General features: G+C 36.8%; 57 protein-coding genes, 3 pseudogenes and 1 CRISPR repeat array (2 of these 61 running past the window's edge). Of the genes and pseudogenes, 7 read left to right on the top strand and 53 right to left on the bottom strand.

What is annotated here, in order from left to right; all coding sequences use genetic code 11:
- The 7 genes from dtd to QUE18_RS06245 form a co-directional block, all read right to left on the bottom strand.
- Positions 1–112: the beginning of a D-aminoacyl-tRNA deacylase gene (gene dtd / locus QUE18_RS06275; RefSeq protein WP_008392798.1), read on the bottom strand. The gene continues 329 nt to the left of window position 1, outside the view; only the first 112 of its 441 coding nucleotides appear in the window; its start codon is at positions 110–112; its stop codon lies off the left edge, out of view.
- A gap of 111 nt (positions 113–223) precedes the next feature.
- Positions 224–1,240, bottom strand: a complete 1,017-nt coding sequence (gene ilvC / locus QUE18_RS06270) for a ketol-acid reductoisomerase (protein WP_008392799.1) — start codon at positions 1,238–1,240, stop codon at positions 224–226.
- A 55-nt stretch (positions 1,241–1,295) separates the two neighbouring features.
- Entirely contained in the window at positions 1,296–1,793 is a 498-nt protein-coding gene (ilvN, locus tag QUE18_RS06265) for an acetolactate synthase small subunit (RefSeq protein ID WP_008392800.1), read from the bottom strand.
- Positions 1,794–1,955: 162 nt separating this feature from the next.
- A complete protein-coding gene (locus tag QUE18_RS06260) occupies positions 1,956–3,248 on the bottom strand; it encodes an LCP family protein (protein WP_008392801.1) in 1,293 nt (430 codons plus the stop codon).
- 87 nt (positions 3,249–3,335) lie between these two features.
- Positions 3,336–4,250 (bottom strand): glycosyltransferase family 2 protein, encoded by a 915-nt coding sequence (locus QUE18_RS06255; protein ID WP_008392802.1) that lies wholly within the window; start codon positions 4,248–4,250, stop codon positions 3,336–3,338.
- A 23-nt stretch (positions 4,251–4,273) separates the two neighbouring features.
- On the bottom strand, positions 4,274–6,526 hold the full coding sequence (locus QUE18_RS06250; protein WP_008392803.1) for a DNA gyrase/topoisomerase IV subunit A: 2,253 nt from the start codon (positions 6,524–6,526) through the stop codon (positions 4,274–4,276).
- Positions 6,527–6,547: 21 nt separating this feature from the next.
- Complete coding sequence (locus QUE18_RS06245; RefSeq protein ID WP_009203803.1) at positions 6,548–8,461, bottom strand: DNA gyrase/topoisomerase IV subunit B; 1,914 nt, start codon at positions 8,459–8,461, stop codon at positions 6,548–6,550.
- 163 nt (positions 8,462–8,624) lie between these two features.
- Between QUE18_RS06245 and QUE18_RS06240 the strand changes: the two genes are divergently transcribed.
- Positions 8,625–9,290, top strand: coding sequence for a hypothetical protein (locus tag QUE18_RS06240; protein WP_009203802.1), 666 nt, complete (start codon positions 8,625–8,627; stop codon positions 9,288–9,290).
- 54 nt (positions 9,291–9,344) lie between these two features.
- Here the strand turns inward: QUE18_RS06240 and QUE18_RS06235 are convergent, their stop codons facing one another.
- From QUE18_RS06235 to QUE18_RS06145, 19 genes are all read right to left on the bottom strand, one after another.
- The gene (locus QUE18_RS06235; RefSeq protein ID WP_009203801.1) at positions 9,345–9,890 is read right to left on the bottom strand and encodes an RNA polymerase sigma factor; all 546 of its coding nucleotides are present in this window, start codon (positions 9,888–9,890) and stop codon (positions 9,345–9,347) included.
- Positions 9,891–9,977: 87 nt separating this feature from the next.
- Complete coding sequence (gene fliB, locus QUE18_RS06230; protein ID WP_008392807.1) at positions 9,978–10,985, bottom strand: flagellin lysine-N-methylase; 1,008 nt, start codon at positions 10,983–10,985, stop codon at positions 9,978–9,980.
- Between the two features lie 25 nt (positions 10,986–11,010).
- Positions 11,011–11,826 carry a sporulation transcription factor Spo0A gene (spo0A, locus tag QUE18_RS06225; RefSeq protein WP_009203800.1) on the bottom strand — a complete coding sequence of 272 codons (816 nt, stop codon included), beginning with the start codon at positions 11,824–11,826 and terminating at the stop codon, positions 11,011–11,013.
- Positions 11,827–11,894: 68 nt separating this feature from the next.
- The gene (spo0A, locus tag QUE18_RS06220) at positions 11,895–12,734 is read right to left on the bottom strand and encodes a sporulation transcription factor Spo0A (protein ID WP_009203799.1); all 840 of its coding nucleotides are present in this window, start codon (positions 12,732–12,734) and stop codon (positions 11,895–11,897) included.
- Between the two features lie 20 nt (positions 12,735–12,754).
- Positions 12,755–13,576, bottom strand: a complete 822-nt coding sequence (gene spo0A, locus QUE18_RS06215; RefSeq protein WP_008392810.1) for a sporulation transcription factor Spo0A — start codon at positions 13,574–13,576, stop codon at positions 12,755–12,757.
- A 157-nt stretch (positions 13,577–13,733) separates the two neighbouring features.
- Positions 13,734–13,919, bottom strand: a complete 186-nt coding sequence (locus QUE18_RS06210; RefSeq protein WP_009203798.1) for an HAD family hydrolase — start codon at positions 13,917–13,919, stop codon at positions 13,734–13,736.
- A gap of 19 nt (positions 13,920–13,938) precedes the next feature.
- The gene (locus QUE18_RS06205) at positions 13,939–16,722 is read right to left on the bottom strand and encodes an SbcC/MukB-like Walker B domain-containing protein (RefSeq protein ID WP_008392812.1); all 2,784 of its coding nucleotides are present in this window, start codon (positions 16,720–16,722) and stop codon (positions 13,939–13,941) included.
- Complete coding sequence (locus tag QUE18_RS06200) at positions 16,719–17,858, bottom strand: exonuclease SbcCD subunit D (protein WP_008392813.1); 1,140 nt, start codon at positions 17,856–17,858, stop codon at positions 16,719–16,721. The genes QUE18_RS06205 and QUE18_RS06200 overlap by 4 nt, the downstream gene beginning before the upstream one ends.
- Positions 17,859–17,928: 70 nt before the next feature.
- The gene (spoIVB, locus tag QUE18_RS06195; RefSeq protein WP_008392814.1) at positions 17,929–19,146 is read right to left on the bottom strand and encodes a SpoIVB peptidase; all 1,218 of its coding nucleotides are present in this window, start codon (positions 19,144–19,146) and stop codon (positions 17,929–17,931) included.
- A 74-nt stretch (positions 19,147–19,220) separates the two neighbouring features.
- On the bottom strand, positions 19,221–20,903 hold the full coding sequence (recN, locus tag QUE18_RS06190; protein WP_008392815.1) for a DNA repair protein RecN: 1,683 nt from the start codon (positions 20,901–20,903) through the stop codon (positions 19,221–19,223).
- A 19-nt stretch (positions 20,904–20,922) separates the two neighbouring features.
- Positions 20,923–21,381 (bottom strand): arginine repressor, encoded by a 459-nt coding sequence (argR, locus tag QUE18_RS06185; RefSeq protein WP_008392816.1) that lies wholly within the window; start codon positions 21,379–21,381, stop codon positions 20,923–20,925.
- Positions 21,368–22,228 (bottom strand): NAD(+)/NADH kinase, encoded by an 861-nt coding sequence (locus QUE18_RS06180; protein WP_008392817.1) that lies wholly within the window; start codon positions 22,226–22,228, stop codon positions 21,368–21,370. Before QUE18_RS06180 ends, argR begins: the two co-directional genes overlap by 14 nt.
- A 1-nt stretch (position 22,229) precedes the next feature.
- Positions 22,230–23,051, bottom strand: a complete 822-nt coding sequence (locus QUE18_RS06175; protein WP_008392818.1) for a TlyA family RNA methyltransferase — start codon at positions 23,049–23,051, stop codon at positions 22,230–22,232.
- 4 nt (positions 23,052–23,055) lie between these two features.
- On the bottom strand, positions 23,056–24,927 hold the full coding sequence (gene dxs, locus QUE18_RS06170) for a 1-deoxy-D-xylulose-5-phosphate synthase (RefSeq protein ID WP_009203797.1): 1,872 nt from the start codon (positions 24,925–24,927) through the stop codon (positions 23,056–23,058).
- A 23-nt stretch (positions 24,928–24,950) separates the two neighbouring features.
- A complete protein-coding gene (locus tag QUE18_RS06165) occupies positions 24,951–25,844 on the bottom strand; it encodes a polyprenyl synthetase family protein (protein ID WP_009203796.1) in 894 nt (297 codons plus the stop codon).
- On the bottom strand, positions 25,834–26,043 hold the full coding sequence (gene xseB, locus QUE18_RS06160; protein WP_009203795.1) for an exodeoxyribonuclease VII small subunit: 210 nt from the start codon (positions 26,041–26,043) through the stop codon (positions 25,834–25,836). The genes QUE18_RS06165 and xseB overlap by 11 nt, the downstream gene beginning before the upstream one ends.
- Before the next feature lie 17 nt (positions 26,044–26,060).
- A complete protein-coding gene (gene xseA, locus QUE18_RS06155; protein WP_009203794.1) occupies positions 26,061–27,281 on the bottom strand; it encodes an exodeoxyribonuclease VII large subunit in 1,221 nt (406 codons plus the stop codon).
- The gene (nusB, locus tag QUE18_RS06150; protein WP_015530222.1) at positions 27,271–27,684 is read right to left on the bottom strand and encodes a transcription antitermination factor NusB; all 414 of its coding nucleotides are present in this window, start codon (positions 27,682–27,684) and stop codon (positions 27,271–27,273) included. Before nusB ends, xseA begins: the two co-directional genes overlap by 11 nt.
- Positions 27,685–27,754: 70 nt before the next feature.
- Entirely contained in the window at positions 27,755–28,129 is a 375-nt protein-coding gene (locus QUE18_RS06145; RefSeq protein ID WP_009203792.1) for an Asp23/Gls24 family envelope stress response protein, read from the bottom strand.
- A 205-nt stretch (positions 28,130–28,334) separates the two neighbouring features.
- On the opposite strand from QUE18_RS06145, the gene QUE18_RS06140 reads away from it, so the two are divergent.
- Together QUE18_RS06140 and panF are read left to right on the top strand one after the other, a co-directional pair.
- Positions 28,335–28,601, top strand: coding sequence for a YhdT family protein (locus tag QUE18_RS06140; protein ID WP_008392825.1), 267 nt, complete (start codon positions 28,335–28,337; stop codon positions 28,599–28,601).
- Entirely contained in the window at positions 28,602–30,089 is a 1,488-nt protein-coding gene (gene panF, locus QUE18_RS06135; RefSeq protein ID WP_009203791.1) for a sodium/pantothenate symporter, read from the top strand. It begins immediately after the preceding gene.
- A gap of 112 nt (positions 30,090–30,201) precedes the next feature.
- Here the strand turns inward: panF and QUE18_RS06130 are convergent, their stop codons facing one another.
- Genes QUE18_RS06130 through QUE18_RS06115 form a run of 4 tightly spaced genes read right to left on the bottom strand, consistent with a single transcriptional unit; the run spans position 30,202 to position 38,224 of the window.
- A complete protein-coding gene (locus QUE18_RS06130; RefSeq protein ID WP_167541475.1) occupies positions 30,202–31,500 on the bottom strand; it encodes a TIGR02679 domain-containing protein in 1,299 nt (432 codons plus the stop codon).
- Positions 31,487–35,608: a TIGR02680 family protein gene (locus QUE18_RS06125; protein WP_009203789.1), complete on the bottom strand. Its 4,122-nt coding sequence runs from the start codon at positions 35,606–35,608 to the stop codon at positions 31,487–31,489. The genes QUE18_RS06130 and QUE18_RS06125 overlap by 14 nt, the downstream gene beginning before the upstream one ends.
- Positions 35,601–36,737, bottom strand: coding sequence for a TIGR02678 family protein (locus QUE18_RS06120; protein ID WP_009203788.1), 1,137 nt, complete (start codon positions 36,735–36,737; stop codon positions 35,601–35,603). Before QUE18_RS06120 ends, QUE18_RS06125 begins: the two co-directional genes overlap by 8 nt.
- Before the next feature lie 5 nt (positions 36,738–36,742).
- Positions 36,743–38,224, bottom strand: coding sequence for a TIGR02677 family protein (locus QUE18_RS06115; RefSeq protein WP_009203787.1), 1,482 nt, complete (start codon positions 38,222–38,224; stop codon positions 36,743–36,745).
- 157 nt (positions 38,225–38,381) lie between these two features.
- Here QUE18_RS06115 and QUE18_RS06110 point away from each other — a divergent pair, with 157 nt between their 5' ends.
- Positions 38,382–38,597: a YitT family protein gene (locus QUE18_RS06110; RefSeq protein ID WP_040344327.1), complete on the top strand. Its 216-nt coding sequence runs from the start codon at positions 38,382–38,384 to the stop codon at positions 38,595–38,597.
- Positions 38,598–38,819: 222 nt separating this feature from the next.
- Here QUE18_RS06110 and QUE18_RS06105 read toward each other — a convergent pair whose 3' ends face one another.
- From QUE18_RS06105 to QUE18_RS06070, 8 genes and pseudogenes are all read right to left on the bottom strand, one after another.
- Positions 38,820–39,506, bottom strand: coding sequence for a triose-phosphate isomerase (locus QUE18_RS06105; protein WP_040344325.1), 687 nt, complete (start codon positions 39,504–39,506; stop codon positions 38,820–38,822).
- A gap of 13 nt (positions 39,507–39,519) precedes the next feature.
- A complete protein-coding gene (locus QUE18_RS06100) occupies positions 39,520–40,041 on the bottom strand; it encodes a YjbQ family protein (RefSeq protein ID WP_009203784.1) in 522 nt (173 codons plus the stop codon).
- 14 nt (positions 40,042–40,055) lie between these two features.
- Positions 40,056–40,925, bottom strand: a pseudogene (locus QUE18_RS06095) (class II fructose-bisphosphate aldolase).
- 153 nt (positions 40,926–41,078) lie between these two features.
- Positions 41,079–41,666, bottom strand: a complete 588-nt coding sequence (locus QUE18_RS06090; protein WP_009203781.1) for a hypothetical protein — start codon at positions 41,664–41,666, stop codon at positions 41,079–41,081.
- A gap of 109 nt (positions 41,667–41,775) precedes the next feature.
- Positions 41,776–42,606: a 4Fe-4S binding protein gene (locus QUE18_RS06085; RefSeq protein WP_009203780.1), complete on the bottom strand. Its 831-nt coding sequence runs from the start codon at positions 42,604–42,606 to the stop codon at positions 41,776–41,778.
- 294 nt (positions 42,607–42,900) lie between these two features.
- A complete protein-coding gene (locus QUE18_RS06080; protein WP_009203778.1) occupies positions 42,901–43,056 on the bottom strand; it encodes a hypothetical protein in 156 nt (51 codons plus the stop codon).
- A gap of 188 nt (positions 43,057–43,244) precedes the next feature.
- Complete coding sequence (locus QUE18_RS06075) at positions 43,245–44,348, bottom strand: endonuclease/exonuclease/phosphatase family protein (RefSeq protein ID WP_009203777.1); 1,104 nt, start codon at positions 44,346–44,348, stop codon at positions 43,245–43,247.
- Between the two features lie 86 nt (positions 44,349–44,434).
- Positions 44,435–44,638, bottom strand: coding sequence for a hypothetical protein (locus tag QUE18_RS06070; RefSeq protein WP_009265445.1), 204 nt, complete (start codon positions 44,636–44,638; stop codon positions 44,435–44,437).
- Between the two features lie 3 nt (positions 44,639–44,641).
- Between QUE18_RS06070 and QUE18_RS06065 the strand changes: the two are divergent.
- Together QUE18_RS06065 and QUE18_RS06060 are read left to right on the top strand one after the other, a co-directional pair.
- Positions 44,642–44,881, top strand: a pseudogene (locus QUE18_RS06065) (plasmid mobilization protein); the annotation flags it as partial.
- Entirely contained in the window at positions 44,859–45,032 is a 174-nt protein-coding gene (locus QUE18_RS06060) for a hypothetical protein (RefSeq protein WP_009203774.1), read from the top strand. The pseudogene QUE18_RS06065 and the gene QUE18_RS06060, both read left to right, overlap by 23 nt.
- 105 nt (positions 45,033–45,137) lie before the next feature.
- On the opposite strand, the gene QUE18_RS06055 is transcribed toward QUE18_RS06060, so the two are convergent.
- The 4 genes from QUE18_RS06055 to QUE18_RS06040 form a co-directional block, all read right to left on the bottom strand.
- Positions 45,138–45,347, bottom strand: a complete 210-nt coding sequence (locus tag QUE18_RS06055; protein WP_008392833.1) for a DUF6219 family protein — start codon at positions 45,345–45,347, stop codon at positions 45,138–45,140.
- Between the two features lie 63 nt (positions 45,348–45,410).
- On the bottom strand, positions 45,411–45,788 hold the full coding sequence (locus QUE18_RS06050; protein WP_286259649.1) for an SdpI family protein: 378 nt from the start codon (positions 45,786–45,788) through the stop codon (positions 45,411–45,413).
- A 30-nt stretch (positions 45,789–45,818) separates the two neighbouring features.
- A complete protein-coding gene (locus QUE18_RS06045; protein WP_009203883.1) occupies positions 45,819–46,004 on the bottom strand; it encodes a DUF6440 family protein in 186 nt (61 codons plus the stop codon).
- A 62-nt stretch (positions 46,005–46,066) separates the two neighbouring features.
- A complete protein-coding gene (locus QUE18_RS06040; protein ID WP_009203882.1) occupies positions 46,067–46,684 on the bottom strand; it encodes a DNA alkylation repair protein in 618 nt (205 codons plus the stop codon).
- 315 nt (positions 46,685–46,999) lie between these two features.
- Between QUE18_RS06040 and QUE18_RS06035 the strand changes: the two genes are divergently transcribed.
- A complete protein-coding gene (locus tag QUE18_RS06035; RefSeq protein WP_039862611.1) occupies positions 47,000–47,239 on the top strand; it encodes a DUF6061 family protein in 240 nt (79 codons plus the stop codon).
- 183 nt (positions 47,240–47,422) lie between these two features.
- Here QUE18_RS06035 and QUE18_RS06030 read toward each other — a convergent pair whose 3' ends face one another.
- From QUE18_RS06030 to QUE18_RS05980, 11 genes and pseudogenes are all read right to left on the bottom strand, one after another.
- Positions 47,423–47,782 (bottom strand): hypothetical protein, encoded by a 360-nt coding sequence (locus QUE18_RS06030; RefSeq protein ID WP_009203880.1) that lies wholly within the window; start codon positions 47,780–47,782, stop codon positions 47,423–47,425.
- 99 nt (positions 47,783–47,881) lie between these two features.
- Complete coding sequence (locus QUE18_RS06025; RefSeq protein WP_009203879.1) at positions 47,882–48,031, bottom strand: hypothetical protein; 150 nt, start codon at positions 48,029–48,031, stop codon at positions 47,882–47,884.
- 135 nt (positions 48,032–48,166) lie between these two features.
- Positions 48,167–48,877 carry a succinate dehydrogenase/fumarate reductase iron-sulfur subunit gene (locus QUE18_RS06020; RefSeq protein ID WP_009203877.1) on the bottom strand — a complete coding sequence of 237 codons (711 nt, stop codon included), beginning with the start codon at positions 48,875–48,877 and terminating at the stop codon, positions 48,167–48,169.
- A complete protein-coding gene (locus QUE18_RS06015; protein ID WP_009203876.1) occupies positions 48,874–50,418 on the bottom strand; it encodes an FAD-binding protein in 1,545 nt (514 codons plus the stop codon). Before QUE18_RS06015 ends, QUE18_RS06020 begins: the two co-directional genes overlap by 4 nt.
- A complete protein-coding gene (locus QUE18_RS06010) occupies positions 50,415–50,954 on the bottom strand; it encodes a hypothetical protein (protein WP_009203875.1) in 540 nt (179 codons plus the stop codon). The genes QUE18_RS06015 and QUE18_RS06010 overlap by 4 nt, the downstream gene beginning before the upstream one ends.
- A gap of 10 nt (positions 50,955–50,964) precedes the next feature.
- Positions 50,965–51,483 carry a DUF6921 family protein gene (locus QUE18_RS06005; RefSeq protein WP_009203874.1) on the bottom strand — a complete coding sequence of 173 codons (519 nt, stop codon included), beginning with the start codon at positions 51,481–51,483 and terminating at the stop codon, positions 50,965–50,967.
- A 16-nt stretch (positions 51,484–51,499) separates the two neighbouring features.
- Positions 51,500–53,855: pseudogene (locus QUE18_RS13800) on the bottom strand (heavy metal translocating P-type ATPase).
- Between the two features lie 59 nt (positions 53,856–53,914).
- Positions 53,915–54,274: an ArsR/SmtB family transcription factor gene (locus QUE18_RS05995; protein ID WP_008392871.1), complete on the bottom strand. Its 360-nt coding sequence runs from the start codon at positions 54,272–54,274 to the stop codon at positions 53,915–53,917.
- A gap of 338 nt (positions 54,275–54,612) precedes the next feature.
- Positions 54,613–54,905: direct repeats of the CRISPR family, unit length 30 nt; unit sequence ATTTAAATTCCATTATGATTCTATTAATTC.
- Positions 54,906–55,461: 556 nt separating this feature from the next.
- The gene (tnpA, locus tag QUE18_RS05990) at positions 55,462–55,932 is read right to left on the bottom strand and encodes an IS200/IS605 family transposase (protein ID WP_009203872.1); all 471 of its coding nucleotides are present in this window, start codon (positions 55,930–55,932) and stop codon (positions 55,462–55,464) included.
- A 289-nt stretch (positions 55,933–56,221) separates the two neighbouring features.
- Entirely contained in the window at positions 56,222–57,088 is an 867-nt protein-coding gene (locus tag QUE18_RS05985; protein ID WP_237968375.1) for an IS3 family transposase, read from the bottom strand.
- A 32-nt stretch (positions 57,089–57,120) separates the two neighbouring features.
- Positions 57,121–57,671, bottom strand: partial view of a helix-turn-helix domain-containing protein gene (locus tag QUE18_RS05980; RefSeq protein ID WP_009203870.1) — the 3' portion only. The gene runs 127 nt beyond the window's last position; 551 of the gene's 678 nt are visible here — the last part of the coding sequence; the start codon falls outside the window, past its right edge; it ends in the stop codon at positions 57,121–57,123.

Raw genomic sequence — 57,671 nt, 5'->3', positions numbered from 1 at the left:
TATCTTCCTGCCCTACACCGATCAAAACTAAATATCCTTTTTTTATCTTCCCTGTGTATTCATCATCTACTTTTACCGATGCTTCTTTTACTCTCTGAATTACAAATTTCATTGCTTTTCCTTCCTTTAAGGTATTATTTTCTTTAAATATTCCTACATAAAGAAAAAGATCAGAAATTAAAAATCTCTGATCTTTTATATCCTTATGTAAGATAAATAAATCCTAGTTGTTGATTAATTTATCTTCGTTGCTCCAGCTGTATAAGCTACGGATTTCTTTTCCGACAACTTCAGACTGATGTTCAGCAGCTAATTTTCTCATAGCTTTGAAGTGAACCTGAGATCCTGCATCAGACATATCTAATAAGAAGTCTTTAGCGAATGTTCCGTCCTGAATATCTGTAAGAACCTGTTTCATAGCTTTCTTAGTATCTTCTGTGATGATCTTAGGTCCTGTGATGTAATCACCATATTCAGCTGTGTTAGAGATAGAATATCTCATTCCTTCGAATCCTGACTGGTAGATTAAGTCTACGATCAGTTTCATTTCATGGATACACTCAAAGTAAGCGTTTCTTGGATCATATCCAGCTTCTACTAATGTTTCGAAACCAGCCTGCATTAATGCACAAACACCACCGCAAAGTACTGCCTGTTCTCCGAAAAGGTCTGTTTCTGTTTCTGTTCTGAATGTAGTTTCAAGAACACCAGCTCTTGCTCCACCAATTCCTAAAGAATAAGCAAGTGCTAAATCTAATGCTTTACCTGTAGCATCCTGTTCAACAGCTACTAAGCAAGGAGTTCCTTTTCCTGCCTGATATTCGCTTCTTACAGTATGTCCTGGAGCTTTAGGTGCGATCATAGTTACATCCACATCTTTTGGAGGTGTGATGCATCCGAAGTGGATATTGAAACCATGAGCGAACATTAACATATTTCCTGGCTCTAAGTTTGGTTCGATGCTTTCTTTGTATAATTTAGCCTGTTTTTCATCGTTGATCAGAATCATGATGATATCAGCTTTCTTAGCAGCTTCTGCAGATGTGTACACTTCAAATCCCTGTTCTTCTGCTCTCTTCCAAGATCTGCTTCCTTCATAAAGACCGATGATAACATTGCATCCAGACTCTTTTAAGTTAAGGGCATGCGCATGTCCCTGGCTTCCATAACCGATAATAGCGATGGTTTTTCCATCTAAAAGTGATAAGTTACAGTCTTCTTGATAATAAATCTTTGCCATTTTTCATTCCTCCATTTTTTGGCTTTATAGTAAGGGTCCTGACCCGTTACTCTCATCAAAATATATTAGAGTTATCTTCTCCTCTTGATAAACCAGTGATTCCTGTTCTCACAATTTCGATCACTCCAAAATCACTGATCAGATTGATAAATGCTTCTATCTTATTCACATTCCCAGTTAACTCGATCATCAGATTATCCTTAGATACATCCACAACTTTCGCTCTGAAAATATCTGCAATCGTGATAACCTCCTGTTTCTCTGTCTTGTTTGCACGGATCTTTGCAAGGATCAATTCTCTGCAAACAGACTTACTGTTTTCCAGTTCAAAAATCTTCACAACATCTTCCAGTTTTGAAAGTTGATTCTTGATCTGTTTCAAGATCATATCATCACCGCTGACTGCGATCGTAATTCTTGAAAACTTCTGATCTTGTGTCGTACATGCTGTGATGCTGTCTATGTTATACCCTCTTCTTGTAAATAAACCAGAAATTCGGCTTAATACCCCGGGAGTATTCTCTACTAAAATAGAAAGAACGATCTGTCGCATATCTTTTATTTCCTTTCTTTGTCTTATTCTATCACCGTAATGGTATATTACAGGGTATTGGTAACTTTTTTTATTCTACCAATTATACAAATATGTGTCAAGAAAGAATATGATATGACAGTGATTCTACCTTGACACATTTTCATTTTAATTTATTTTTGTTTATTCTTCTTCAACAGAATCACCAGAAGGTGTTGATTCTGTCGCCGCAGCTGTCGTTGTATGATGTGCTGTGGTTGGTCTTGGTGCAGATGTCTGTGGCTGTGACGTTGTACTTTCTGTCACACGTTCTTCTGTACTTCTCGTAGTTGTAGACCTTGTACTATAAGTCGTATGGCTGCTGCTTGTTGTGCTGTAACTTTCCTGCTGATAGCTGCTTCTTGTACTAGATGTTGAATATGATGAACTACTGCTTGTTGAGTCAGATGATGATGTTCCGGAATATCCAAATGTCTCAACAGAAGATATTCCTCCATATTCTTTTGCCCAGTCTTTTTCACTGCCTTTGTCAAATAAGAAATAATTCATGGCTGCTTTATTAGCACTGAAGTTTATAAAGAATACGAACATATTGCTCTGTGCTCTTCCCATCTTATAAGTACCTTCTAATGGCACCCTCATCTGGTCGATTTCTGTCGTCCCCATCTGAACAACTTTCAATACCAGACTCTTCAGGTATTTTGCACTCATATCTGTTGACACATCGGCTAATGAATCTAACGCAATATCTGCGATCTTTGTTGGGCTCTGCTGCAATACTTTATTAAGTGCTGCTTGAAGTACTGCTCTTTGACGACCTGTTCTTCCAAAGTCTCCATCTCCGTATTTCTTAGAAACAACGTAACGAACCCTGGCATATCCTAATGCCTGATTTCCATTCAATGTCTGTTTCCCAACCTTCACATTACGGTATTTCTTCTTTGAAATGTAATTTGTTGTATTCAAGTATTTTGCTTCTTTTTCTTCCAGCGAAATTTCTACACCGCCAACTTTATTGATAACTTTCTCAAATGTTGAGAAATCAACAACACAATACTTGTCGATCTTAATCCCAAAGTTCTTAGCGATCGTCTGGTATAATAATTCTACACCACCAAATGCATAGGCTGCATTTAACTTGTTATGTCCATGTCCTGGAATCTCAACATACATATCTCTCATCAAAGAAGTGAGCTTTAATTCTTTTGTCTTAAAATTGACCGTTGCGATCATAATACTGTCAGATCTTCCGTGATCACCTTTGATTGCTCCATGATCAGATCCAACTAATAAGATATTAATAACATTCTTATTAAATGTCAGATTATCATCTACCTTTACGTCTGTCAGTGTACTTCCATTCTTATTATTCACTGCTGCTTCTAATCTTGCATCATAATATCCAAGCACTCCCCCTGCAGCAATTCCTATGATCAAAAACAGACTTAGGATAATTTTAAACTTCTTAATCTTCATTCGTGTCCTCCTCACAATTATCTGCTTATCATTGTAGATTATATCATATCATACAAAAAAACAGTAGGTGATTTTATTAAGTTTTTGTTAAGCTTTCCAATAAGTCTGATTCATCGTAAGCTTTAAAACCATCCATTTTGGCAGTTTTTTATAATTTCTTCCAAGTTTATATCCGATCAATTTAAATCCTGTATCGATCACATACTTTGGAATAAGATATATTTTCCCCTTTTTAAAAAGATGCTTGATCGTCGCGATAACCATTTTTACACCTTCCGATTCTGATCTCACTTTAAGAAACAATCCTCCATGATCTACTTGTGACACTGCAAGATCGAAATTCCTATGTAACTGTTGTATCGCCTTGTAATCATGCCAATGCCATACCCTTGCATCTGCCTGATAGGCAACTGCCTTTCCATCTTCGATCATCTTTGAAGCCATGATCATGTCCTCGTTAAAAATTGTTTTATGCTCGAAGCCTCCCATTGCATCATACTCTGATCTTCGATAAGCACTGCATACATTTGAACAGAAAAATGTTTTGATCCCCAGAGTATCCAGATCCTCTTTTGTTTTAACTCTGCTTTCTAGAGGATAATTAAAGATTCTTGTATAATACTCAATATAATTTTTTTCAGGATCAGCCATCTGCCTTCCATAAGCAGCTGTTACTATTGGATCATCAAATGCTTTAATCAGATTTTCCACCATATATTTATCTTTTGGAATCGCATCATCTGTCATAAACATTAAAATGTCAGCTTCTTTGGCAAGCGATGCTCCATAATCTCTTGTTTTCCCATGATCAAATTCTTCTTTTTTAATATGATGAACTTCTACATTATCATATGGAGTGATCATTTCCTCGTCAAAAAATTCTGCCTCTGTGTTAACTAAAATAATGCGGTCTGGTTTTCTTGTCTGCAATGCAAGTCGTTTTAATGATTCCTGAAACTTATCTCCTGGCTTATATGTTGGTATGATCAAGTCAATTACCATGATTTTTCCTTTCTATCTTAGATCTATCTGCGGACTTTAGTTCCTTTGCTATCTCTTTTTGATAGTTTTAACCGATGAAATTCCAGTTCTTTTTCTTTATATACGATAGAACTGATATTCTGTGCTGCCATCACATAAATATTCGTTAGTGAATCATCTTTTGATAACTTCATTCCACGAACACCTAATGCACTCTTCTTCTTTTTTGGAATCTCGGAAAGCAAGAATTTTAAGAAAACTCCTTCTTTCGTCTGAAGGACTACTTTGTCTTCGGATCCTTCCATCCAGTCTATCGGAATCACTTCGATCAACTCATCTTCCGATAATTTGGTTGCCTGCACAGTTCTCTTTGCTGCATTTAACAACTCTCCATCCATCACTTTTAACATACTTTTTGCTGTTGCAAATAAAAGTGATGAATGAATCATTGATTCTGCATCCAGCACTTGGATGATATATTCTTTTGTACTGTCATAATTACATAAATTATCAATTGGTACCCCTTTATCCCTGAATTTTCCGGCTGGAATATCCAGTACCTTGATCTGGTGCATCACACCGAGATTGGTAAAGATACAGATCTTATCTGTATTCATACAAGGCACAATAAACTTGTATTCTTTTAAGATATTTTCCTTATTTCTCTGATAAGTTGCCTTATCCATTGTCTTGGAATATCCAAAACGATCCATCACAAAATAAACCGTCTCTTCTTTGACTGGTGCAGCAACATAAACTGCCTCTTTTCCATCTTCGACCACAGTTCTTCTTTCGCGTCCAAATTCTTTTTTAATCTTATCTAATTCTTTACGAATCACGTTCTTTAAAGATTTCTCGTTATTTAAGATATCTTCATATTCTTCGATCTTTGCAAGAATCTCTTCATATTCTTCTTTTAACATCAAAATCTCTAATCCGATCAATCGGTATAATTTAAGATCAAGGATCGCACTTGCCTGTTTGTCTGTAAAAGAAAGCTTGGTTGCTTCGATCATAGAATCTGAAGACTTGAAATTAATATTTCCAACATCTCCTTTGGTAAGGCATGCCTTCACTTCCTTCTGACTCTTACTTCCACGAATGATTTCAATGATCAGATCAATCATATCACATGCTTTGATCAACCCTTCTTTAATTTCTCTTTGTTCATATAATTTTGATAGTAATGTTTTATATTTTCTTCTTGTTACTTCATAATAAAACTGCGTATGATTTTCAATGATTCCCTTAAGATCCAGTGTCTCCGGACGTCCATCAACAATCGCCAGCATATTCACACCAAATGTATCCTCAAGTTTTGTTTTCTTATATAAGAGATTTTTTAAGCGTTCAACATCTGCACCCTTTCGAAGTTCTAATACAATTCGGATTCCATCTTTAGAGGATTCATTGGAAATATCCAAAATATCTGTTGTCACTTTGTTCTCTATGAGTGCTACGGTATCTGATAAAAACTTGGAAATATTATTTCCGATCATTGTGTATGGAATTTCTGAAATTACCAGTTTATCTTTTTCCCCACGTTTCTTTGCTGGTTCAAAAGTTACTTTTCCTCTTAATTTTAATTTACCTGTTCCTGAAGAATAAATATTTAACAAATCTTTCTTATTGATCACAAGGCCGCCTGTTGGAAAATCCGGACCTTTTATATATTCCATGAGTTCTTCGTTTGTGATGCTTTCTTTTCGCATATATGCTTTCACTGCATCAACAACTTCCCCTAAATTATGTGGTGGAATACTCGTTGTCATACCAACAGCGATTCCATCTGCTCCATTTACCAATAAGTTTGGCACCTTAACTGGAAGTACTTCAGGTTCTTTTTCTGTTTCATCAAAGTTCGATACAAAATCAACTACATTTTTGTCAAGGTCTGCAAGATATGCTTCCTGTGTGATCTTCTGAAGTCGTGCTTCTGTATATCGCATAGCCGCAGCGCCGTCTCCCTCTATGGAACCAAAGTTTCCATGTCCATCAACAAGAGGGACTCCTTTTTTGAAATCCTGAGACATAACAACTAAGGATTCGTAGATGGAACTGTCACCATGTGGATGATATTTACCCATGGTATCCCCGACAATTCTTGCAGATTTTCGATGTGGCCTGTCATAACGAAGTCCTAATTCATCCATGGAATATAAAACTCTTCTCTGTACTGGCTTTAATCCATCTCTGGCATCTGGAAGTGCTCTTGCACAAATAACACTCATCGCATAATCGATATATGATTTTTGCATAACCTCAGAAAATTCTGCTTTAATAATATGTTCTGACATTATCTATTGTTTCCTTTCTATTTATATATCTAACATCGCTTCATTTGCATTTTCATAAATGAACTGTCTGCGAGGTGGTACGTCGCTTCCCATCAGCATAGAAGTAATATCGGAGGCCATTCTAGCATCTTCGATCTCAATCTGTTTTAATGTACGACTTTCTGGATTCAGCGTTGTCTCCCATAACTGTTGTGCATCCATCTCTCCTAAACCTTTATAACGTTGTAAAGTAAAGTTTCCCTTATGTTCTGCACGATATCTTGTCAGTGCTGCATCATCAAACAGATAAGTTTCTTCGCCCTTTTGGGGCATTGCTTTGTAAAGCGGCGGTGTTGCAAGAAATACATGTCCATGCGTGATCAATTCTGGCATAAAACGATAAAAGAACGTCAAAAGCAATGTTGCGATATGTGCACCATCCACATCAGCATCTGTCATAATAATGATCTTGTGATAACGAAGCTTACTGATATCAAAATCATTTCCATATCCTTCAGAAAAACCACATCCAAATGCATTGATCATCGTTTTAATTTCTGCATTCGCAAGAACTTTATCCATCGTAGCTTTCTCTACATTTAAGATTTTTCCTCGAATTGGAAGGATTGCCTGTGTCTTTCGATTTCTTGCTGTTTTTGCAGAACCACCAGCAGAATCTCCCTCGACAATAAAAATCTCACAGTCTTGTGCTTTACGACTTTCACAGTTCGCCAGTTTTCCGTTGCTGTCAATTGACAACTTCTGTTTTACCAGCATATTCGTCTTCGCTTTTTCTTCCGCTTTACGGATCTTCGCTGATTTTTCCGCACATGCCAGCACTTTTTTTAAAGTATCTAGATTCTTATCAAAATAAAGAACCAATTCTTCTCCCGCGATCTCTCCAACTGCTTTGGCTGCATCTGGATTATCCAGTTTCGTCTTCGTCTGTCCTTCAAATCTTGGTTCTGGATGTTTGACGGAAACGATTGCTGTCATACCATTTCTCACATCTGTTCCAGTAAAATTCGAATCTTTTTCTTTTAATACCCCGATCTCTCTGGCATATTGATTCATGATCGTAGTGAATTTCGTCTTAAACCCTGTGATATGTGTTCCACCTTCGATCGTATAAATGTTATTACAAAATCCCAGAATATTCTCCCCAAAATCCTCTGTATACTGAAATGCCACTTCTGCCTCAATTCCATCAATCATTCTTTTAAAATATACTGGTTCATGAAGCATTTGTTTTCCTTCATTTAATTTCTTTACATAAGCGCAGATTCCTTCTGGCTCATGATAATCAACTGTTGTTTCTTCACCTTCTCGTTCATTCACATAATGAATCGTAAGTTTTGGATTCAAATACGCAGTCTCATGCAAACGGTTTCTAACCATTGCTGCTTTAAAATATGTCTTATCAAAAATCTCTGGGTCTGGTAAAAACTGGACGTTTGTTCCCGTATCTGATTTTCTACAGGTACCGATCACCTCAAGAGGTGTTATGATCTTTCCACGCTCATATCTCTGCTGGTAAATCTTTCCTCCCTGTTTTACAGTTACCGTAAGCCATGTTGAAAGGGCATTAACAACGGATGCACCAACTCCATGCAGTCCTCCAGAAATCTTATATCCTCCATCTCCAAACTTACCTCCTGCATGTAACATGGTAAATACCATCTCTACCGCTGTTTTTCCTGTTCTTTCATTAATTCCGACCGGAATTCCTCGTCCATTGTCCGTAATAGTTGCTGTTCCATCTTTATTTAAAGATACTGTGATCTCATCACAATATCCTGCCAGAAATTCATCGACCGAATTGTCTACTATCTCATATATTAAATGATTCAATCCCTTGGTAGATACACTTCCAATGTACATTCCAGGGCGTTTTCTAACAGCTTCTAGTCCTTCTAAAACCGAAATACTATTAGCATCATATGTCTTATTTGCCATAAATACGCAACTCTCCTTTTTCTCTTTCGGTTATCTAGTGTATCACACAATGATCTTCTTCGTCAATTGAGCTGTTTCTTATAGCCGTCATTCGACAGTAATTGACTTTACCTCCCAAAATCTCTATAATGAAATATGAATAAACTAGAAAGGAACAATAAGTATGAAACGTAGGATTTTCAAACAGTTCCTATCCGGTATATTAGGGATCATATTACTGCTATCCCTTGCTGGATGTGGACAGAGTACAAGTAACTCAAAACCTGATGACACCATGGAGGCATTCTATGATCTGATCATAAAACAAGATACAACATCGATGACAGATCTTGGAATTGATAATTCTGAAGCATCTGATACTTTAAAAACATATCAGACATCCATGATATCAACTCTTCAGAAGAGTTTTAAGAATGCAGGCGTTACGATCACTAAGAAACAAGCAAATGAAATCTATAAAGCGATCAGCAGCAAACTTTCTTCCTTAGACCACAAGATCACGGTAACAGGTCAAGATAAGAAAAATGCAACAGTTAAGGTGTCTAGCCAATACATCAATTATCTGGACATTTTTAAACAAGCAAAACAGACTACTTTGGATGAATTAAAACCTCTTCACATTGAGAACTTATCCGATGCAAAGAAACAATTAGTATCTAATGTGATCGAAGCTTTCAATTCTATTGATGTATCCTCTGATATGCATACACAAACATTTAAATTAAAACTACAGAAGATCAAAAGCGGTAAAAATACCCTTCATATCTTCTTCCCGGATAATTATGAAGAAGTCGGATCTAAACTCATGAAAAATGCAACAAATCAATAAATATAAAAGGTTAGCAGTATGATCACACTGCTAACCTTTTTATATTGATCCTAATTACAATTCGTCTGCTTCCATCATCTGCCTAAGCAGTTCCCTTGCTTCTCTGCAGCGATTTTTAACACTTCGCTCTGTAATTCTAAATAAATCTGCAATTTCTTTACATTTCAATCCATAAACATATCGAAATAAAATCGTATCTCGATGTCTTCGTGGTAATGCCGCCAGATTCTGTTTTAAAGATTCCAGATCGATCATCTGCAGATAATTATCTCTAGGATCTTCAACAAAATCCCCTTCTGACCCGTCTTCATATGTAAGACTCTCGTGTTCATTATTCTTTTCATTTTTCAACAATGTAAAGGATTCATTCTTTGTTATTGCCGTAAGAAAATAAAATACTTCTTCCTCTGGCACCTTCAAAATACTTTCCGGATATACCAATGCTTTTTCAAATACACTTTGCACCACGTCTTGTGCTAGATCATTGTCTTTCACATGATTCTTTGCAATACAAAATAACTTCCTTGAATATGCCTCATACAATTTCTCTATGTATTTGATCGTCTTTTTCCCTATTGGTTTTCTCTTTCGAATTCTCATAATATTTCACTTTCAATTTTCTTAAATTGTTTTTTTCTGAACTATTATAAAGATATATTGTTCTATTACAAATGTTTGTATAATGATCTATCCAAATAATAGCTCTTCAAAAATGATTTCCATGTTTTCTTGCGAATATTCAATCTCTTTTGAGTAAATTCGAGCAATCTCCTGCGGTGTCTTCAAAATATGATTTCTCTTACAATATTCATTCATCTGTTCAATTATCAAACAGCTTAAAATTGCGAACTTAACTTTATCGATCAGATTATTATCTTCACAGGATTTCATAAAGTAACGATAAATAAAATAACTCATCAAATGTTCCATATATGACTCATCGATTCCTTGTTCTTTGATCATGCATGGCATTGGTTCCATCTTGCAAAACATCTTCTGAATCTTTGGCTCCATAAAATCTAATTCCTGATATATAGATATCCAGTTTTTGATATATGTTTCTTCTCGCATTTGACTTAATATATGATTCTTCTTTATAGGATCATTTTTCCATGTATTCAGAATCTCACCCGTTTGGTTCAAATGATCCTGGATTCCCTGCACCACATCAAATATCTGTTCTATTCTTTGTTCCACTGGGTTTTCTTTCTTTTTCAGCAAATCCAATATCCATAATTGAATTTCTAAAACTGATTCATCAAAGTCATCCGTTGACTCTGTATTCGTTCCCTGAATCTGGCATAATCCAAATTCCTTTGTCTCAAACATCAGCCGTGTAGCTTCTTCGCATGCCATTCCAAGACCTGTCTGGCGAATATTTCCATATTCATTATGAAATCTCGGATGCTGTGTACATATCTCACACAAAGCGTCTTCTCCTAATTCAATATAAATATCACATAAATTTTTCTGATTCAAAAACACACAGCGGTCACGATCATCAAGATGAAATGCTGGAGTGCCTTCGTGATCAATGCCTTTCATCAGCCTGTCACGAAATTCTCCTTTAACATTCTGATATTTTTTATAGGACTTAGAATCGATCATGATCTCCCATCCAATGCAGCAACTATCTTTGCATTTATCTGCAATGCACTGAAAATCCTTATAATAATCAGGAATATATTCTTTCATCTTATCCTCCAAAATATTTTCATTCTTATGAAACTTTTATCTGATGTTCCAGCCGCATCCAATCTGCAACTGCTGCAATAAATTGTGAATTTGTCGGACGTTCCTGTCCTTCCATCACAAATGTTCCAAAAATCTCTTTTAAAAGTTCTTGATTTCCTTTGGTCCATACAATATCGATCGCATGGCGGATCGCCCGTTCAACACTACTGGTCGTTGTTTTACATTTCTTTGCAATCTCAGGGTATAATAATTTTGTAATATAATTTATACGATTACAGTCTTCTATCGCCATTAGAATCGCATATTTCATATAACGGCACCCTTTAATATGTGCAGGCACCCCTAAATTCCTAACCAAAAAGCTAATCTGCCTTCGAACATCATTCGTTCCACACATGCTACACATTCTTTTTGATCGTCCATGCAATGCTTTCTCATTTTTTTGAATATCATTATTTACTGAACGTATCCGTATCATCTGTGAAATTCTCTCTGCAAGAATTCCTGCCTGAAACGGTTTCATCATACAATAATCAACTTTTAACCGTCTGATACACTCCATCAGCTCTCTATTTTCGAGCATTGTTAATGCAATAAATGCTGGAATTTTATCTGGTTCTATCAATTCCCTGCATTTTTCGATTACACCAATTCCGTCAATCTCTGAAAGCATCAGATCAATAACTACAAGATCAGGTTTTAATTTTATAATATCATCCAATGTATCCACCCCATTATCTCTTACTGATATTACATTATATTTTCCTGATAATTCTTTCTTTAATTGTTCTGCCTCGTCCGGATAACTGTCTGCAATTAAAACTCTATGTCTTTCATCCATATTTTCTCCTTCAGACAATCTCCCTGTATTCGTCCATATGCATCTTATATTATCTCATCATCATCATCTTAAGATGCATTCATATGATAATCGAGTCTTAGTTTATCCGCGATCAATGCAATAAACTCTGAATTTGTCGGCTTTCCCTTTCCAGAACTTATCGTATAACCAAACATTTCTTCCAGCAATTCAACTTTTCCACGACTCCATGCCACCTCAATCGCATGCCGAATCGCCCTCTCTACGCTGCTTGATGTCGTTTTGTATTTTTTCGCAATTGTTGGATATAATAACTTTGTAATATAATTCATCATATTAATATCCTCAATTGCCATGATAATTCCCTCTCTAATATACTGATACCCCTTTATATGAGCCGGAATTCCAAGATCTCTTATGATCTTTGTCACATCCTGTTTCATATGAAATTCATGATCGATCACTGTTCTTTGATCATTTTTCTTAAAATTATTTTCTGTTTCTTTCTGAATGATTTTCTGATCCAATCCTTTGATTTTTGCAACTTGTTTGATCCTGCGGCACAGTACCTCATTCTTAAATGGTCTCATCATACAATAATCAATGTCCATATGATTGACGCATTCGATCAATTTCTCAGTACCGATCGATGTTAAAACAATAAATACTGGTAATTGTTCATATTCCATACATTCTCTGCATTTTTCGATCACCCCGACTCCATCGATATATGGCAGCATGATATCAATTAAGACAACTTCTGGTTTCTTTCTAATGATCTCATCAACTGCTTTCATTCCATCGAATACTGTTCCAACAATATCAAACTCTCTATTCAGTTCATTTTCTAACTCCTCTGCTTCTGATACGTCCCCATCCACAATTAAAATATTTAACTTCTTTTCCAACTTTTTCAACCTCCTGATCATGATTATGATGTCTTATGCTGTTATTTTTCCTCGATCAGTACTTCATCTCCATATTCCAGGCGTATTTTATCCGCGATCAATGCAATAAACTCTGAATTCGTAGGTTTTCCTTTTCCTGCATGAATCGTATAGCCAAACAATGCATCGATCGTGTCCATATTTCCTCTTCCCCAGGCAACCTCGATCGCATGTCTGATCGCTCGTTCTACCCTGCTTGGTGTCGTATCAAACTTCTGTGCGATTGACGGATACAGCTGTTTTGTTATGGAATTTAAAATATCCATATCACAGACTGCCATCATGATCGAATCTCTTAAGTACTGATAACCTTTGATATGAGCCGGAACCCCGATCTCATGAATCATATTCGTTATGATGATCTCCAACTGGTTTTCTGTCAATCCATGAATCTTCTCTGGTACAGAAACGAATGGTCTTTCAGGAATCTGCTGTTTTATCTTTGCCTGCTTGATCTGCTTAATGATCGTTCTTAGATCAAACGGCTTTAAAATAAAATAAGATGCTCCTAATTCCATAGCCTCTTCGCAGACATTTTCCTGCCCCATTGCGGAGACCATAATAATGATCGGTCTTTTACTTAGATCTTCTGTTTGCAAACGTTCTAATACACCAATTCCATCGAGTTTCGGCATAATGATATCCAGTAATACAACATCCGGTTGTTTTTCCTTGATGATACGCAATGCTTCTTCTCCATCATCCGCACTTGCGATTACTTCAATATCACTTTCCTGCTCTAACAGTTCTGTCATCATCTCAACAGTTCTCTGGTTGTCATCTGCAATAGCCACATTAATCTTGTTCATCTTCAGTCCTCCCATTCTGTTTTTCTCTACAAATTAATTATATATTTGATTTAAGTTTACAAACAACCCATATTTCTTCGCAAGTTTTGGTTGATTTCCAAAGGATTCGACATAATTCGACAAAATTAATTCTATTTTTTAAAATCTATGTCATATTTCGCTGCGTAAATTGTTAAATATATAATTTCTCACTTCGATGATTCCATATGACATCCAGTAACTCTGTTGTTGTCACAACAATCTGATCTGCTTCGGCATGCATCAGCTCCTCTCTGTTCTCAAATCTGTACAATGTTCTAATGTTTGACAGATTATTTTCTTTCTTTCCTAGTATATCATGTCTTCGACTTCCTGTCATAAGAATTTGCAATTCCTTTTTATTTCACTTTACTTCCTGCATGATCTTTATAAACTTCAATCTTTTGATCGATCTGATCTTTCAATTCATCGACATGTGAAATTATGCCAACCAGCTTATTTCCTTCCAAAGACAGTGAATTTATGATCTGCATCGCCTTATTTAAAGAATCCGCATCTAAAGTACCAAATCCCTCATCAATAAAGATCGTATCAACCTGTATCCCGCCTTTTTTGTTCTGGATCACATCACTTAATCCTAACGCAAGAGATAATGCTGCTTTAAATGATTCTCCTCCAGATAATGATCTTACATTTCTTCTTTTTCCTGTCCATTCATCAAGAATCTCCAATTCCAGACCAGAAGATCCTTTGTTTATATCATTTTCTTCTTTTCGAAGCAGATAATATCTTTGTTCACTCATAACGGACAACCGTTCATTGGCTGCTGCCAAGATCAGATCAAAATATACTGACTGCACAAAACGTTCAAATGAAATCTTTGTCTTTCCTTTTTGTTCTCCATTTGCTGTATCTGACAGATCTTTTAACAGTGTATAGTTCATTTCTGTTTCTTTATACTCTTCCATCTTCTTGTCCATAAATCTTATCGATTGTTCGTTTACAGAGATATGTTGATTTAATTGTTCCAGATTCTGATTTTGTTTTTGTATTTCTTTTTTCATCTGATGAAGTTTTGTTTCAAATTTTCTAAAATCTGAAATTTCTTCATTCATCTCTTTGTGTTCTTCCAACTGTTTTGTAACACTCGAAAGTGTATTTTCTTTTTCTTCAATGGCCGCTTTGATATGAACTCCCTGTATTTCAACACTTTCTTTTTTCTTTTCTATTTCTTCTTTATTAAATTTCATCTGATCGATCTCATCAGATAATCGCTGCTGTTCTTCACTGGCATCTTTATATGTTTTATATTCAAGATTCTTACAGATTTCTTCTATTCTGGCCTCTGTCTGCTTATATAAACTATCTTTTTCATGTGATTTTCCGGCAATTTCCTGCAGTTTTTCCACATAGTTCAATTGTTTTTCTTTGGATTTTTCAACTTTTACTCTTTGTTCTGCTATCTTTTCTTTCTGTTTTTTGATTCTTTCAAATTCTTTTTTTACTTTTTTATATTGTCGTAAAGAGATTTCATAGATCTCGTCAAGCTTTTCAAACTCTTCTGATCTTTTCCCACTTTTTTTGCAAAGCTGTTCTTTACATATCTCAACAATACCTTTACTCTGTTTTACTTTCGCAAATGCAGTATTATATTGCCGATCGATCAATTCCGTTTCTTCACGAAGTGCACGAAGCATCTCCTGCGTAATATCACTTTCTTTAAAATCTGCTGTTTTTGGATGATGTAATGATCCACAAACCGGACATGGATGACCGTCTATCAGATTTCTTGCCAGAAGTCCTGCTTGATTACAGTCATATCGATCCTGCCAGTCTGACAATCGATCTCTGTATTCTTTTCTTTGCATTCTGATCTTATCATAGACTTCTCCAGCCTCTTCATAAATCCGAAGTTTCTCAAAATAAGCTTCTTTCTCCTTACACAATTCATGATTTTTTTCTGTCTGAACATGAAGTTTCAATTCTTCTTTTTGCAAATGATCGTATTGTGTTTCAATCTCATCTGCCTGTCTAAGAAATTCTAGTAGTTTTAATTCTCTTTGTCTTTCGTTCTCTTTTTTTTTCTCCGTTTCTTCCTGCTGTCTGATCATACGTTCTTTCGCATTCTTTAAAGATTCCTTTTTTTTCTCTAATGCTTCCAGCTCTTTATATTGTTTTATCTGTTTTTGGAGTTCTTGAAACCTTAATTCCTTTTTATGTAGTTTCGGCAGTTCCTTTTGGATCTGATCATATTCTTTTTTGATCGCTCGCTGTTCTGCTTTATTTTCTTTTTCTTGTACTATAAGTTCTTTAATTTCTTCTTTTATATCTTTGATCTTCTGTCTCTTCTCCGTTATCTGTGAAAAAACAATCCGTTGCTTCTGATATAGTTCTTCTTGTGTTTCTTTTTGTTTCTGGAAATTCTCATATTCTTGTTGTTTTCGATACTGATATCTTTTTACTACATCCATAAATTCTACAATTTGATGTTTTTGTTTTAAATACCGTGTATATTCTTCATATTCTTCTGCATCTTTTGATACAAAAATGTTATCTTCCTGCTCTAACAAGGTATTCCCAAGATTCTCATATTCGTATTTACAAGAAAGATGTCTACGTTTGATCTTTTCCTGAAATTCATACAGATACCATGTTCCAAAAATCTTACGAAAGATTTCACTCCGTTCTTTTCCTTTCGCGTAAAGAAGTTTTAAAAATTCTCCTTGTGCGATCATTGAAATCTGCTGATACTGCATACGGTCCATTCCAAGAATTTCTTCCATCTGCGCGGTCACTTGCTGACTTCCTGTTGTTACAATCTCATCTTCTTGATATAATACTGCATACGGAGACTGTCGTGTCATTTTGTCTCCTCGTTTGCTCTTTCGCATATAGGATGGATTTCTTTCAATCTTGTACTGCTTTTTGCGATGCGAAAATAAGAATACCACTTTCGTCTCTGTCTCATCTTTGGCAAAATCACTTCTTAGCATATCCTGTTTTCGATAAGAACCACTTGGCTCACCGTATAAAGCAAAACAGATTCCATCAAAAATAGTCGTTTTCCCTGCACCTGTTTCTCCTGAGATCAAAAAAATCCCATCTTTAAATCTGGTAAAATCAATCACTGTTTCCTCTGCAAATGGTCCAAATGCAGATAATATTAATTTTTGCGGTCTCAACGAATCACCTCCTCAAAAATGGATATTGCCATCTGTGCTCTTTTTTCATCCAGATCAATATGATTTTGCATTTTATAAAACTGTTCAAATAATTCCATTGGATTTTGATCTGCGATCTGGTTTTCTTTCATCTGAATGGTTTCATATTGCATCATATGACGACGGTTTTTAAAGCTGATCTGCATAACATTCGGATAAACCGTACGTACTTTCCCGATCGCATCTAAAATCTGCTCCTCATCCGTCAGAATGACATGCATATAATCTTCTTCATTTCCAATTTCACATTTTCTTTTTAACAATGATTCTAACGAACATTCCATTTCCCTCATATCACGTAATGGTTTTAGCAAATGATGGGATAGGGAGATCTGCTTGTTTTTACTGATCGTAAGGATCGTTGCCTGTTTGTCTTTGTAAATTTCTGAAAAAGAATATTTTAAGATCGATCCAGCATACCTTACCATTTCACGTCCCATTGCCTGCGGCTTGTGGATATGTCCAAGTGCTACATAGTCAAATGCATCAAATAGACGGTAATCAATATTATCAATCCCTCCAAGGCTGCTTGTTTCTGAATCTGACAATTCTGGAGAATTCTTTCCAACCGTTACAAACTGATGCGCCAGCAGGATATTCGTCTCATCTTCGTTGATCTTCACTTGTTCCATTAGATGCTTGAAGCATTCTTCATAGGTTTCTGTCTGAATTTTTAATACATGATTGATATACGCTGGCTTTACAAATGGAAGCATATAAAAATTAATATTGTATCCATCTTCCTTGATCGTAATCTTTTCAATTTCCTGATTAAATTGTGATGCAATATATAAATTAGATCGTTTAAATAAGTTTCTTCCAAATGACAATCTTTCCGAAGAATCATGATTTCCGCTGATCATCAATACTTTTACTTTAAGATCACTCAGTTCTTCTAAAAATTCATCCAGCAGATGAATCGCCTCGATCGTCGGTATTGCCTTATCATAGATATCCCCACATAATAAAATAACATCTATCTTTTCTTCTTTTACTAATGTAACGATCTGATCCAATATAAATTTCTGATCTTCAATCATGGATATCTCATTCACTCTCTTTCCGAGATGCAGATCTCCAAGATGCAAAATCTTCATGTCTCTTACCCTCCCTTTTTTCTATTGTAGCAAACTTATATTTTAAAAACAGCTTTCATTTCCCTTTGCTCTAATTTTCCATCTCATAGAGCATTGTTTCCATAAGAATAGCATACCCTTTCATCGGGTCATTTACAAAAACATGTGTAACAGCACCAATAAGTTTCCCATTCTGCAAGATTGGACTGCCACTCATTCCCTGTATGATCCCGTTGGTAAGTTTTAATAATTCTTTGTCTGTCACTTCAATCTCCATACTTTTTAACACATCCTTGTCGGATGGCACGATCTTATTGATCTGGATCTCATATTGTTTCATAGTACCGCTTACATTGGAGAGAATATAAGCTTTCCCTGGTTTGATATCTTGACGATATCCTATCTTGTATGCTTTTTGTTGTTTCTTTGGTATTGTTCCATAAATTCCTTTTTCCGTATTTTTTTTGATGGAACCTAAAATATTCTCTTCCTTGTATTCAATACTTCCAACAATCTCTCCCGGCGTTCCTGATTTTCCTTTTTTAATGGAATAAATCTGTGGATCCAGCAAAAGACCACCTTTGATCTTTAAAAGTGTGCCTGTATCCATATCATAAATACCGTGTCCCAACCCTCCAAATGACGTACCTTTTACATAAGTCATCGTACCGATTCCCTGCGTGTTATCCCTGATCCATGTTCCAATTTTATACATGTGATCCGTCTTTGAACGTTCTGGCTTGATCTTGATCTGCATCATCTTTGCCTTTCTTTGGACTGTTAATATCACAGATTCTCCTTGACCTTGATTGATTTTTTCGATGAATTGTTTTTTTGATACAATATCTTTTCCATCAATCTTTTTGATATAATCTCCACGATATAATTTATTTTTACTCGGTGCATATTCCATGCTGTTTTCCCCGGTAAACTGATCCGTATCAAGCACAAACAATCCATCTGTTTCTACATAGACACCGATCACTTCACCGCTTGGCGTGATCTTTTGGTCATCTACGACCTTCACTTTAATCTTCTTTAATGGAATCGCGCCAAATAAATTGGTTTTCATTTCATACTGACCCATGTGACATTGTTTGAATACAATGGGCTGATTTAATCGTATCGTTTGATGATCGATCGTTGCACTAACTGGTACATCATAACAAAGAGAGACTGTTTCGCCCTTGTTGATATGAATCGTATCTGGAAGTCTTGCATTGCAGTATTTTATATAAACTGCAGTTATTGCGATTAAATTGATCATAAAAAGTAGAATTAAAAATTTGCGGTAAGTGTATTTTTTCATATTTTTCCTCCTAAAAAAGGACATATCGTCATTGATATATCCTTTTTATTATATGAAGATCACCGCTTACATACTCAGTATAATTTTGTTTCATCTGCCAAAGATTTCATTTCTTTTGCATGTTCCATAGACGTTTCACTCCATTGATCCCCGCTGATCATTCTTGAAATCTCTTTTAACGATTCTGATTCATTTAATTTTCGGATCATTGTCTGCGTATTCTTCTGATCGGTTTGTTTTCTAATGAAGTAGTGACTATCTGCCATCGCTGCGATCTGTGGAAGATGTGTGATCGCGATCACCTGATGATCCTTTGAGATCACTGCCATCTTTTTAGCTACACGATTGGCAGTTTCCCCACTGATCCCAGTATCAATTTCGTCAAAGATCAACGTATCTACTCCATCTGCCTGTGCTGCTACTGATTTGAGTGCAAGCATGATTCTTGATAATTCACCACCAGATGCTACTTCTTGTACCGGACGCATTGGAAGACCTGGGTTGGTCGATATCATAAAACGGATCTGATCCATTCCATCTGCTGAAATCTGGTCTTTTTTCGTAACTTCGATTTCAAATCTGACATCTAAAAAGTTCAGATCTTCTAATGCTTTTGTGATATTGCTTCCAAGTGTCTTTGCTACCTTACATCTTTGTTCTGACAGATTCTTTGCTTCCTTAAGATATCGTTCCCTGATGCGTTCCTGTTCATTCTTTAATATTTCAATCTCATGTTCTGCATCACACAACATATTATATCGTTTTTCTGCCTTTTGTCCATATGCTGTAACATCTTCAATCGATGGACCATATTTGTCTTTTAAGGAATTAATGACATTCAGACGTTCTTCCACTTCCTGATATGTCTGCTCATCAAATTCCATATTCTCCATATATGTCGTCAATTCCTGATGAAAACCATTTAACAGATCTTCCACTGACAACAGTTGTTCATAAAATTCTGAGATCTGAGGATCTAAATGACTGATCTCCTGCATTCTTCTGATGCTTTCACTTAACTGATTGCCAATCGATGTTTCTTCCTCATATCCCGTCAGCATACGTGCTGCCTGACAAGAAATAATGATATCTCGGCTATGGACGATCTTTTGATATACCGTTTCTAATTCCTCGTCTTCTCCTTTGACAAGATTGGCATTCTCAATCTCTGAAATCTCATGTTTTAAGAAGTCCATCTCTCTTAATCTTTGCTGGTCATCTATTGATATTTCTTTTATCTTTGTTGAAATCTCGTGATATTCTCCTGCAAGATTTTTGCACTGTTCTAAGGAATATCTTGCATTTTCAGGTAAAAAATGATCCATCATACTTAAATGATTTTTCTCTTTTAACAGTACTTGATGTTCTTGCTGACCATGCAGATCAAATAAACGTCTGGAAACTTCTCTTAACGTATTGAGTGTCACCGTACTATCGTTAATCTTATTAATACTTCTCTTCTCGTTGATCACACGTTTGATGAAGATCTGACCGTCTTCTACTTCCAGATCCAGAGCTTCGATTTCTTTGATCAGCTTTTGATCTTCAATCCAAAAAAGCAGTTCAATGACTGCTTCTTTTGCTCCCGGTCGGATCATATCTTTTGATATTTTTTTCCCAAGTGCACTTTCTATAGAACCTATCAAGACAGATTTTCCTGCACCGGTTTCTCCAGTCAGTATATTCAAATGTTCATCAAATGTAATTTCCAATTCATTGATCAACGCAAGATTCTTTACATGTAAATTCTGAAGCATAGATTTCCTCTCTGTATATTTATTCTTTTAATTTTTTGATCATATGATCGATCTCAGCAATTGCAGTTCTTCCAATATTCTTATCTTTCATAACACACATGATCGTATCATCTCCCGCGATCGTACCAACCATTCCAATGATGTTTAAAGAATCAAGTGCAGCAGCAGACGCCATTGCCATTCCCGATACGGTTTTTACAACCAGCATATTCTCTGCTAGTTCCATGGAAATGATCGCTTCTGCTAAAATCCTCTGATACTTTCTTGAAGTCTCATCTTCCTGATCGATCAGACAATAAATCTGCTTCCCATCTGCATCCGGTTTCTTGATCAATGCCAGTTCTCTGATATCTCTTGAAATCGTTGCCTGCGTTGTCTTAAAGCCAATCTGATTTAATCTTGACAACAACTCTTCCTGTGTCTCAATTGGATATTGCTGGATCAATTCAATGATCGCTTCCTGCCTATTTTTCTTCATTCTGACCTCCAACTTTGATTCGAAGGATTCTGTAAAAGCTGTCTCCTTTCACTTTAATGATCCTTGCGATCTTCTTTGATTTACGCACCTGAAGAACATCTCCTGGCTGAAGTTTTCTCGCAACCTGACCGTCAAAGGTAACGTAGGCTTCCTCTAACTGAGATTCTCTCACGTTCTCAATATAAATATCAATCTCATCTTCTGGAGAAAGAACAAGACTGTTTGACTGCAGCGAATGTGGACAGATCGGAGTGATCAAAATAACATTTGCTTTTGGATTCACTACCGGCCCACCTGCTGATAAATTATATCCTGTAGATCCTGTCGGCGTCGAAACAATAATCCCATCTGCTTCATATACATCTAACAATTTGCCATTGACCATAATACGAAACGAGATGATTCTTGAAAAACCACTTCTTGCGATCACGACGTCATTGAGTGCTGGAAGATGATCTGTCTCATGATCCGCATGGATCACGCGCCCATCTAACATCATTCTCTCCTCGATCTGGAAAGTATCATTTAACAATCCGTCCAATCCGTCATAAAGTTTAGATAACTCAATCTCTGTTAAGAATCCTAAGGTACCGAGATTTACTCCAACCATCGGAATATCATGATCTACGATCAATCTTGCCGCATGAAGCATCGTCCCATCTCCACCTAAAACGATCACACACTCTGTGTCTTTTGTGATGCAGTTCATATCTTTTTGAACATGTCTTGTAAAATCACACATTCTCTGGCTGATTCCACCTTGTTTTTCAATATAATCCTGGATCTTTTTGGAAATACGCAGTCCTGGATCTTTTTTCTCGTTCGTTAAAATCAAAAAATTCTTCATGTTATTCCTTATTCTTTGCCAGATCCGCATGTGATGCATCCACCACTTCCTTGATCTGATCTGTCATTGTATGTCCATTCTCCATTGTCTCTGTTTTTCTCATATGTAATAAATACTCGATATTTCCCTCTGGACCTTTGATCGGAGAATAATCAAGGTGTAATAATTCAAACCCGTTCGTAGATGCGAAATCACAGATCTTCTCAATGACTTCTTCATGAACTTTTGGATCTCGTACAACACCTTTCTTTCCAACTTTTTCTCTTCCTGCTTCAAACTGCGGTTTGATCAGTGCAACAACTTCTCCTCCCGTATTCAAAATTCGATATACCGCTGGAAGAATCTTTGTCAGTGAAATAAAAGAAACATCAATAGATACAAACGATGCCTTTTCATCGATATCGTCTTCCGTCATATAACGCATATTCGTACGTTCCATACAAACAACTCTCTCATCGTTTCTTAGTTTCCAGTCCAACTGTCCATGCCCGACATCAACTGAATATACTTTCACTGCACCATTTTGCAACATACAGTCTGTAAATCCACCTGTAGATGCTCCAACATCCATGCAGACTTTGTCTTTTAATACAATATCAAAGTTCTTCATAGCCTTCTCAAGCTTTAATCCACCTCGACTGACATATTTTAAAGTTTTTCCCTTTACAATGATCTCCTGCTTTTCATCAAAAGTTGATCCTGCTTTATCCTCTCTCTGTCCATCTACAAAAACGATTCCTGACATAATGATCGCTTTTGCTTTTTCTCTGGAAGACGCAAGCCCTTTCTTGACAAGCAGTACATCTAAACGTTCTTTCTTCATTTTTCTATTCCTTCATCCATTGTCTGATGGAGTCTGCAATACTTTCTCCATCAATCTTCAACATTCTTCTTAACTCACTTACAGAACCATGTTCCACAAACTGGTCATCTATTCCAAGGCATCTGACTTCACCTTTGTAATCATGCTCACTCAGAAATTCATTCACCATCATTCCAAATCCACCGTTTAATACGCCTTCTTCTGCGATCATGATCTTATCATAGGTCTGTGACAGTTTCATGATCAACTCCTGATCAAATGGTTTGATATATCTTGGATTAACTAAACCAATCTCATATCCTTCTTCTTTAAGGATCTTTTCCGCCTTATCTGCCTCTTCAAAGATATTTCCAACTGCAATGATCACAGCTTCCTTTCCTTCTTTAAGTATCTGGCCTTTTCCATAGTGTAACTCTTCAAATTGATCTTCATACAAAGAGCTTGCTTCTCCTCTGGAATATTTGATCGCGGTCGGTCCTTTTGCATGATGGAGCGTATGTTTTAGCATCTCAGATAATTCCCTTCCGTTGATCGGAGCCATCACCGTCACATTTGGAATGATAGATAAATACGGAATATCAAAAATACCTTGATGAGTTTCTCCATCCGCTCCAACAAGTCCTGAGCGGTCCAATCCAAATATAACTGGATAATTCCCGATTGCCACATCATGTAAGATCTGATCAAAACCTCTTTGTAGAAATGTTGAATACACTGCAAATACAGGCTTTAGACCTCTTGATGCCATTCCGGCACAAAATGTAACTGCATGTTGTTCGGCAATCCCTACATCAAAGAAACGATCTGGAAAATGATTTTTAAACTTTCCAAGACCTGTTCCATCCGGCATTGCGGCAGTTACCGCAACAATCTTCTTATCTTTCTTCGCCTCTTTGATCAGTGTATCTGAAAATACCGCTGTGTTCGATGGATTGTCCGATTTCTTTAAAACTTCCCCTGTCTTTAAGGAAAATGGACTGATTCCGTGAAATTTGGCTGGATTCTGCTCCGCAGGACGATATCCTTTTCCTTTCTTCGTTACCACGTGAATAATGATCGGCTCATCTAATTGTTTCGCTCTATTTAACGTGTCTACCATCAAGGGAACATTATGCCCGTCAATAGGTCCAATATACGTGATCCCCATATCTTCAAAATACATTCCCGGAACAAATAATTGTTTGATCGAATCTTTTGATTTCTTAAGAATTGTTGTTAATTCCTTCCCGATTCCCGGAATTCTTAATAAGGATTGTTCCACATTTCCTTTAAATTCCACATATTCTTTTCTTGTTCGTACTTTATTCAAATACGCAGACATTCCACCGACATTCTCCGCAATAGACATCTTGTTATCGTTCAGGATAATGATCAGATTCTTCTTCTCCTTGCGTAGTCTTGCCATATTATTTAATGCTTCATATGCCATTCCGCCAGACAACGCACCATCTCCGATTACCGCAACAATCGTCTCATCCGTATGATTGATATCTCTTGCTGTAACCATCCCAAGTGCTGCTGATAACGACATGGAGCTGTGTCCACTGTGAAACGCATCACAATCGCTTTCTTTTCTCTTCGGGAATCCACTCATCCCATGAAATTGCCTCAGATTCTCAAATCCATTCTTTCTTCCTGTTAAGATCTTGTGCACATAAGACTGATGTCCTACATCAAAGATCAGCTGGTCTTTTGGAAAATCCAAAACAAGATGCAGCGCCATCGTTAGTTCTACAATTCCAAGATTCGATGCCAGATGCCCCCCTGTGCGACTAACATTTCTTAATAGAAAACGACGTATATCTTTCGCCAGAAGTTTATAGTCCTCTGGCTGAATCTGTTTAATATCATTCGGATCATTAATATACTCTAGCATAATGCTCCCTCTTCCTCTCTGCCTTAGTGTGTTCGATGGATCAAAAATCTTGTAAGATTTGTAAGATAACAATCTCCCTTATCATATTTTTCTAAAATATCAATTGCTTTCTTTGAAATATCTTCTACATCTCTTTGTGAACGTTCTAATCCTTTTAATGTCACATAAGTTGTTTTGTGATTCTTTTCATCACTTCCAACCGGTTTCCCAATCTCTTCTTCATCTCCTGTAAGATCCAGAATATCGTCTTGAATCTGAAACGCAAGTCCGATATATTCTCCACATTCTTCCATCTTCAGAACATCTTCTTTGGATGCTCCTGCAAGAACTGCTCCGATCATCATACATGCTTCGATCAATGCAGACGTCTTATTCTTATGAATAAATAAAATCTGCTCCATACTAAGCGGTGTACCTTCCAGTTCAACATCTGCAACCTGCCCACCGATCATTCCATAGATTCCAGGTTTGCTGGCGAGAATCTTGATCGCTTCAACTACATTCATGATCTGGTCTTTCTCCGCAAGATCAAATGCTTTCGTTGCAACTTCATACGCATAATTAAGAAGTGCATCTCCTGCAAGGATCGCCATATCTTCTCCATAAACGATATGACATGTTTTCTGACCTCTTCTGTAATCATCATTGTCAAGTGCTGGAAGATCATCATGAATCAGAGAATACGTATGGATCATTTCAATCGCTGCCATAAATGGCTTTACAATATCTCCCTTTCCGCCAAACATCTGATATGTCTCGTTGATCAGCATTGGACGAAGACGCTTTCCTCCCGCCTTAACGGTTGTGTTCATTGCAGTTAAAACTGTTTTTTGTAACCCTTCCTGTGCTGGCAGATATTCATCTAAAATAATTTCAATCTGTGCAACCTTTTGTTTCATCTCATCCTTAAAGTTCATGTTCTTCCCCATTCTCTTCTAATACGATCAATTCTTTTTCTACTTTATCCAGAGAATCCTTACACTGTTTCACAAGATTTACTCCTTCAGTATATAGTTTGACAGCCTCTGGAAGTTTGATTTCTTCACTGGAAAGCTTTGTAAGAATTTCATCTAACTGATGAAAACCCTGATCAATATCAAATTTCTTCTTTGTCATAATAAACTTCCTCTTTCTTACTTCCCTTTTTCATCCATTGTTCTGATCTGCTTTGCCATTGCAAGGATCGTTCCATCTGAAATCGTTAAGGAAATCTGATCTCCCTCTTTCACTTTGTGAACGCTTGTAACTGGCTCACCATTCTGATCTTCTAAATATCCAAATCCATTGATCAATTTCGCTGTTGGTGATAACCCATGAAGTTCTTTTGCGTACAATTCCAGTTTGTGCTTATACCCTGTCATCTTATTCTTCATCACTTGCTGAATCTGTTCTTCTAATTCTGACAAACGCATCTTCTGTTCCTGAAGTTGAAATCGTGGATCGTAATTTGCAATGGTGATCTGATACTTCTGCAATTTCATCTGATAACGCCGGATGATCTGTTTTAACAACGCATCCATTGTATATTCTCTGTTTGCGATTCCTTCCATCACTTCTGTGATATCTGGAACTGCAAGTTCACAGGCTGCTGTCGGTGTTGCCGCGCGAAGATCTGCCGCATAATCCGCAATGGTAGTATCCACCTCATGCCCTGTTCCAGAAATGATCGGTGTCTTTGCTTCGTAGATCGCTCTTGCGACATTCTCTTCATTAAATGCCCACAAGTCCTCGATCGAGCCCCCACCTCTTCCGATGATAATGGTATCAACTCCATACTGGTCCAGAGTGCGAATTCCAGATACGATCGTATCAGATGCACCTTCTCCCTGTACTTTAGCAGGATATAATACTAACTGTACATACGGATTCCTGCGCTTTGCTGTACTAATGATATCATGAATTGCTGCTCCTGTTCTTGCCGTTACCACACCGATCTTCTTTGGATTCTTTGGAATCGGCTTCTTGATCTCGTGGTCAAACAATCCTTCTTCATAAAGCTTCTGTTTTAACATCTCATATGCAACATATAATTCTCCGATTCCATTTAAACGAATCTCCTGTGCATATAGCTGATAACTTCCGCCACGCTCATAGACACTGACATTTCCATCCACAATGACTTCCTGTCCATCTTCTAATTCAAACTGCAATCCATTATATCTTGCACTCGCAAACATTACACAAGAAATCTGGCTTTCTTCATCTTTCAATGAAAAATAAATATGCCCAGAAGAATGATACTTACAGTTTGACACCTGTCCCTTGATTGAAATCCTCCTTAAGGCATAATCACTTTGAAACATTCGTTTGATATAAGTATTAATCTGTGTTACAGAAAAAACTTTACTCTTCATCCATATCCTGTCCAATCTTACTTAAGACACCATTGATAAATGGTGCTGCCTTTTCATTGCAGTATTTCTTTGCAAGTTCTACTGCCTCATTGATCGCTACTTTTCTTGGCACCTGTTCATCTAATAAGATTTCATAGGTTGCAAGTCTTAAAATAGATAATTCAGCTTTTCCAAGTCTCTCTAAATTCCATGCATTCGTATGTGCAGAAATCTGTTCATCGATTTCATCTAAATGTTCGATCAGATTCTCTGTTTTCTCTGTAATTTCTTTCTGTGTCTTCTCATTGATATTTTCATGTCCATGAAAATATAATTCAACCTGATCTTCAAATTCTTCTTTCTCACAAAATTCTACACAAAATAAAATTCTGAAAATATGTTCTCTTACCTCACTTCTTTTCATTAGGGTTCCTTTCTGCGATACAAAGACGGAACTGTGATCAGTCCCGTCTGACTTTGCTTTATATTCTTTCTTACTCTTCTTCTGCTGCAACGCCTGTGACACGGACGTTAACTTCTCTGACCTTTAATCCTGTCATGTTCTCGATTGCTGCTTTCACACGATCTTGAACTTTCTTAGAAATCTCTGGAATACTAACTCCATAGTCAAGTTCTAATGCAAGATTGACTCTTACATGATGATTCTCTACGACAACTTTGACTCCCTTGGACAGATTATTCACTCCAAGTTTACTTACCAGTTCATTCGTGATATTCCCACACATTCTGGCAACTCCTGTCACTTCAGTTGCTGCGATTCCTGCGATCACTGCAATCACATCATCTGCAATTTTCACTTCCCCGAGCACTCCCTGCTCGCTTATCTGGTAACTACTTTTATTCTCCATAGTAAAAGCCTCCTGTATTTCTGCATACTGATATGATTTATTATACCAAAGATGAATATGTTATTCAAACTATTTTATAACATTCTTTTTGATCTTATCTCTTTAAAATGTTAAGAATAATTGATTTTCTTCCATATTTGTAAGATAATACTTTTGGCAGATATCCTTTGCGAATCTGACCTTTTATTAAAGGAGATCATATAATATGAAAAAATTAACAAGACAGGAGAAACATGAACAGTGTATGCGTGAGATCCGTGGAACATTGATCGTTGTATTGATCTGCTGTGCTTGGCATATTGCCAGTGCGTTTTTGTTAAATGGTACTGGTCTTTATTTTCTAGGTATGCCCGCATGGTTTAGTGTGTCAACATTCGGAACGATCATACTTTCTTTGATCGGTGTCTGGTACCTATTAAAACATGTATTTATTAATTTTGAATATGACGATGAAGAGGAGGGAGAAGAATAAATGTCAGCAAATCAGAAAATCATTCTTGCAATTTTTATTGTTTACCTTGCCTTAAATGCTGCGATCGGTATCATTTTCAGTAACCGTCAGAATAAAAAACAGCATACATCCTCCGAGAAAAAATTCTTCATCGGTGGAAGAAATATGAACGGACTTCTTCTGGCAATGACAACCATGGCAACTTATACTTCTGTAAGTTCCTTTATTTCTGGTCCAGGAGCTGCTGGTCTTACTTATGGATATGCACAGGCATGGATCGCTACAGTTCAAGTTCCGATCACATTTCTGGTACTAGGTGTCCTTGGTAACAAACTTGCTTTAGTTTCCAGAAGAACTGGTGCCGTTACTGTTGTAGGTTATTTAAAGGCTCGTTATAAAAATGATGTTTTAGTTATTGTAACCAGCTTACTTATGGTTGCCTTCTTCATGGCACAGATGATTGGACAATTTACTGGCGGAGCAACTTTGATCTCTTCTATCACTGGACTTGATCATGTTGTTTCTTTATTGATCTTTGGAGCAGTTGTTATCATTTATACATCTTTTGGTGGTTTCAGTGCTGTTGCGATCACAGATACGATTCAGGGAATTATCATGTGTGTCGGTACATTTTTACTTTTATTCTTTGTATTAAAAGCTGGCGGCGGACTTGCTGGTATTGATACCGGACTGGCACAGAATCTGCCTGGAGTATATGATGATCTATTTTCAAAGTACAGTCCCGGTACGCTACTTAGTTTCTGGATTCTTGTAGGATTTGGTACACTTGGACTTCCTCAGACAGCCGTTCGTTCTATGGGATTTAAAAATACAAAGAGTCTTCATTCTGCGATGTGGATCGGTGCTGTTACCTGCAGTTTTATCATCGTTGGTATGCATATGGCTGGTACATGGGCCGGTGCACTGGTAGATACTAAGAACCTTCCGACGTCTGATTACTTTATCCCATACATCGTTCAGAAGATCATGCCCGTCGGACTTGCAGGAACTTTCCTAGCTGCTCCTATGGCTGCTGTTATGTCTACCGCTGATTCTCTTTTGATCCTTGCTTCTGCAGCGATCGTGAAAGATCTATGGCGTAACTATGTTGTCAAAGATGATCCTGTGAAAATTCAGTCTTATAACAAAAATGTTGGGAAAATGAGCACGCTCGTTACGTTCGCATTTGGTGTGATCGTTATCTTACTTACGATCAATCCACCTGATATCATTTTCTTTCTGAATCTATTTGCCTTAGGTGGTCTGGAATGCAGTTTTTTCTGGCCTTTGGTCGGAGGATTGTTCTGGAAGAAAGGAACAAAACAGGCAGCAATCTTTAGTTCTCTCGGTGCTGCGATCACTTATGTATTTTGTTATTATAACGTACAGATTGCTGGAATCAATGCTGTTGTATGGGGACTTCTTGCTGGTGGAATCTTATATTTTGTGATAGGAAATATCACTTGTAAAAATGGTCTTGACGAAGATATCATCAAAAATTGTTTCTAAATTTTAAAGCATAGAAACTATCTTAAAAGCAATACACATTAAAAATCCCCCATGTATGATATATGAAACTTCTTATTAATATCATACATGAGGGATTTTATCATTTTCATCCTTATTGCAATATATAATTCTCCAACATAATTTCCTGATACGCTGCCTTTTTTTGATACTTCATATCTTCTTTGATTTCTTGAAGTTCTTCAATGAATATCTGATCCAGCTGCTTTAATCTTCGTTTATTTAATGTTACATCTGACAGATTTTGCTCATAAAGATCCATCGAATAATTCCATAAAGTTAATCGTTCTTTATAACGTAATTTTAATTTTTGAGCAATCAATAATCCTTCTGGATCATGATCACCAGAATAAAACAGGTCCGATGTTCTGGATAAATGATCTAATAATACAAAAGCCGAGAACCTTAACTGTCCATTGGTGCAAACAAAACTTTTCTCTGGATATTGCTGGCAAAGCCAGGAAAAGACAGATGGGTTCTCCAGAATATAAATTTCTTTCTCTCCATAAACCTCTTTCAATCTGCTTAATGTATACAATGTGAGCAATATTGGTTCTTTCCTGTCAAAAAATCCTTCGATCCCTGAATGTAAAATAGAATCTGTATCTTTTGCATGAATTCCATAAACTGTTACATAATTTGAAAGATCATCTCTTATGATTCCTGCCGTATAATACTGCTGATTGCGATATTCCATATCTGATAGTCCTTCTCCATTTTGCATATGAAAATGATAAGATATAAAATCAAACAGGAAAATCTCCGCAATTGTATTCGAGTCAAAGAAATGCGGATTGCCTGTCACCTGTGCCGCATATACAGCAAGCCTTTCTTTCTTATCGAAAAACACAGGTAGATTTGTTATCCCTGATTCTATAGAACGCAACAATACTTTTAGTGTATCTGGACAATTCTTGTATTCCTTTTGCAGTCGTTGATAGATCAATGATCTTTCTCTGATCCGGTCATTTAGCCATTCTCTTACAAGATCCGATTTTATTTCTTTTAGAAGCAGAGCAAAAAACAGCTCTCGTTTTTCATTTTCCTTTTGTAACATTTCTTTTTTCCAGATCATTTTATGGTCAAAGTATTCTTCCAGAATATCCATCCATTCAAGTGATTCAAATTTACTATCTTTTAATGCTTTCTCCATCCTCTGCATAGAAATAGAGATCGTTTTATTCTTGTAAAAATCTCTTTGAAAGAATCCCGATAACTGCATTTTCTCATCTTTCGTCAAATTTTTAATAACAACTGTACCTCCAAGATGCCCAAGACTTTCGTATTTTTTACAAAAGCCTGAAAATATCTTGTGAAATACTGGATATTTTTTAAAATATATGATTGCTTCTTGCAGCAACTGATTATATTCTGAGTTTTTATCCTCTCTCAATTTCATCACCTATTTTATCTACCAGACTTCGAACTTTTCCATTCCATACATATGAGATCACAGTCACGTATTTGACATTCTCTGGGCGGATCAGCTGATATACTGCGATCACTGGAACAGTTTCATAATCTCCCCATAGAATCTGTGAATTCATCATAAAATCAAATTCAAATTCGACCATCAGACGGAACATATCTTTGATATTCATCTCATCCACACCAGCAAATGCTTCATCTAGGGAAATCATCCTTGGTGCATCCTCTCTTGCACCTTCATATTTTGCCGCAACCGCTGAAAATAATGGAACATACATTGCCATTGCTTTTTCTCCTCCACTAAATGTAAAGAAAGTTCGGTCTGTAAGTTCTCTTTTCTTTTCGCCTGTTTTTTGATATTCCAACTGGAATTCGAACCATTTACGGTAATCAAGAACGTCCTTCATAATACTGTGGAAAGACTGTACTCCATCAGATTCACTTGACATTTTACGTGCTTCATCGATCTTTGAACGGAAATGCTGGCTTAATTGTAGAACTTCTTCTTCCCTCATGATATCATAATCTTTTTGTAAAATATCTACTAATTTTCTTGTATCTAACTGTTCTTCTTTTCCCGCTTTCTTACTCTTCCATTTCAAACTTAACTTTAATCCACTGGATGTCTGCATAGATTCCATCAGCTGATTCATGTTATCAACCCATCGCTTACTCGATTGAATCTTTGCACGGATTTTCTTACTTAATGTATTGGCAAGAATATCTTCAAACAATTCTCTGTCTCGGTCACTTAATAATCTTGCTTGTTCCTCAACATCCACATTTAATCTCTCCACAAGTTTCTTAAATTCAATTGTGACACCTCTGTATTTTCCAGTGATATTGATTCGATTGATCTGGAATTCCCCTAAGCTTTCTGGTACCAAAATATCATCAAACATCGTATGAATCGTCGGAAAATATTCATGCAGATATACTTTATTTTTCTGGAAATTTTCCTGAATCAGTGCAAATGCATCATTTTGTGTTCTTCTTTCTGCAATATCTCGATATGTTTTACAGATCATATTAGACAATTGTCGGATTCCTTCTTCCGTTTGAATATCTGCTTTTAAATCAAGCTCAACCAACCCCTGCTTTAACTCCTTGCAAAATGCATCTTTCAAAAATCCAACAATGATCGCTTGTTGTTCCTGATCGATATTTTTCATTTCCAGATCTTGTTTGAATCTCTCCAGATCCTTTCGTAAAGAAGTACTTCTCACTATAGATCTTTCTATTTCTGCTGGCAGTTTTGCAATACGTTCCAGACACTGGTCTAACTGATGCCTGATCTCTTCATAATCTGTTAAACTCAATTGATCGATCACAAGATCTCTTTGCACTTTGATTTCACGGCACTGTCTTTTTGCCTGTCCTTGATCGTATAAGATCTCATCAATATCTACTTCGATATCCTGTGCATATTCTTGCTTTCCTTTAATATCTGATAATCTGTTCAAATACGTCTGATGCTCTAACTGTAGTTTCATTAACAGATTCTGATATTCAGCAAGACTTTCTTTCACTTTCATAAAAACATCAAAACGCACTGCAAGATAAATTCCGCTACAGATTGTTTGAACTTCCAGATGAATCGCATTTAAGGATTTTGCTGAAGTTTCTACAACTTCTTGTTGCTCCTTTACCTGATGTTCAACCATAGAAAGTATATGTTCCTTTTGATCAAACTCTTTCGCTGCAAGCTTTAGATCCTGAAATTCAGGAAATGTTTCCTCTTCTTTATGTAATAATATAATCTGTTCATTGTTTTGTCTGATTTCTTCTTGTTTGACATCTAACTCATGCTGCAGATTCTCACAGATTTCCTCTAAAAGATGTTCCTGTTCCATGCGGTAACGTTCTCTTGACATTGCTCCAATATATTTTGCCTGATAATTTCCTGTGATCGTCCCTTCCAGAATTCCGATTTTAAAATTACCATTTTCATGGATCCAAGTAGATGCTTCTTTCTCATTTGAACTTATATATCCAATGGAAGAAAGTACATTTGAGATCTTTTGATAAAATAAAATGTCATTCTCTTCATTATCAATATTTAACAATTCCAACATATTGTTCTTTACATGCTCTACACTTCCATAAATATAAGTATCGCAAGTTCCCTGATCTAATGATTCAATTCTTGGACGGTCTTCTTCCTCTACGATCAGCGCATTCAAAACTCCCATTCTGTAAAGTGCTTCTTCTAAATGATTCCTCTGTTCATCATTTAATCGATCCGCAAAATCAATCGCTTTGTAAAATGGAATTGCCTCAATCTGATATTCTTTTAAAAGTTCACGATTCTCGTAAACTTCTTCTGAAAGTTGAGGTTCTGGATCTTTTTTATTCTGCCATTCTTCTAATTGTGCCCTTTTTTCTTTTAATTGTGTCTCAACGTCTTCTTTGTGAGCAGTTAAAATTCTCTGTTGATCTCTCAATTGATCTTCCTTGATATATTTTTGATGACGAACGATCTCATAAATCTTTCCTTCATCTGTTCCAAATATATACCCTTTGATCATCCGGCTGATCGCTTGCAGCTGTTCGTCTTCTAACTTCAGTAATTTTGTATCTTTCTCCCAATGATAAACCTTCTCCGTCAGTTCTTCTTTGATCTCTTGAAATTGATTCTCATACTGATGATATCCTCTTTCTGCACTTTCTCTTTGAGCACGGAATTCATCTAATTTCTTAAGATGTTCGTCATACTGATCTTGTGCTTTTCTCTCTTTTTCAAGCACATCGATTCCATCCTGAATCTTTTGCTGATATCTTTCTAATATCTGACGATGTGCATGAAAATCAAAACCTTCATCTTCTGATTTCTCAAATTCGTCTTTCATGAAATTAAATTCATCAAACGCTGCTTCTGAAATACATTCTTCCATCTCATCAAATATATCTTTGGTTTCTTCTTTTGACTGTTCTTTTTCATCTTGAAGTCTCTTTAAACGATCATCATTTTGAATCTGTTTTTCTCTTTTCTGCTCCAATTGACGTTGTTTTTCTTCAATCTTTTGTTCCAGATCTGAGATCTGTTTTGTAAGTGCTTGTTCTTGCTCTTTTAATTTCGTTGCATCATTATGTTCAAGAGAACGTCTCTCTTCCTGTCTTGCAGATTGTTCTGTACTTAATTCTTCATGATGTTGTAATTCCTGTTCATATTTTTCTTTTGTTTCCTTAATCGTTATTTCTAAAGTTTTTAACTGATCTTTTATCTTATTGTACTGGACAGTTTCTTTTTTATATTTTGCTGCTTTGTGGTATAACACAATCTGATTATATTGATCGTATACTTTCTCTATCTGTTTTGCTGCTTCCAGACTTTCCTTTAGATTGTCAAGATTCGTCTTTAATCCATCCATATTTTCAATGGCTTCTGACATCGGACGCAGATCATCTTCTGATAATGTCTGTAGAGAATTCCCAAGAATATCATTGATCACCGTTGGTTTAAAATCTTTGGATAACTTTGGTGTACGCAACTGGATCAACAATTCTAACATCTCTCGATATTCATCCATTGTCTCAAAACCAAAAAGTACCTGATTCACATATGCAGCATACTCTTTCTGACTTTCAAAAATACGTCCGCCATCTCCAATCCTGTTTCTTAATTCCATTTTTGAATATGCAATCTTTTCTTTTAAATCCTTGTACAGAAAAATATCTTTACCAACTCTTCTGCCATCTGTAATGCAAAAATACCAAGGATCTAATTTCTTTCCTCTTCTGGCTCTCAACCCAATACCGATCGTTAAAAAATTTTCAACATCTTTTCGTTTAAATTCCATATAGAGATATCCTGTTCGTTCATCTCTTTCATCACCGTCTTCTAACAGATAGTTTTCCATTTTACGTGCTCTGGAGCCAAATGGATCTAGTCGTTCCGGACGCATATTGCCATCTAAAAGAAGCGGAATAAAGCTTTGCATGGTAACTGATTTTCCAGAACCATTAGAACCTCTTAATAACATTCTTCCGTCCAGAAAATAAAACTCCTGATCATCGTAATACCAGAAATCCAGTAATCCTATTTTGTTCATTTTCCACCGACTATTATTCATTTGTTTCACCACCTTTAAAATCCTTTGGATAACATCCTGCTACTTTTCCAACAATCGGATACACTATGATCTGGTCATATTTTTCCATGATCATCTCCATAAAGATCATGTATTCTTTTAATTTTTTACAAAATTCACCCATTGTCATCTCCCTGTATGTTTTGATCCATCCACTTCCGTACTGCCTCTTGCACTCTTCCGATATCGTCAGAAACTGCTGCCTTGAAATCACAATATCTTCCCCTGCTGGTACTTCTATGCTTCCATCCGCAATCTTCTGTCGGAATAAATTACACCATAACAAAACAATATCTGATAATGTATTCTCCTCTGGGAATGATCTCCCCAGATTGCTATCTTCTCCCATGATCAAAAATGCACTAGTCTTATGCACTTGCAATTCACAATCAAAAAACCGATTTAGCTCTTCCTCGATCATTCCACGATAATGCCTGACATATGCAAAATCTTCTTCTGTATCATCATTTAAATAAATTCCAGGTGACATCAAAAGAGAACGATAAACTCTCTGTCTTCTTATAATTCCACGATCTTCATTCATCCCGATCCATTCTTCTTTTAAGAAATCCTCCTGACTTTGATAATCAGAAATATCTCGTGAGAAGTTCTTCATAAAATATCTGGAGGCTCCTGTGTTCTGATATAAAACTTCTCCCTCATCACTTTTTATAAAACTATCTTCACTTCCATCATCAATCTCAAGAATTCCAATCTTGACACAGTATTTCATCACTTTGACAAGATGCCTTCGATAACTGTAGATCGTCCAGTCAATCTGTTCTTCTTTGATATTTGCTTGAATATATTCTGTCAACATTGATAACACGAATTGCTCTCTTGCATCACGATCTTCCAAAAACATCAAGATCATACATAGGAAGATGTATTCCAAATGATCCGAAAAATCCTGAATTCCCATCCAGTTTTGTGCATAAGCTGGTATCTTCTCTAATTTTATAAGATTTTGGGTTATGATCGCCTGATATCCTAACTTCTCTGTCAGAAAGTCTCTGCTTTTTCCAATCTCATCTTTTAACTGATAATATAATTCTTTCTCTCGATCCTTCAAGATCCATCGCTTACTTAATAGTATCTCCAATGGTTTCATAATCCCTACTCCTCATTAAATACGATCGTATATGCTGGCATTTCAAATGTCCCATCACTACACTTGAGTATACATCTTCTATCTTGCTGTGGTTTTTCAATATAATATGTTCTTCCATCTTCTGTCTTCGCTTGTTGTTCTTTACATTCTAAAGCTTTTGACAGCCACATTAAAAAAGTATCTCTTACATAGGGTTCGATCTCTGGCAGGCAAGCAAACTCCAGACGATTTCCTTTAACATAACTATCTAATAATTCCTGCTGTTGTTTTAGTTTCTTTAAATTCTCCTGTTTCATTTTCTCTTTTTCTTTTGTGCGATCAACGATTCCTTTTCGTTGTGACTTCTCACGATAAATCCGTACTCTTGGAACAACTGTAAACAGCGCTGGTTTTTCTTCATATACACCGCTATTGATACTTTCCGTTTCTCTTTTGATATCCCCCTTTAAATGCAATGGTTTCTCAATTCCAAAGACAACTGCCGATAATCGATGTGCTTCTTCCAGTGTCTCACAATTCCGAAATAGTTGTGCGATCTTTACATATTCTTCACGTCTATTAGCTCCGCTATTGTTTTGTTCACTGATACGTGTTGCATATCTTGTAATTCTTCGAATGATCTCATTGGTCGTATCAAATACCTTTCCTGCTTCAGAACCTGAACCTGTGCTTCCTAAAAACCAATTCTCAATACTAGCCCAACGTCCATGAATTTTATCCCATAATTGCTGTCTCGTCACTTCCACATCAATCCTTGGAATAGATAATTCGTATTCCGTCAGTCGTTCTAAGATCATTTGAATCTGATCTTTTGGCAGTTTTGAAAGCAGTTGTTCGATATTCGTTGCATTTAATTGAAGACTCTTTACAAAACTTCTAAGATATTCGATCAAACGATCTTTAAACAACAAAAATGCTTTTGTCTTCATCATCTCTTCTGCTTTCATGCTATTTAAGTCTCGCATATAATCCTGATAGTTTTGATTTAATCTTCTAAAATCAGAATTCAATCCTTCCCACCAGCCATATAAATGTTCATCATCTTCTTTTAAAATATCCGAGATTTCTGAAAGACTGCTTCTGATCTTCTCTAATAAAGTTGGTTCCAAAGACGCCCCTTCAATCGACAGATTCTCAAGTCTTATCACCATTCGCTCAATCTCTACGGAATAGTCTGTCAACTGATATCGATACTTCTTGTTCTTGAATTCTTCAATAGAAGTAACCCTTTTTGTATCCTGAATCGCAGAAAGATTCCCCCACCTTGTCAAAACTTCCAGATCCTGTCGACACTGTTCTTCTGTATAATCTTTAAAATATTCTTCTTTGTGAAGTTCTTCAAAGACTTCTTCTGGATACATCCAGTATCTTAGCTTCTCATATTCGAGATAGAAAAAACGGATAATCGGGCGGTATCTATCTGTGTTATCTACATTGAGATATTTTGTTTCGGTAAGTGATCTTATTAGTTTTTCATTTATCTTCATGCAGAGAAATCCTTTCTTTAGTCATATTAATTGCTGTTTCTATTGTAGCATATATTCAAAAGTTATGTTAATCTAATATAATGATGTAAGTGTCAAAAGTAAATTTTGCCACTTACATCATATCATAGTTTATACACAACAAAGGAGGCGGCTGATCATGAAACTATCTTTATCTGACTTTGAACGACGAAACTTTCTGGTTCTCACTTTTGCTGGTATCATTAACGCGATCGGTATGACAATCTTTCTTGCCCCGGTAAAATTATATGATACTGGTATCTCTGGAACTTCTATATTACTTGGACAATTAACACCTTCCACCTTTTCACTATCCATGTTTTTATTAATTCTGAACATTCCTCTTTTTCTATAAATCTAAGCAGAGTACCACGTCCATATTTTAATATGGGCGTTGGTGAATGCGTCCTGACGGACACATTATCGTTTTCCCTGATTCTGAATATATTGTTTTATTGTGTCTAAACTGTTTTCGCTAACAGATGAAACTTGCAAAAAATGAGAAGAAACCTTGGATTCCTTCTCATTTTTTGTATGGATCTATCTAATAACAAGTGAACAAACTATTTTTTAACTTCTATTTTTCATAGTTTGCCTTAACAATTGTTTCTGCCATTTCTCTAACTCTCTGTGCAGGAGATGGTGCATTTAAGATTCCGGAGGTTGCACCTGTTCCGTCTGCTCCGAGTTTTACAACATTATAACAATCTTCGGCTGTACTTACACCAGATGCGATCATTACCAATACGTTTGGATTAATTGCATTCAGTGCTTTCACCGTTTCAATTGTATAAGAGTCATCTGCTACTTGACCTGTTCCGATCTGGTCTGTTGGTTCTGCCAGTACAATATCTGGATTCATGCATGCAACCGCTTTGGCTTCTACGACTGAATCTGCACACACAACTGTGATCATATCGAGTTCTTTTGCTCGTTTGATCGTTGCATACAGATCACTGACTGTCTTTGGATTCTCTGCATGATTTAAAAATAATGCCTCAGCTCCAGCTTCTTTTAATGACTCTGGTAACACATGCCCCATTCCTCTTCCTGGAACCAATGGATCCATTGACTGTGCACATACGATGATATCAGTTGTATTTTCTTTGATCATTCGTATATCAGCATATGGACATGTGAAATATATCTGAAGTCCTGTATCTTTGGCAACCTGATCGGCTGCTTTTGCTAGTTCAAGACTTTCTTTTCCGTATAAATATGACTTAGGATTGACAATTAAAAATGGTGACTGGGCTTTTGCCATGGTGCTTTCCTCCTTATTCTCCAAGAACTACGATCTTACATTTTCTTGTTCGTGGACGTGTACGGTCAAAATCTGCGAAATACACATACCCTGTTGTGCCAACTCCGAGTTTTCCATTATCTACTTCAAAAGTTTCGCTAGACCCTAATAATGTTGATTTTAAATGTGCATCTCCATTAAACAGCGCTGTTCTATCTCCTCCTGGAAGATAATCTTCAGCATTTGGCCAACTTTCTACCGCCTTATAATGTTCTTCTCCTGGATATATATACTGATCTTTAGATACATGGTCTGGAATGATCTTAGCAAGAACATTATTTAAATCTTCCTGTAAAAATTCATCTCCATCTTCATTATAATCATGACAGAATTCTTCGAAGAATACAGAACATGTTGTATGAGGAGAAATCACAGCACAGATACCGTTTTGAATTCCGCTTTCTTCGATGACTCTTCTTACATCTTTTGTAATATCAATATATGTTGGTGTTTTCCCATGAGATTTTACCTCTATCGTTTCTTTATATACTGCCATTTTTACCCTCTTTTCTATAACTTTTGGAATACTTTGATCGCACGTTTTACATCTTCTTTGATCGCTTCTGTTGCTTTGATTGCCATAGAATCATAGAAATTTGTTTCATCATCTTTCCAAAATTCTTTGGAGGCTTTTCCTCCAGCAACATTCATATATGTATAGTAATTCACTTTACAGATTCCGTTCTCGATTGCAACAGCGTAATCTTCATCGGACACTCCAGATCCACCATGCATAACTAATGGTACGTTAGCAGCTTCTCTGATTCTTGCTACACGAGGAAGATCTAGTTTTGGTTCTGTTAAATATACTCCGTGTGTTGTACCAAACGCAACAGCTAAACAGTCAACCCCTGTTAACTCTACAAATTTCTTTGCAACTTCTGGATCTGTATAAATATCATTAAGATCATCATAATCATCTTTGCTGTCTGCGGAGCCACCCTCTCCATGAACAACTTCAGATGTAAAGATATGTCCAAGTTCTGCCTCTACACTTGCCCCTACTGCATGTGCGATTCTCACGATCTCTTTTGTTTCTTCGGCATTTTCTTCAAAACTTTTTGCTGATGCATCATACATAACTGATGTAAACCCTAAACGCAGGGCCTATACGCATCGTTCAAAGGAACTTCCATGATCTAAATGAAGTGCTACAGGAACTTTTGCACGTTCTGCATAATATTTCATGATTGGTCCGATTTCTTCCAGATCAATGATATCATCATGACTCTGTGCATGCTGCAGAATTATTGGACAATTCAATTCTTCTGCTGCCTGAATAATACCACGGATTGCTTCTAATGTCGTTCCATTAAATGCACCTACCGCTTTGTGTTCTATCTTGGCCTGGTCGAGTAATTCTTTTAAAGTTACTAACATCCGTCTTCCTCCTAATTTACATTCACCATTTTCATTACTTTCCCGCCGCATAAAGATGCGGCAGGAAAGTTTAAGTTTTTATCTCTTATAATACGTTTCTTCCGTACATAGCATCCTGTTCTTTTCTTAACTGGTAGATCAGTGTGCTCTTATCTAATTCGATATCATCATATGTAAGCAGTTGTCCCTTCTTGACATTAATCCATCAATCGGTACGCATGTAACTTCTCCGTCGATCACGGCTTTGGCTACTATTAATGGTGTCTCTAAGTTGCACAGATGGTATGGTCTGTATAATGTCCATAATGGTCCTGGTGCGATTCCGTTTACGTATTCTACAACTCCGTGTTTATTTAAGATTCCGCCGTCTTCTTTTAATTTAAAGATATCATTTAATTCTTTGACACCTTCTGTTCCCGGTACTGTCTTTGGTCCGTGTCCTCCGATCACGTCTGGGATCAGTCCTGTGTAGTTGGACATTGCTGTCATCTCTACCATTGTCTTTGTTCCGTCTTTGAACGCACATAACATCTTTGGACTCATGACACGGCGTGTTGCTTCTTCTAAGACTGTGTCTGGGTTGCACTCGTAGTCGATCTTGTTATTCTTTCCTTTACCCATGACTTCCACGTTCATTCCCATGGCTTTGACAAAGCTGTATAATTCCATGACTGCTCCAGGTTCATCTCCTGCGGATCCTGTGTAGATGACTCCTTCTTTCTGAGCTAATTTCTTTATCATCGAAAATTCCTGTAAAATAAAAAAGCCATTACATGATCTGCTTACATATTACAACAAATCATCATAATGACTTTCTCTATCTTTGATCAAATTATCTATGGGATCTCTCTTATAATGCTTTCTTCGGACAAGCTTTGACACACTCCATACATAGAATGCATTCCGTCCCATTTTCTCTTTTTCTTGAATTATCCGTGACATCTACCTCCATTGGACAGACCCGCTTACAGTTTCCGCAGGAAATACATTTTTCTTTATCACACTTTACTCTAAACACTGAAAAGTAACTTATTGGTTTCAAAAAAACAGTCACCGGACAAATGTATTTGCAAAATGCCCTGTTATCTTTCCATAGGAATGCCAAAATAATTCCGATCGCATAATACAAGATATTTCCAACAATAAAAGCTATAAACATAATCTTTTCCAGATTCCGTGTGTGACTTAAGAAAAGTACTGCCACAAAGATAAATGCTATCGCAAAAGTGATATATCTGACAAATCCAATCTTCTTTCTCTCCGTCTGAGGCGTTTTATATGGCAGGAAATCTAACACCATAGCTGTCCAGCATGCATATCCACACCATCCTCTTCCAAACAAAAGAGGTCCAAATATTTTAGCGATAGCATAATGAATGGTAGCTGCTTCAAAAACTCCTGTAAACAGATAATACCAAAAGCCTTCTATCTGCATATTTTCCTGACATATCAGTCCTAGATAAACTAGCATATACATACCGACCAGAAGCTGGACAATCCTGCGTGCATATTTGTAATCACACTGAAACAATATAAGTCCCAGTGTGATCGATGTTCCAATATAACTGAAATTCAGAAGATAAAAAATATTATCCTTCGAAATCCAAAGTGTGATCGCAATCCCCTCAAATACCATCCACATTCCAAAAGATATCAACAAGTTTCTCTTTGTATTATTCATACATTCCTCACCTTCGAATTTATTCTACTGTATACAAAATGCGCTGATTGCATTCTAAATCATCTCCTCAATGAAAAACCAGCCATTGATCTCTTAATTCCTGTAGAACGCTTACGTTTTATCACAGATAAATTATTTACACAATCCTCGACATCGGTGCACCACGTAATACATGCTGTTTTCCATCACCATAACTTTTTCCAGAAGAACACTCTTAAATACCGGAATCTTCATCTTATATCGAATCCAGAAAAATACATAAACCACAAGAATGGCAAAGACAACAATGGTAATCTACCAAATGGCATTTCTTTCTGCGGAATCTGTAGAAATATTTAATACCATATACACGGTTCCAAGAATCCCAATAATCTGAGGAAGTCCACCGCCAGGACTCTTAAAAGAATGCAGAGCTTTTGGAAGTATTCTTCTTAAAATCAATACATCCATCCGACACTGCCTTCACACTCTCTCATCAAATATGGCTGAATCATTATTCCACAATCTTCTTTTGGTAAAGATTATTTTGATGAACTTATACTCATTGTAGATACCTCTTGTATTCGTTAGATTTTATCAACTCGCCAGGTCAGTAATAATCTAATTTTACTTGAGGTATTTTTCGTCAATCTCTTGCTCTATTTAAAGTATACAGGAAGCTCCTTATTCAATTCAAACTTCACATATACCGGGTCATGATCTGAATAAGAATATCCCGTATTAATATTCTTATACATATCACATTTTACATTATCAGAGATAATAAATCCATCCAATGTAACGGTATAAGTCTTTCCTGGTATGTATTTCATATCTGCATTTCGTGAACTATTCCACAGATTTTCTTTCTTTGGCAGTTGATCCATACAGAAAGAAAAATGTTCTGGAAGCATCTTTCTTGGAAATGGATATGCCCAGGATTCTCTATCGGTAGAATCGTCATCTTCTGCAGCCTTGAGGTCATGGTTAAAATCCCCGCCACATAATACATAATTTCCTGCTTCGTATTCTTTTTTCATATCCGCTGAAAGCATACGGATCTGTCCTTTTCTGATCTTATCACTGTTTCCGTAGGCTGACATATGAAGCTGAAAGATCACAAGGTATTTCCCATTATCCACTGGAATTCTTGAAACACTGTAGCAACGATCTAAATCAAAAAATTTATTGTATGATGTTGAAATCGGAAGACTTCTTCTTAGTGAATCTTTGATCGGGAATCTGGAAAATAAAGCTAATCCTGCTTTGCTGCTTCCATGTGGCTGTGTGAATGGATAGAATAGAAAAGCAGAATCATAATTTTGTGCAAATACTGTATCGTAATTCTTCAAGCATTTCTTTAGTATGGAATATTCATTTACATGATAACTTCTGGTGGAATTAAGATCTACTTCCTCTATTAAGGCAAAATCCGGATCATACGATTTTGTTAGATTTCCTGCATTTTTAACTGTTTTAAAAACACTTTTCTTGCTCTTTGCCCAAGATGATTTTCCTCCATCCATAAAAAAGCTGAAATCTGGCGTATAGGCTCCGAATCCAATATTGTATGTAATTGCTGAATATTGTTTTCCTGTTGTTAGTGTTTGTTTTGTTTTTGTGTGAGATTCTACAGAAAGGGATTTGTTATCTTCAATTCTATGGTAACTTGCATAGAGATAAATGATATATCCTAGCACAATGACCACAATAAAGCCTAATAAAACTCCTATTGTCTTTAATACTTTTTTCGCTATCTTCATGACTTTCTATTCCTTCATTTTATCTTTATTTATCCGATACTTAGTGATTGTATTTATTATAACATACAAAAAGCGTCCTTGGGACATTAATACATCTGATTTATCAGATATATTTTGTTTGCAAGGAGCATCTCACCATTCTTAATCTGATGCTGAGATTGATTGGATGTCACATCCATGCGATTGAGTTTTTTGATAAAATCTTTAAAATATCTCATCTGGTTGATTAAATCATCAAGTTTGGATTTTTCTTTATCAAGTCCAGGTACTTCCACGTGATCTTTAAACATTCAAAGCAAATCAATCACCAGATTGAAGTTGTTGCAGACATGAACGACCTCAGAAAACTGGTCAGTGAATATGGAAAGATCGGATCGAATCTCAATCAGATCGCCAAGCATTTTAACAGTGGTGGCAGTCAGTCACGTGCTATAGAAAATGAAATCCATCAGTGCATCACGGACTTATTCCTACTGAGAAAAGAGGTACTAAAACTGGCAGGTGGTATGAATGGCAATCGTAAAGCACATTAAAAGCAGAAATACAAATTACTCAGTTGACATTGACAATATGTATGAATTTGCTTCTTCACACTGCACTGATTTCAAAGATCTCCGCGATGATGAGGATATTGTTATCAATAGGGAGTGGATCCTTAACAAACTTACCGAAGAAGAAAATTAATAATATATTTGGTGGCTACACCCCCAAGCCCCTGTAGAATAAATAACGCCAGTACTGGATATCAAAAATCCCGCACCGGCGTTATTTATTAAAATATTTTGTTTTTTAATCTTCAACACTCTCTACTGAAACTTCTTTTTTCTTCCTACTTTTACCAGAAATCATCTTGTGTCCTGTATAAATAGCCATAATCATGCAAAGCAAAGAACTTGCTGCAAAGTACTTATGGCCTTCTTTTGATCCCTTATAACCTGTATAAAAAGTTCCAAGCATTGTAATCAGTGCACCGATAGACCAATATTTATGTGATTTCATTCAGATACCTCCTGCCGTTTTTCTTAATCATATACCTTTTAAAAGATATATACAAACTGGAATTTATCGTCTTGTTCCATTCTTATCAAAATTCTTTTTTAATGCTATTTCTGTTGGGAGAATAGACCCAATTAAAGGAATAAGTTGAACACCACAGATAATTCCTCCTATACTCCCAACACAATCTTTATTTTTTCCAATCACTAAAAGCATGAATATTACTGTTATCGGCAACATAACCATTCCACAGACATACCAGACTTTACCACAATATTTATGAGCAAATTCCCATGTGTCTTTGTTCTTCATAGACATCGAAGTCCGATATCCAAATACTGAATTTATTTCCTTTGGAGCCTTTTTCGTAAAACATCTTCCAAAACCAATCATCGTAAATGGAAGAAGCAAATCCATAATCAACATAAAAATCCAAAACCCCATTGTAAACCTCCTTTACTACAACTTCCGATTTTACTTTATAACTATGACTTTTCCTTCTGAATCCAGAAGAGGTGTAATAGCCGCTCCATATCCAGATTTCCAACAAAGATAGTTAACCCCAGTCTCCTTATCTACAAGGATTTGGCGAACTCCTTCATCCTTAAGCTGACTTCCGTCTCTAAATGTAACTTCAAATCTTTCTTCTTTCTTTGCCATGTTTATTTCTCCTTTTTTCAAGCGTTAAATTTAAATTTTCCTGTTATACAAACTGGGATTTATCAGTTAATAAGTTTACTCGCCAGTTTGTATACTTGATTTATTTCTTTGCTTTCTAACTTCCAGTTATTGAGTTCATCTTTAATCAGCTCCGGAAATTTTTTACTAATATCTCTTAAAGCATTACCTACTGATTTCCTAACATATTCACTCGGATCTTCTTTTAAGGCTACAATCCGCCTAATTGCTTCATTCGGATTATCTTTGAAATATGGTCTACTTGTCCATATTCTTAATCCTTCCGTAACTGCTCTCCTCGTATTTGGATTATCATTTTCTAACCATTCATCAATGATCGGAAGTGCTTTTTCATATCCTGTATTTTTGCAAAATTCATCAAATGCCTTTGCTAATACTTCCTGAACTCTCCAATTATCATCTTTAGAAACTTCATCTCTCATAAATGTCAAAATATCATTTTGTTCTGATAAGTATCCAAAAAGAAATACACCGTACATTCTTACTTGATAGGTATTTGAGTTATAAGCTGAAAACGCCAACTTCTTGACAAATTCTTTATCATTAGATCTATAATCGGATAAAGCTCTTTTTTCTTCCTCTTTAAAACCATTTTCTATCAAAGAAATTTCTTTTTCTAAACTCGCAATATAATTTTCCAAACAAAATCACCTTACTTTCAAATTCCGATTGAGATTTCACCTGTTTTAAGAGATTTAATAACTGTTATATTTTGTTATTAAATTCTCCGCAAACCCTTGAAAACACTGAATTTATCACTGGTGAGCTTTCCCTTATTGTTTCCCTTGTGTTATATTGTCCCACCAGTGTTTACGAACTCTGATAAGGGCAAATACAAGGGCAAGAAAATCCTATAAAACAGTATAACACAAAATAAAAGTGACATGGTGAACTGATTGAAATGCTTCTGATTTTTGCAACAAATGATTGATTTAACGATAAGGAGATTTGATACGATGAGAACAATATTTGCAGAATACAATCCCAAGCGCAACAGTATTGATGTTTATACCTATGTTGGCTATATGCTCCGCATTGACTGTTGGGAAGCTGAAAAGGACTTAAAAACCACATCAGGATCAGACTGTGCATTAAACGCACTCGCCATTGATGATCCTCTTGAATATGCAAGATTATATCTTGATGGAAATTTGCAGATGTGGGTAGATGCGGAAGACTCATTAAATATTTTTTAATTTTTAAACAAATACAACAGTTTAAATAACTATTAGCTACAATATTTCCGGAAAATTCATCATAGGTTTGTATAAACGCAAAGAAACGGCGGCTCTGAAAATCAAAGTCGCCGTTCTAAATTGTCTGGTTTTTCTTTTGCCGTCATGCGGCAGATAATCAATTCATTCTATTTTGAACTTCTTTTATGCTACCTGATGTCTGCAATAGGAATGAATCGCCAAGAATGTAAACACAAATAATTCAATTCCTGCCGAAATCAAAATAACATGCGGTGTCCAGAAACTCATTCCACCGATATTCAGATAATTGAAATTTGCAAGCTGAGAAAGGAAATTGTTCTGCATACCAATTCCAGCAGATGGAAGTATGGCAGAGAGCCATGTTGCTCCCATCGCCACATAAGCAAAAAGCAGCATGAGAAGAACTACGATAGAGATCAGCAAAACTGTCAATGTGTCTTTACATTTTGCAGACAGGAACAATATACAGCTAACCGTTGCTAATACAGAAAGTAAGCCCGCTGCTGCGAGAATTATCTGCAACTGCCCCAGATTGATGTTTGGCAGGTTACAGTCAGGTAACGCTGGAAAAAACTAATTCCTGAATTTGATTCTTTTTTCATGATATCTGCTCTCCTTAAATTATTTACAACAATCCCCGTCACCGCATCCAAGGCAAGTAAGGGATTCTATAAAGTGTTTGTAATTCATCAATGTCTCACAATTCAAAGAATAGTGATGCCATTTTCCTTCCTTACGATCATTCACAAGGCCGCCATCCATTGCATTCATATTGACACCTCACATTGATCATTGTCTATGTTCAATATAATATATACATAGATATTTGTCAATGTATGTATTTTAAAAAAGAGAATCAAGTTTTTGATTCTCTTCATACATTCATTATAGCTTTTATCATCCATTTTATTTGCCCCAAACAGCCGCTGCATTCGACCTTACAAGCAGTTCTTCCACAGGCAGACCAATCGGACAAATATCATGACAAGATAACGACTTCCCGCATCCCTCAAAATATTTCTTCTTATATTCAGCAGAAATCTCATTCAAATGAGTGCTTTCCTGTTCTTCATTCAGAATCCGAAATGCGTTGACTGCAGCAACAGCGCCTGCGAAAGTCCCATTTGCAGAGAAGTTAGGACACACTTCAAGGCAGCAGCCACACATCAGACAGCGTGCCGACTGGTATCTCGGTTCATGTGTCCACGGATTCATATAAGCTTCACTTTCAAGCCAAAGGTTCAGTTTTTTCAAATTTTCAAACAGAATTGACCGGTCAACGATCAAATCTCTTACAAGCGGAAATTTGCTTAAAGGTTCCAAGGTGATTGTAGAACCTTTTAACGTATGTAGAAATGTAGAGCATGCCAGCCTCGGACGTTCGTTAATCAGCATGGCGCAAGCCCCACATTTTCGCACCATACAGCTACATTCCCAGCTGATGGGAGTAACTATATTCCCTGAATTATCTTTCAAAGGGGTTCTACTGTTCAATTCCTTTAGAACATTGGCAACAGAGCTGTTTTTGCTTCCGTCAAACTCAAATTCCTGCCAATAACTGTCTGATTTCTGACTCTCCTGCCGCCTGATTCTTATTTTATATACCAAGTGAATCACCGCCTTTCTGGAACAGGTACAAAGGAAATCTGTATCTGCTTTCCATCAAATCTAGCTACCGTTGTTTTAAGGTAATCATCGTCATTGCTCTTCGGATAATCCTCCCGCCAGTGTGCACCACGGCTTTCTTTTCTTGCAAGAGCACTCTTTAGAACTGCCATGCCAAGCAATGGAAGATTTCCTGTCAGCGCTTGTACCGTTTGAATCCCATTTAACAACGTATTCTCATTTCTGACAACGCCCATAATATCCTGCATCACTTTGTTTAATTGCTTTATTTCTGAAATTTGAGACGCTGGTGGAAAATCTATCTGTGTCGCACAAGATAGATCTACTACATCTGCCTGTTCACATGCTGATTTTGCCGCAACACATCCTCCGTATAACGCTCCTAACAGAGAATTTCCACCAAGACGGTTGGCACCATGATATTGGGCACAGCATTCTCCGGCAGCGTAAAGATTCTGAATCGGTGTTCTGTGCTGCTCATCCACCAGAATGCCTCCCATAAAATAGTGAATTCCCGGTAAAACAGACACCGGTTCCTTTCGTATATCTTTATGCAGATAGGTCATACAATCGTCTGCCAGACCAGATAGCTTATTTGAAATAATCTCCTCCGATATTTCCGTCATGTCAAGAAATACCTCTGATTCATGGCTGACCTTCCATATCTCTCTGGCGGTAATATCTCGTGGCATCAGATTTCCAAGCTCCGGGTATTTTTCCTCCATGAAATACCATTGTTTTCCATCTTTCATGGCAAACAACCTGCCACCTTCCCCCCTGGCCGCCTCGCTGATGAGCATGCGTTTTCCACCACATTTCACAGTTGTCGGATGGTACTGGATCATCTCGCCATTTGCCAGAGGAACACCAAGCCGAAACAATTCTGCGGTGACTTCTCCTGTATTGCTCAGCGAACCCGTTGTATTTCCAAACAATCCGTGCATACCACCGGTGGCAACAATAACCGCATCCCCCGGTAATTCCACAGTCTCCTGACTGTATTCATCCCTGATTACGCAGCCACAACAAATATTGCCACACAGACGAAGTGTTAGGAAAGAATGATGGCTGAACCGTTCTACCATACCAGATGCTTCTTTCCTGCGAACAGCGTCTATCATAGCTGTCATGATCTGCTTCCCGGTATCGCTCTGTGCAAAAGCAGTCCGTTTCTTTTTCTGCCCGCCAAAATTCCGCAGATCCACATCATCATAGCCACTCATGTTAAATTTAACTCCAAGTTTTAGCAGCCAGTGCACCAGCTCCGGTGCTGCCTGTGTCATTCCCCAAACTGCATTTGGATCTGCCAGACCACATGCTGCCTTTATTGTATCTGTAAAATGTTCTTCGGGACTGTCGTTTTCATCTTTTGTATTCAAAGCTGCGTTGATACCGCCCTCCGCCATAACAGACTGTGCCCGCTCTGACGGAAGGGAGGAAACCAGTTTTACATTGCATCCATTTTCCGCTGCCTGCAAAGCCGCTGAAAGTCCTGCCAGTCCAGCACCTATAATAATAATTGTCTTACTCATAGATATTGCCACCCAATATAATATAAAATAACCGCTCCCGCTATAAAAAGAAGAAGCACCGAAAGGATCAAATAAATATCGCTCCTTCGTTCTTTATAACTAATGATTCCCAGTGATACGAGCAATGGGCGTATATTGATAAAAATATGAACAAAGATTGCCGCTACGAACAAAAGCTGAGTTACCATCTTTACCGTTGTAAAAGGGAACAAAATATATGTCCCATTCTGCACCTTTCCAAACAAGCCAATATGGAATAACAGCAGAATCAGTATTGCCATCCCACTGGCTCGTCTCGCCCAAAATATGACGTTTTGTTTCAGATACATTTTTCCTGATTGCTTCGCTGTCTGTAAACTCTGAACTGTCAGGATGACACCAATCACCGTATGCACAACAAGAATACCAACACCAATCCATGCAAGAAGTTTCCCTGCACTACTTCCAACTCCGTTCAGCATAAAGCTGCCCATGATTCCATGAATCATAAAAATGAGAAGCATTAAAACAGACAAAATCGTATTCCATTTTCTCATAAATTCCCGCTCACCTCATTTCTTCGCTGTCCATGATCATATAGTCCATCTGTGTTAGCGTTGTAACGTCAATAAAATCATCCGATGCCAGGAATACATCATACTTTCCACTTACCACTCTTGATAGCATCATTGTGTTACTGTATTCTTTCAGATCTACGGAAAAACCGGCCTGTTTCAACCTGTCACAGAGTTTCTTAGCATAACTGACAAGCGGATAATCCGTCTCAGATACATATAACCGAAAACTAATATCCGTTTTCATGAGATCTGTTTCATTTGTTTCCGAATCGTCCAGTGCCAATTCTTTTAATTTATTCCGAGTGTTCTCGTTGTCGAGACCATCTGACATCATATTAATACCGAGAACATAAGAGCCTTCCAACTGTGCGGAGGCTTGAGCCGCCTTTTTTGACTTCGGTGTTGCTCCTGTGACTACATCAATCATAGAAGGCGGTGAATGTAAAATGACACCAAAACCTACAAGAAAAACAATCGTAACAACTAACAGAATCAGTTTTCGTTTCACATTTCCACCTCATTTCCTATTTTTTCAAAATTCTCATTGCGTTCAAAACAGCAATTATGGTAACGCCTACATCACCAAATACAGCTTCCCACATTCCCACAATACCAAGAGCGCCAAGAATCAGGAACACACTCTTAATCCCAAGAGCAATCACTATATTCTGCATGACAATCTGTTTTGTCGCTTTTGCTACTTCAATCGCGTCCACCAGCTTAGACGGTTCATCTGTCATCAGAACTACATCTGCTGCTTCAATGGCCGCATCCGAACCAAGCCCACCCATTGCAATACCAACATCTGCACGGGCAAGGACAGGAGCGTCATTGATACCATCACCAACAAAAGCCAATTTGCTTCCCGGTCTCTTTTTACTATCTAAAAGCTCAACCTTTTCCACTTTTTGGTCAGGAAGCAGCTGTGCATAATATTTATCCAACTGCAATTCTTCTGCAACAGACTTCCCAATTTTTTCATCATCACCGGTAAGCATGACTGTTTTTTCCACGCCGATATGTTTCAGGTCAGAAATTGCTTTTTTACTGTCCGGCTTCACTTCATCTGTTATCAAAATACATCCTGCATATTGACCATCTACAGCCAAATAAACTTTTGTACCTGCTTTTTCACAGGTTGTGTACTCTATACATTCTGTATCCATAAGTTTCGTATTGCCAGCAAAAACTTTCTTTTCCCCTGCCATTACACTGATTCCATATCCTGAAATTTCCTTATAATCAGAAATCACTGACTGATCAATTTCTTTTTCATAAGTAGCAAGAATGGATTTTGCAATAGGATGGTTAGAAAAACTCTCTGCCTCTGCCGCATACTCCAAAACCTGTTCTTTTGAAAATCCATTTGCAGGCAAAATATCCGTCACATTGAAAACACCTTTTGTAAGTGTTCCGGTTTTATCGAACACAATAACGCTGACATTATTAAGTGCCTCTAAATAATTGCTTCCTTTTACAAGAACACCTCGTTTAGATGCTGCACCAATGCCGCCGAAGAAAGTCAGCGGGATTGAAATAACCAATGCACATGGACAAGATACCACAAGGAAAACAAATCCTCTGCGAATCCACTCTGTCCAGCCTCCACCAAGAATGATCGGTGGCAGAATCGCCAGAAAAAGCTGCTAAGATTACAACCACAGGTGTATAATAACGTGCAAATGTAGTAATAAAATTTTCTGTTGGTGCTTTTCGGCTTGACGCATTTTCCACAAGATCAATAATCTTTGAAGCCGTAGATTCACCAAATGCTTTTGTTGTCTTAATCATTAAGACACCCGTCTGATTCATACAACCGGAAAGTGCTTCGTCTCCTTTATGAACACTTCTCGGAACTGATTCTCCTGTTAAGGCCCTTGTATCCAGCATAGAATCTCCATCCAATACCACACCGTCTAATGGAATTTTTTCACCAGGCTTTACAATAATAATCTCACCAATGGAGACATTTTCTGGAGATATGGTAATCAATTCCCCATTTCTTCTTACTGTAGCAGAATCTGGACGTATATCCATTAAGTCTGATATAGATTTTCTGGAACGCTTAACAGCCAATGACTGAAAAAATTCACCTACCTGATAGAATAGCATAACAGCAACTGCTTCTGGATATTCACCAATGACAAAAGCCCCAATCGTAGAAACACTCATCAAAAAATGTTCATCAAATACACGCCCCTTTGAAATGTTCCTCACAGCCTGCCATACAACATCTCCACCAAGAATAACATAAGAAACAATGAGAAAAGCTAACTCGATAGGCAGTGGCACTTTCGCAAAAACAGTCAATGCCATACCAATGGCATAGATTGCTGCACCAGTCGCTAAACGAACTGTCAACTTCTTATCCTCATTGTTATAGGATTCATTGGCCTCCTGCTTTTTTTCCGGTATATAAGATTCCTGTACAATTTCAGAAACTTCCACATCTGGCTCATGGCCATGAACAATCGTTTCAATCTGACTGGCTATCGTATCTGCGGCTGTCTGAGCAACATTGATTGTAAGCGTCTGCTTCATCAGATTTACCACTGAGAATTGCACTCCATCCAACTCTCCGACTTCTTTTTCAATTTTTGCGGAACAATTCGGACAGTCCAACCCTTTTAACGAATAACTCTTTGTAACATTCATAACGGTTTCTTCCTGAACTTCCACATCTGGCTCATGACTATAAACAATCGTTTCAATCTGACTGGCTATCGTATCTGCGGCTGTCTGAGTAACATTGATTGTAAGCGTCTGCTTCATCAGATTTACCACTGAGGATTGCACTCCATCCAACTCTCCGACTTCTTTTTCAATTTTTGCGGAACAATTTGGACAGTCCAACCCTTTTAATAGAAATATGCGTTTCATGATAATCTCCTTATAATTTGGTTAATTGTTCAATTACTCAACTATAATGTTAAAAAATATTATTTCTGCCAAAGATGCTCAAATCCCTTGTCAATAATCTCTTTCACATGATCATCTGCCAGCGAGTAGTAAACTATCTGTGCTTCTTTACGGAATTTTACCAGATTCGCAAGGCGTAATGCCTTTAACTGATGCGAAATTGCAGATTTTGTTACCCCAAGTAGCACTGCAAGATCACATACACACATCTCACTCTGTTCTAGAGCGTGTAAGATTTGTACTCTAGTTCCATCTCCAAATAGCTTAAACAAAGAAGCCAACTGGATATAATCATCTTTTGGCTGCATCTTGGATTTCACATCATTCACAATATCCTCATGAATTACATTGCAATTACAAATATAAGACGTTTTTGGCATATATTCACCTCCAAATAATAATAGTTGAACAACTACTCAACTATTATTATACTTATTTTTAAATTTATGTCAATAAGCTGATGTTAGTTCCCCATAAATTTTACAATTAAAACCAGCTCTTTATTCTTTTCTTTATCACATCTCATTTCTGGATTAAACGCTTATTTTAATTATCAGATTTTTCCTTCTAATCTATATTCTTAAGGTTCCAGTTGACTCATTTGGTCCCAAGTGCCTTAAGATTTCCAACCTGTTACATTGAAATCCATCTTTAAGTTCCATTATAATGATTCTATTAATTCCAAGCTTTCAAGAACTAAATCTAATAAACTTAACTGATTTAAATTCCATTATGATTCTATTAATTCATTAGTTCGCATCGTTTTGACTGCTCCCGTTGCAAGATTTAAATTCCATTATGATTCTATTAATTCCACTTAGGAAACTACAGGACAGCCTGATTCCAATATTTAAATTCCATTATGATTCTATTAATTCAAATAAGAATTTATCGAACAGATCTGTTTTGACAGATTTAAATTCCATTATGATTCTATTAATTCTGGCGGAACTGTATAATGTTTAGAAAGGGGTGTAGATAATTTAAATTCCATTATGATTCTATTAATTCCCGTCCCAAAATCATCCCCTTATTTAAGCCAAAAAACGTCTCTATTTTGTCGACCTCTTCAAAATTCAACATTTCTTTCTTGTCCCTAATCATATATTTCTGCAACACCTCCTATTTTAGGCGTTTCCGCCTTCTGTCGATCCCCTATATTTTTTGCACTATCAGGGGTCGACAGAAACCCCTAATTTTTCAAGTTGATTTTGTTCGACACATTCTATTATGAAACTTATTTGCTAAATATGCAAGTTAAATACACGCATTCATTATATATACTTTTCGAGCAAACACTATACAGTCATATATGCATCAAATATCACCGTCTGAATAATCCAATTTATCGTCATTTTTATAAAAGTCATGCCCACGCGAGAAAATTTCCGTGGGCATGACGTGGGCACAGCTATTTTTAGGCTTATTTTCAATCAAAACCACCGGCTAAGCCGGTGGTTTGTACTAGCCCTATAAGGGCTTATTACCGACGCTAAGTCTAAAGACCCATCGAATTTGGTTCGCTAACTGTACCGTCATTTACTTATTAAGCCCTACGGGGCTTATTTTATTTATTTTGCTTTACTGGCTCACCCGTAAACGGGGCAATATACTCTTTTAATGTCATCTGATCATACTCTAAATCATTTTGTAACTGATTTTGAATATATTCTTGTATCTTCTTTGCATTTTTCCCTACAGTATCTACGTAATATCCTCTGCACCAGAAATGGCGATTTCCATATTTGTATTTTAAATTTGCATGGCGTTCGAAGATCATAAGTGTACTTTTTCCTTTCAAATACCCTACAAAACTTGAAACACTTAAACTTGGTGGTATCTTTACAAGCATATGCACATGGTCTGGGCATATCTCTGCCTCTACTATTTCTACACTTTTTCTTTTGCATAGCATACTTAAAATATTCGCAATATCCTGTTTCATCTTCCCATACGCTACTTTTCTTCTATATTTTGGTGCAAAAACAATATGATACTTACAATTCCATTTCGTATGTGCTAAACTGTTTATATCCATTTGGATAACCTCCTTTGATTTTATGTGGTTGGCGAACCAACATAATTATATCACTGGAGGTTTTTTACTGTAAGCTTAAGCAATGCTGACTCACCGGCCTAGCCGGTGGTTTATTTGTTCATCAAAGTTCCGTTTCTCTTCTGAGAAACTCCACTGTGCTGAACAGGCTTAAAGCCTAACAAAAATAAAAATGGGGCTGTCGCATTAAGTGTGAACCGCTCCCCGTCAAGTAGACAATTGAAAAAATATAAATTTTTCCTGCCAGTAGAAATTTATCTGCTGGCAGTTTTTATGCAGCTTGCAAGTAAATTTCGTGTTTTTCCATTGGCGTTAAAATTCCGAGATTCCTTTGCAAGCGTTTATTGTTGTAGTAATCTATATAATCTTCGATCATTTTTTCGAGAGTATCTCTATCGGTGAATCGTTTTCCATAGTATCGCTCTCTCTTCAGAATTCCCCAAAAGCCTTCCATTGGTCCATTGTCGATACATTTAGCAACTCGCGACATGCTTTGTGTTATTCCAGCATTTACAAGTTTTATATGAAATGTCCTGTTCGTATATTGGAATCCCCTGTCACTGTGAAACAGTGGCTGCGCACCAGGATTTCTAAGTAAAGCATTATCTACCGTATCAAACACCAAAGCATTGTTGTTCTTATCACGAATAACATACGAAACAATTCGTCTATCATATAGATCCAGTATTGCACTTAGATAAACTTTATGCTTTTCCATCCCAATATAATAATGGAATTCTGTCACATCAGTGAGCCATTTTTCATTTGGTGCTTTGGCGGTGAACTCCCGATTAAGTATGTTTTCAGCTATATACTGAGGGTTTGCAGCCTGTCTTGTGCATCCGTTGTTAGAATACTTGATAGTTGATTTTATATTAAGTTTACGGCAAATGCGTAGCACACGTTTATCGTTTACATCAATACCATGATATCGTTCCAGATCATCTCTGATCCTTCGATAGCCTTTATCCGGTGAGTCTGTATGAATCTTTTCTATCTCGTCGGCAATAAACTTATTCTTTTGTTCACTTTTAGGAATTTCTCTGTGTAGCCATTTATAATAAGCTGCTCTAGAAACATTACCAAGTTTACAAAGTGCAGCGATTGGATAATTATGTTCTTTGTGTTCTTCTTTGATTGCCTGATATATATGTTCATGACGGACCAGGCTTAGCCCCGCCTCCTCTCTATTTCTTCGAGTTTTTTTAAAAAAGATGCCTCCATTTCAGCACGTTCTTTCTCTGCTTTTAAAATTTTAACTTCAGCACGCAGCTTTTCTAATTCACTCATCTCATCGGGACGTCTTCGTTTGCCACGGTTATCTCTTAAAGCTTCCACTCCACCAGCTTCATATTTGACTATATAATTGCGAGCCTGTTGATAGGACACCTGGTATTGTTCTGCTGTTTGGGCATAATTACGATCATGTGCGATACAATACTGTACTATTTCAACCCGTTCTTCAAAAGTGGTTTTTCTTCCTTTGGTCATGATAATGCTTCCTCCTGTTCCAGAAGATTTTAATTCTTCATGACCATTATACTTCTTTATCCAAGATTGTAACTTACCTTTTGAACGGATTCCATATTTTTTGCAGATATCATCTTGAGAACCATAGCCTGCTAAATAATCTAAGACTGCTTGCTGTTTCAATTCTTTGGAATATTTTTTATTCCCTTTCAATGTAAATGCATTTGCTCCCATAGATTCATAGTTTCGAA

This window comes from Anaerostipes hadrus ATCC 29173 = JCM 17467, assembly GCF_030296915.1.
In the GTDB taxonomy this organism is placed as follows: domain Bacteria; phylum Bacillota; class Clostridia; order Lachnospirales; family Lachnospiraceae; genus Anaerostipes; species Anaerostipes hadrus.
This window is presented reverse-complemented; position numbering and strand designations above follow the sequence as displayed.

What these genes read in the sequence shown, in the direction of transcription:
- QUE18_RS06260 (WP_008392801.1), bottom strand. Translation starts at nt 3,248, where the DNA reads ATGAAGATTAAGAAGTTTAAAATTATCCTAAGTCTGTTTTTGATCATA.
- QUE18_RS06010 (WP_009203875.1), bottom strand. Translation starts at nt 50,954, where the DNA reads ATGAGAAAATGGAATACGATTTTGTCTGTTTTAATGCTTCTCATTTTT.
- xseB (WP_009203795.1), bottom strand. Translation starts at nt 26,043, where the DNA reads ATGACAAAGAAGAAATTTGATATTGATCAGGGTTTTCATCAGTTAGAT.
- QUE18_RS06175 (WP_008392818.1), bottom strand. Translation starts at nt 23,051, where the DNA reads ATGAAGAAAGAACGTTTAGATGTACTGCTTGTCAAGAAAGGGCTTGCG.
- spo0A (WP_009203800.1), bottom strand. Translation starts at nt 11,826, where the DNA reads ATGGATGAAAGACATAGAGTTTTAATTGCAGACAGTTATCCGGACGAG.
- QUE18_RS06075 (WP_009203777.1), bottom strand. Translation starts at nt 44,348, where the DNA reads ATGAAGATAGCGAAAAAAGTATTAAAGACAATAGGAGTTTTATTAGGC.
- QUE18_RS06050 (WP_286259649.1), bottom strand. Translation starts at nt 45,788, where the DNA reads ATGGGGTTTTGGATTTTTATGTTGATTATGGATTTGCTTCTTCCATTT.
- QUE18_RS06235 (WP_009203801.1), bottom strand. Translation starts at nt 9,890, where the DNA reads ATGAGAATTCGAAAGAGAAAACCAATAGGGAAAAAGACGATCAAATAC.
- QUE18_RS06255 (WP_008392802.1), bottom strand. Translation starts at nt 4,250, where the DNA reads ATGGTAATTGACTTGATCATACCAACATATAAGCCAGGAGATAAGTTT.
- QUE18_RS06200 (WP_008392813.1), bottom strand. Translation starts at nt 17,858, where the DNA reads ATGAAGATTTTGCATCTTGGAGATCTGCATCTCGGAAAGAGAGTGAAT.
- QUE18_RS06240 (WP_009203802.1), top strand. Translation starts at nt 8,625, where the DNA reads ATGAAACGTAGGATTTTCAAACAGTTCCTATCCGGTATATTAGGGATC.
- QUE18_RS05995 (WP_008392871.1), bottom strand. Translation starts at nt 54,274, where the DNA reads ATGCCAAAAACGTCTTATATTTGTAATTGCAATGTAATTCATGAGGAT.
- nusB (WP_015530222.1), bottom strand. Translation starts at nt 27,684, where the DNA reads ATGAAAAGAAGTGAGGTAAGAGAACATATTTTCAGAATTTTATTTTGT.
- spoIVB (WP_008392814.1), bottom strand. Translation starts at nt 19,146, where the DNA reads ATGAAAAAATACACTTACCGCAAATTTTTAATTCTACTTTTTATGATC.
- fliB (WP_008392807.1), bottom strand. Translation starts at nt 10,985, where the DNA reads ATGAAAGAATATATTCCTGATTATTATAAGGATTTTCAGTGCATTGCA.
- QUE18_RS06245 (WP_009203803.1), bottom strand. Translation starts at nt 8,461, where the DNA reads ATGGCAAATAAGACATATGATGCTAATAGTATTTCGGTTTTAGAAGGA.
- tnpA (WP_009203872.1), bottom strand. Translation starts at nt 55,932, where the DNA reads ATGGATATAAACAGTTTAGCACATACGAAATGGAATTGTAAGTATCAT.
- QUE18_RS06145 (WP_009203792.1), bottom strand. Translation starts at nt 28,129, where the DNA reads ATGGAGAATAAAAGTAGTTACCAGATAAGCGAGCAGGGAGTGCTCGGG.
- QUE18_RS06080 (WP_009203778.1), bottom strand. Translation starts at nt 43,056, where the DNA reads ATGGATGTATTGATTTTAAGAAGAATACTTCCAAAAGCTCTGCATTCT.
- QUE18_RS06210 (WP_009203798.1), bottom strand. Translation starts at nt 13,919, where the DNA reads ATGACAGGAAGTCGAAGACATGATATACTAGGAAAGAAAGAAAATAAT.
- ilvC (WP_008392799.1), bottom strand. Translation starts at nt 1,240, where the DNA reads ATGGCAAAGATTTATTATCAAGAAGACTGTAACTTATCACTTTTAGAT.
- QUE18_RS06025 (WP_009203879.1), bottom strand. Translation starts at nt 48,031, where the DNA reads ATGAATGCAATGGATGGCGGCCTTGTGAATGATCGTAAGGAAGGAAAA.
- QUE18_RS06165 (WP_009203796.1), bottom strand. Translation starts at nt 25,844, where the DNA reads ATGAACTTTAAGGATGAGATGAAACAAAAGGTTGCACAGATTGAAATT.
- panF (WP_009203791.1), top strand. Translation starts at nt 28,602, where the DNA reads ATGTCAGCAAATCAGAAAATCATTCTTGCAATTTTTATTGTTTACCTT.
- QUE18_RS06110 (WP_040344327.1), top strand. Translation starts at nt 38,382, where the DNA reads ATGAAACTATCTTTATCTGACTTTGAACGACGAAACTTTCTGGTTCTC.
- QUE18_RS06035 (WP_039862611.1), top strand. Translation starts at nt 47,000, where the DNA reads ATGAGAACAATATTTGCAGAATACAATCCCAAGCGCAACAGTATTGAT.
- QUE18_RS06085 (WP_009203780.1), bottom strand. Translation starts at nt 42,606, where the DNA reads ATGAATAATACAAAGAGAAACTTGTTGATATCTTTTGGAATGTGGATG.
- spo0A (WP_008392810.1), bottom strand. Translation starts at nt 13,576, where the DNA reads ATGGGAGGACTGAAGATGAACAAGATTAATGTGGCTATTGCAGATGAC.
- xseA (WP_009203794.1), bottom strand. Translation starts at nt 27,281, where the DNA reads ATGAAGAGTAAAGTTTTTTCTGTAACACAGATTAATACTTATATCAAA.
- recN (WP_008392815.1), bottom strand. Translation starts at nt 20,903, where the DNA reads ATGCTTCAGAATTTACATGTAAAGAATCTTGCGTTGATCAATGAATTG.
- dxs (WP_009203797.1), bottom strand. Translation starts at nt 24,927, where the DNA reads ATGCTAGAGTATATTAATGATCCGAATGATATTAAACAGATTCAGCCA.
- QUE18_RS06115 (WP_009203787.1), bottom strand. Translation starts at nt 38,224, where the DNA reads ATGAAGATAAATGAAAAACTAATAAGATCACTTACCGAAACAAAATAT.
- spo0A (WP_009203799.1), bottom strand. Translation starts at nt 12,734, where the DNA reads ATGATCAGGAGGTTGAAAAAGTTGGAAAAGAAGTTAAATATTTTAATT.
- QUE18_RS06125 (WP_009203789.1), bottom strand. Translation starts at nt 35,608, where the DNA reads ATGAATAATAGTCGGTGGAAAATGAACAAAATAGGATTACTGGATTTC.
- QUE18_RS06105 (WP_040344325.1), bottom strand. Translation starts at nt 39,506, where the DNA reads ATGGCAAAAGCCCAGTCACCATTTTTAATTGTCAATCCTAAGTCATAT.
- QUE18_RS06060 (WP_009203774.1), top strand. Translation starts at nt 44,859, where the DNA reads ATGGCAATCGTAAAGCACATTAAAAGCAGAAATACAAATTACTCAGTT.
- QUE18_RS06100 (WP_009203784.1), bottom strand. Translation starts at nt 40,041, where the DNA reads ATGGCAGTATATAAAGAAACGATAGAGGTAAAATCTCATGGGAAAACA.
- QUE18_RS06045 (WP_009203883.1), bottom strand. Translation starts at nt 46,004, where the DNA reads ATGGCAAAGAAAGAAGAAAGATTTGAAGTTACATTTAGAGACGGAAGT.
- argR (WP_008392816.1), bottom strand. Translation starts at nt 21,381, where the DNA reads ATGAAGAAAAATAGGCAGGAAGCGATCATTGAATTGATCCAGCAATAT.
- QUE18_RS06055 (WP_008392833.1), bottom strand. Translation starts at nt 45,347, where the DNA reads ATGAAATCACATAAATATTGGTCTATCGGTGCACTGATTACAATGCTT.
- QUE18_RS06180 (WP_008392817.1), bottom strand. Translation starts at nt 22,228, where the DNA reads ATGAAGAATTTTTTGATTTTAACGAACGAGAAAAAAGATCCAGGACTG.
- QUE18_RS06140 (WP_008392825.1), top strand. Translation starts at nt 28,335, where the DNA reads ATGAAAAAATTAACAAGACAGGAGAAACATGAACAGTGTATGCGTGAG.
- QUE18_RS06015 (WP_009203876.1), bottom strand. Translation starts at nt 50,418, where the DNA reads ATGAGTAAGACAATTATTATTATAGGTGCTGGACTGGCAGGACTTTCA.
- QUE18_RS06090 (WP_009203781.1), bottom strand. Translation starts at nt 41,666, where the DNA reads ATGATAAAGAAATTAGCTCAGAAAGAAGGAGTCATCTACACAGGATCC.
- QUE18_RS06250 (WP_008392803.1), bottom strand. Translation starts at nt 6,526, where the DNA reads ATGTCAGAACATATTATTAAAGCAGAATTTTCTGAGGTTATGCAAAAA.
- QUE18_RS06120 (WP_009203788.1), bottom strand. Translation starts at nt 36,737, where the DNA reads ATGAAACCATTGGAGATACTATTAAGTAAGCGATGGATCTTGAAGGAT.
- QUE18_RS06070 (WP_009265445.1), bottom strand. Translation starts at nt 44,638, where the DNA reads ATGTTTAAAGATCACGTGGAAGTACCTGGACTTGATAAAGAAAAATCC.
- ilvN (WP_008392800.1), bottom strand. Translation starts at nt 1,793, where the DNA reads ATGCGACAGATCGTTCTTTCTATTTTAGTAGAGAATACTCCCGGGGTA.